Annotated in this window: 55 protein-coding genes, 3 tRNA genes and 1 other annotated feature (2 of these 59 cut by a window edge); of the genes, 22 read left to right on the top strand and 36 right to left on the bottom strand. The window is 46.8% G+C overall.

Annotation, left to right across the window (positions count from 1 at the left end):
• Positions 1-331, top strand: the 3' portion of a protein-coding gene (gene yciH / locus IL_RS08755; RefSeq protein WP_011234948.1) for a stress response translation initiation inhibitor YciH. Its footprint begins 5 nt before the window's first position; 331 of the gene's 336 nt are visible here — the last part of the coding sequence; the start codon falls outside the window, past its left edge; its stop codon occupies positions 329-331.
• Here the strand turns inward: yciH and IL_RS08760 are convergent.
• Both IL_RS08760 and IL_RS08765 read right to left on the bottom strand, forming a co-directional pair.
• Positions 312-1,982, bottom strand: a complete 1,671-nt coding sequence (locus IL_RS08760) for a fused response regulator/phosphatase (protein WP_011234949.1) — start codon at positions 1,980-1,982, stop codon at positions 312-314. The genes yciH and IL_RS08760 overlap by 20 nt on opposite strands.
• Positions 1,982-2,287: an STAS domain-containing protein gene (locus IL_RS08765; protein ID WP_011234950.1), complete on the bottom strand. Its 306-nt coding sequence runs from the start codon at positions 2,285-2,287 to the stop codon at positions 1,982-1,984. The genes IL_RS08760 and IL_RS08765 overlap by 1 nt, the downstream gene beginning before the upstream one ends.
• A 101-nt stretch (positions 2,288-2,388) precedes the next feature.
• Here IL_RS08765 and IL_RS08770 point away from each other — a divergent pair, with 101 nt between their 5' ends.
• Positions 2,389-3,183, top strand: coding sequence for a response regulator (locus IL_RS08770; protein WP_011234951.1), 795 nt, complete (start codon positions 2,389-2,391; stop codon positions 3,181-3,183).
• Positions 3,184-3,280: 97 nt separating this feature from the next.
• Here the strand turns inward: IL_RS08770 and IL_RS08775 are convergent, their stop codons facing one another.
• Complete coding sequence (locus IL_RS08775) at positions 3,281-4,582, bottom strand: amidohydrolase family protein (protein WP_011234952.1); 1,302 nt, start codon at positions 4,580-4,582, stop codon at positions 3,281-3,283.
• Positions 4,582-7,662 carry an amidohydrolase family protein gene (locus tag IL_RS08780; protein ID WP_011234953.1) on the bottom strand — a complete coding sequence of 1,027 codons (3,081 nt, stop codon included), beginning with the start codon at positions 7,660-7,662 and terminating at the stop codon, positions 4,582-4,584. Before IL_RS08780 ends, IL_RS08775 begins: the two co-directional genes overlap by 1 nt.
• Before the next feature lie 141 nt (positions 7,663-7,803).
• Here IL_RS08780 and IL_RS08785 point away from each other — a divergent pair, with 141 nt between their 5' ends.
• Positions 7,804-8,268, top strand: coding sequence for a c-type cytochrome (locus tag IL_RS08785; protein WP_011234954.1), 465 nt, complete (start codon positions 7,804-7,806; stop codon positions 8,266-8,268).
• Here IL_RS08785 and IL_RS08790 read toward each other — a convergent pair.
• Positions 8,265-8,912 (bottom strand): cytochrome b/b6 domain-containing protein, encoded by a 648-nt coding sequence (locus IL_RS08790; protein WP_011234955.1) that lies wholly within the window; start codon positions 8,910-8,912, stop codon positions 8,265-8,267. The genes IL_RS08785 and IL_RS08790 overlap by 4 nt on opposite strands.
• Before the next feature lie 78 nt (positions 8,913-8,990).
• Here IL_RS08790 and IL_RS08795 point away from each other — a divergent pair, with 78 nt between their 5' ends.
• Positions 8,991-9,347, top strand: coding sequence for a response regulator (locus IL_RS08795; protein WP_011234956.1), 357 nt, complete (start codon positions 8,991-8,993; stop codon positions 9,345-9,347).
• 19 nt (positions 9,348-9,366) lie between these two features.
• Here IL_RS08795 and tyrA read toward each other — a convergent pair whose 3' ends face one another.
• The 7 genes from tyrA to ffh all read right to left on the bottom strand — a co-directional run bounded on the left by tyrA (position 9,367) and on the right by ffh (position 14,630).
• Positions 9,367-10,509, bottom strand: coding sequence for a bifunctional chorismate mutase/prephenate dehydrogenase (tyrA, locus tag IL_RS08800; RefSeq protein WP_011234957.1), 1,143 nt, complete (start codon positions 10,507-10,509; stop codon positions 9,367-9,369).
• A gap of 11 nt (positions 10,510-10,520) precedes the next feature.
• The gene (locus IL_RS08805; RefSeq protein WP_011234958.1) at positions 10,521-11,123 is read right to left on the bottom strand and encodes a DNA-J related domain-containing protein; all 603 of its coding nucleotides are present in this window, start codon (positions 11,121-11,123) and stop codon (positions 10,521-10,523) included.
• A gap of 71 nt (positions 11,124-11,194) precedes the next feature.
• Positions 11,195-11,554: a 50S ribosomal protein L19 gene (gene rplS / locus IL_RS08810; protein ID WP_011234959.1), complete on the bottom strand. Its 360-nt coding sequence runs from the start codon at positions 11,552-11,554 to the stop codon at positions 11,195-11,197.
• 32 nt (positions 11,555-11,586) lie between these two features.
• Positions 11,587-12,345 carry a tRNA (guanosine(37)-N1)-methyltransferase TrmD gene (gene trmD, locus IL_RS08815; RefSeq protein WP_011234960.1) on the bottom strand — a complete coding sequence of 253 codons (759 nt, stop codon included), beginning with the start codon at positions 12,343-12,345 and terminating at the stop codon, positions 11,587-11,589.
• Positions 12,345-12,869: a ribosome maturation factor RimM gene (gene rimM, locus IL_RS08820; protein ID WP_011234961.1), complete on the bottom strand. Its 525-nt coding sequence runs from the start codon at positions 12,867-12,869 to the stop codon at positions 12,345-12,347. The genes trmD and rimM overlap by 1 nt, the downstream gene beginning before the upstream one ends.
• 28 nt (positions 12,870-12,897) lie before the next feature.
• Positions 12,898-13,146 (bottom strand): 30S ribosomal protein S16, encoded by a 249-nt coding sequence (gene rpsP / locus IL_RS08825; RefSeq protein WP_011234962.1) that lies wholly within the window; start codon positions 13,144-13,146, stop codon positions 12,898-12,900.
• Positions 13,147-13,265: 119 nt separating this feature from the next.
• Positions 13,266-14,630 (bottom strand): signal recognition particle protein, encoded by a 1,365-nt coding sequence (gene ffh / locus IL_RS08830; RefSeq protein ID WP_011234963.1) that lies wholly within the window; start codon positions 14,628-14,630, stop codon positions 13,266-13,268.
• A gap of 157 nt (positions 14,631-14,787) precedes the next feature.
• On the opposite strand from ffh, the gene IL_RS08835 reads away from it, so the two are divergent.
• Entirely contained in the window at positions 14,788-15,582 is a 795-nt protein-coding gene (locus tag IL_RS08835; protein ID WP_011234964.1) for a cytochrome C assembly family protein, read from the top strand.
• 68 nt (positions 15,583-15,650) lie between these two features.
• Complete coding sequence (locus tag IL_RS08840; protein ID WP_011234965.1) at positions 15,651-16,949, top strand: HlyC/CorC family transporter; 1,299 nt, start codon at positions 15,651-15,653, stop codon at positions 16,947-16,949.
• Here the strand turns inward: IL_RS08840 and IL_RS08845 are convergent.
• Positions 16,946-17,584 carry a hypothetical protein gene (locus IL_RS08845; protein ID WP_011234966.1) on the bottom strand — a complete coding sequence of 213 codons (639 nt, stop codon included), beginning with the start codon at positions 17,582-17,584 and terminating at the stop codon, positions 16,946-16,948. The genes IL_RS08840 and IL_RS08845 overlap by 4 nt on opposite strands.
• Positions 17,585-17,712: 128 nt before the next feature.
• Complete coding sequence (gene gshA / locus IL_RS08850; protein WP_011234967.1) at positions 17,713-19,326, bottom strand: glutamate--cysteine ligase; 1,614 nt, start codon at positions 19,324-19,326, stop codon at positions 17,713-17,715.
• A 168-nt stretch (positions 19,327-19,494) separates the two neighbouring features.
• Between gshA and IL_RS08855 the strand changes: the two genes are divergently transcribed.
• Both IL_RS08855 and IL_RS13745 read left to right on the top strand, forming a co-directional pair.
• Positions 19,495-22,095: a response regulator gene (locus IL_RS08855; protein ID WP_011234968.1), complete on the top strand. Its 2,601-nt coding sequence runs from the start codon at positions 19,495-19,497 to the stop codon at positions 22,093-22,095.
• 9 nt (positions 22,096-22,104) lie between these two features.
• A complete protein-coding gene (locus IL_RS13745; protein ID WP_011234969.1) occupies positions 22,105-22,278 on the top strand; it encodes a hypothetical protein in 174 nt (57 codons plus the stop codon).
• On the opposite strand, the gene IL_RS08865 is transcribed toward IL_RS13745, so the two are convergent.
• The 9 genes from IL_RS08865 to IL_RS08905 all read right to left on the bottom strand — a co-directional run bounded on the left by IL_RS08865 (position 22,275) and on the right by IL_RS08905 (position 29,584).
• Positions 22,275-23,402, bottom strand: coding sequence for a sodium ion-translocating decarboxylase subunit beta (locus IL_RS08865; RefSeq protein WP_011234970.1), 1,128 nt, complete (start codon positions 23,400-23,402; stop codon positions 22,275-22,277). The two genes, IL_RS13745 and IL_RS08865, sit on opposite strands and share 4 nt — an antisense overlap.
• Before the next feature lies 1 nt (position 23,403).
• Positions 23,404-25,215, bottom strand: a complete 1,812-nt coding sequence (oadA, locus tag IL_RS08870) for a sodium-extruding oxaloacetate decarboxylase subunit alpha (protein ID WP_011234971.1) — start codon at positions 25,213-25,215, stop codon at positions 23,404-23,406.
• The gene (locus tag IL_RS08875) at positions 25,212-25,475 is read right to left on the bottom strand and encodes an oxaloacetate decarboxylase subunit gamma (protein ID WP_011234972.1); all 264 of its coding nucleotides are present in this window, start codon (positions 25,473-25,475) and stop codon (positions 25,212-25,214) included. Before IL_RS08875 ends, oadA begins: the two co-directional genes overlap by 4 nt.
• 176 nt (positions 25,476-25,651) lie before the next feature.
• Positions 25,652-25,728: transfer RNA gene (locus IL_RS08880), tRNA-Arg, on the bottom strand.
• Between the two features lie 21 nt (positions 25,729-25,749).
• A tRNA-Arg gene (locus IL_RS08885) sits at positions 25,750-25,826 on the bottom strand.
• Between the two features lie 21 nt (positions 25,827-25,847).
• A tRNA-Ser gene (locus IL_RS08890) sits at positions 25,848-25,940 on the bottom strand.
• Between the two features lie 162 nt (positions 25,941-26,102).
• Positions 26,103-26,291: a carbon storage regulator CsrA gene (gene csrA, locus IL_RS08895; protein WP_011234973.1), complete on the bottom strand. Its 189-nt coding sequence runs from the start codon at positions 26,289-26,291 to the stop codon at positions 26,103-26,105.
• Positions 26,292-26,437: 146 nt separating this feature from the next.
• Entirely contained in the window at positions 26,438-29,035 is a 2,598-nt protein-coding gene (gene alaS, locus IL_RS08900; protein ID WP_011234974.1) for an alanine--tRNA ligase, read from the bottom strand.
• An 81-nt stretch (positions 29,036-29,116) separates the two neighbouring features.
• Entirely contained in the window at positions 29,117-29,584 is a 468-nt protein-coding gene (locus IL_RS08905) for a regulatory protein RecX (protein WP_011234975.1), read from the bottom strand.
• A gap of 50 nt (positions 29,585-29,634) precedes the next feature.
• On the opposite strand from IL_RS08905, the gene IL_RS08910 reads away from it, so the two are divergent.
• On the top strand, positions 29,635-30,354 hold the full coding sequence (locus tag IL_RS08910) for an SIMPL domain-containing protein (protein WP_011234976.1): 720 nt from the start codon (positions 29,635-29,637) through the stop codon (positions 30,352-30,354).
• A 71-nt stretch (positions 30,355-30,425) separates the two neighbouring features.
• A complete protein-coding gene (locus IL_RS08915; protein WP_114981960.1) occupies positions 30,426-32,270 on the top strand; it encodes a tetratricopeptide repeat-containing diguanylate cyclase in 1,845 nt (614 codons plus the stop codon).
• Here IL_RS08915 and IL_RS08920 read toward each other — a convergent pair.
• The 8 genes from IL_RS08920 to IL_RS08955 all read right to left on the bottom strand — a co-directional run bounded on the left by IL_RS08920 (position 32,267) and on the right by IL_RS08955 (position 39,832).
• Positions 32,267-33,316 carry an agmatine deiminase family protein gene (locus IL_RS08920; RefSeq protein WP_011234978.1) on the bottom strand — a complete coding sequence of 350 codons (1,050 nt, stop codon included), beginning with the start codon at positions 33,314-33,316 and terminating at the stop codon, positions 32,267-32,269. The two genes, IL_RS08915 and IL_RS08920, sit on opposite strands and share 4 nt — an antisense overlap.
• Positions 33,317-34,177, bottom strand: a complete 861-nt coding sequence (gene rluB, locus IL_RS08925; RefSeq protein ID WP_011234979.1) for a 23S rRNA pseudouridine(2605) synthase RluB — start codon at positions 34,175-34,177, stop codon at positions 33,317-33,319.
• Entirely contained in the window at positions 34,177-34,749 is a 573-nt protein-coding gene (gene scpB, locus IL_RS08930; protein WP_011234980.1) for an SMC-Scp complex subunit ScpB, read from the bottom strand. The genes rluB and scpB overlap by 1 nt, the downstream gene beginning before the upstream one ends.
• Positions 34,730-35,545, bottom strand: coding sequence for a segregation and condensation protein A (locus IL_RS08935; protein ID WP_011234981.1), 816 nt, complete (start codon positions 35,543-35,545; stop codon positions 34,730-34,732). The genes scpB and IL_RS08935 overlap by 20 nt, the downstream gene beginning before the upstream one ends.
• Before the next feature lie 27 nt (positions 35,546-35,572).
• The gene (locus IL_RS08940; protein WP_011234982.1) at positions 35,573-36,196 is read right to left on the bottom strand and encodes an L-threonylcarbamoyladenylate synthase; all 624 of its coding nucleotides are present in this window, start codon (positions 36,194-36,196) and stop codon (positions 35,573-35,575) included.
• Between the two features lie 18 nt (positions 36,197-36,214).
• Entirely contained in the window at positions 36,215-37,042 is an 828-nt protein-coding gene (locus IL_RS08945; RefSeq protein ID WP_011234983.1) for a PHP domain-containing protein, read from the bottom strand.
• Positions 37,042-39,063: an NADPH-dependent 2,4-dienoyl-CoA reductase gene (locus IL_RS08950; protein ID WP_016341370.1), complete on the bottom strand. Its 2,022-nt coding sequence runs from the start codon at positions 39,061-39,063 to the stop codon at positions 37,042-37,044. Before IL_RS08950 ends, IL_RS08945 begins: the two co-directional genes overlap by 1 nt.
• 70 nt (positions 39,064-39,133) lie before the next feature.
• Entirely contained in the window at positions 39,134-39,832 is a 699-nt protein-coding gene (locus tag IL_RS08955) for a hypothetical protein (RefSeq protein ID WP_016341371.1), read from the bottom strand.
• 122 nt (positions 39,833-39,954) lie between these two features.
• On the opposite strand from IL_RS08955, the gene IL_RS08960 reads away from it, so the two are divergent.
• The 12 genes from IL_RS08960 (at position 39,955) to IL_RS09015 (ending at position 52,668) form a co-directional block, all read left to right on the top strand.
• Positions 39,955-41,490: a S10 family peptidase gene (locus IL_RS08960; RefSeq protein WP_011234986.1), complete on the top strand. Its 1,536-nt coding sequence runs from the start codon at positions 39,955-39,957 to the stop codon at positions 41,488-41,490.
• Positions 41,491-41,605: 115 nt separating this feature from the next.
• Positions 41,606-41,710: a sequence feature (Trp leader region), on the top strand.
• A 52-nt stretch (positions 41,711-41,762) separates the two neighbouring features.
• Positions 41,763-43,361 carry an anthranilate synthase component 1 gene (locus tag IL_RS08965; RefSeq protein ID WP_011234987.1) on the top strand — a complete coding sequence of 533 codons (1,599 nt, stop codon included), beginning with the start codon at positions 41,763-41,765 and terminating at the stop codon, positions 43,359-43,361.
• On the top strand, positions 43,361-43,996 hold the full coding sequence (locus IL_RS08970) for an anthranilate synthase component II (RefSeq protein ID WP_011234988.1): 636 nt from the start codon (positions 43,361-43,363) through the stop codon (positions 43,994-43,996). The genes IL_RS08965 and IL_RS08970 overlap by 1 nt, the downstream gene beginning before the upstream one ends.
• Positions 43,993-45,006 carry an anthranilate phosphoribosyltransferase gene (trpD, locus tag IL_RS08975; RefSeq protein ID WP_011234989.1) on the top strand — a complete coding sequence of 338 codons (1,014 nt, stop codon included), beginning with the start codon at positions 43,993-43,995 and terminating at the stop codon, positions 45,004-45,006. Before IL_RS08970 ends, trpD begins: the two co-directional genes overlap by 4 nt.
• Positions 44,999-46,453, top strand: a complete 1,455-nt coding sequence (gene trpCF / locus IL_RS08980; RefSeq protein ID WP_011234990.1) for a bifunctional indole-3-glycerol-phosphate synthase TrpC/phosphoribosylanthranilate isomerase TrpF — start codon at positions 44,999-45,001, stop codon at positions 46,451-46,453. Before trpD ends, trpCF begins: the two co-directional genes overlap by 8 nt.
• Positions 46,450-47,673 carry a tryptophan synthase subunit beta gene (gene trpB, locus IL_RS08985; RefSeq protein ID WP_011234991.1) on the top strand — a complete coding sequence of 408 codons (1,224 nt, stop codon included), beginning with the start codon at positions 46,450-46,452 and terminating at the stop codon, positions 47,671-47,673. Before trpCF ends, trpB begins: the two co-directional genes overlap by 4 nt.
• The gene (gene trpA, locus IL_RS08990) at positions 47,670-48,479 is read left to right on the top strand and encodes a tryptophan synthase subunit alpha (RefSeq protein WP_011234992.1); all 810 of its coding nucleotides are present in this window, start codon (positions 47,670-47,672) and stop codon (positions 48,477-48,479) included. Before trpB ends, trpA begins: the two co-directional genes overlap by 4 nt.
• A gap of 20 nt (positions 48,480-48,499) precedes the next feature.
• Complete coding sequence (ispZ, locus tag IL_RS08995; RefSeq protein ID WP_011234993.1) at positions 48,500-49,042, top strand: septation protein IspZ; 543 nt, start codon at positions 48,500-48,502, stop codon at positions 49,040-49,042.
• Positions 49,042-49,344 (top strand): YciI family protein, encoded by a 303-nt coding sequence (locus IL_RS09000; protein ID WP_011234994.1) that lies wholly within the window; start codon positions 49,042-49,044, stop codon positions 49,342-49,344. Before ispZ ends, IL_RS09000 begins: the two co-directional genes overlap by 1 nt.
• Positions 49,345-49,362: 18 nt before the next feature.
• Positions 49,363-50,211: an alpha/beta hydrolase family protein gene (locus tag IL_RS09005; protein WP_011234995.1), complete on the top strand. Its 849-nt coding sequence runs from the start codon at positions 49,363-49,365 to the stop codon at positions 50,209-50,211.
• A gap of 41 nt (positions 50,212-50,252) precedes the next feature.
• Positions 50,253-51,515: an MgtC/SapB family protein gene (locus IL_RS09010; protein WP_011234996.1), complete on the top strand. Its 1,263-nt coding sequence runs from the start codon at positions 50,253-50,255 to the stop codon at positions 51,513-51,515.
• 25 nt (positions 51,516-51,540) lie between these two features.
• Positions 51,541-52,668 (top strand): DSD1 family PLP-dependent enzyme, encoded by a 1,128-nt coding sequence (locus IL_RS09015; protein ID WP_011234997.1) that lies wholly within the window; start codon positions 51,541-51,543, stop codon positions 52,666-52,668.
• Between the two features lie 47 nt (positions 52,669-52,715).
• On the opposite strand, the gene IL_RS09020 is transcribed toward IL_RS09015, so the two are convergent.
• The 5 genes from IL_RS09020 to IL_RS09040 all read right to left on the bottom strand — a co-directional run.
• Complete coding sequence (locus IL_RS09020) at positions 52,716-53,795, bottom strand: MBL fold metallo-hydrolase (RefSeq protein WP_011234998.1); 1,080 nt, start codon at positions 53,793-53,795, stop codon at positions 52,716-52,718.
• Positions 53,782-54,264, bottom strand: a complete 483-nt coding sequence (locus tag IL_RS09025) for a hypothetical protein (RefSeq protein ID WP_011234999.1) — start codon at positions 54,262-54,264, stop codon at positions 53,782-53,784. Before IL_RS09025 ends, IL_RS09020 begins: the two co-directional genes overlap by 14 nt.
• A 105-nt stretch (positions 54,265-54,369) precedes the next feature.
• On the bottom strand, positions 54,370-54,777 hold the full coding sequence (locus IL_RS09030; RefSeq protein WP_011235000.1) for a septal ring lytic transglycosylase RlpA family protein: 408 nt from the start codon (positions 54,775-54,777) through the stop codon (positions 54,370-54,372).
• A 63-nt stretch (positions 54,778-54,840) separates the two neighbouring features.
• Positions 54,841-55,731, bottom strand: a complete 891-nt coding sequence (locus IL_RS09035; protein ID WP_011235001.1) for a TIGR01777 family oxidoreductase — start codon at positions 55,729-55,731, stop codon at positions 54,841-54,843.
• A gap of 22 nt (positions 55,732-55,753) precedes the next feature.
• A protein-coding gene (locus IL_RS09040; RefSeq protein ID WP_011235002.1) for an ABC transporter permease crosses the window boundary here: on the bottom strand, positions 55,754-57,671 show its 3' portion. The gene runs 587 nt beyond the window's last position; the window shows 1,918 of its 2,505 coding nt (coding positions 588-2,505); its start codon lies beyond the right edge, outside the window — the gene reads right to left on this strand; its stop codon occupies positions 55,754-55,756.

Below are 57,671 nucleotides of genomic sequence, written 5' to 3' on the forward strand. Positions count from 1 at the left end.
GGACTGGAAAGACCAACTAAGCCAAATGGTATATTCAACAGACTCGGGACGTATTGATCCGGAACCTGAACCGGAGGAAGTTCCTGAAGGCGATGGTATTGTCCGCCTGCGCCGCGAAACCAAAGGTCGAAAGGGCAAAGGAGTAACCATTGTCACTGGGCTGGATAAACCGCAAACAGAGTTAAAGTCGATTGCAAAAAAACTCAAGCAGTTCTGTGGCGTTGGTGGCGCGGTTAAAGAGTACGAAATAGAACTACAAGGCGACCAGCGCGACAGCATTGAAAGCTGGTTAAAAAAGGAAGGCTATAAAGTTAAGCGTGCGGGCGGCTAAGGTCGTATTCAATATATAGACGTCGTCCGTCATCACGCCACTCAACATGGCTTGAAAAGTTTCTTATCAGCTGTAATCCACGACCAAACGCCTGTTGTTCGTCATCGTCGGATGCTTGCTGATATTCCGAAAAACCATTTCCGCTATTGGATGAAATACTAAACGAAAGCAAGTTGTTATCCGGTTTGTATTCAATATCAATTTCTATTTCTACCCCTTCTAAAACAGCCAACCGCGCTTCCCGTGTCCGGTAGTATTCATCGAACCCCTGCCCGGTCTCTTTAATTCCCGAGTCCAGCTGCAAAACGCTGTGTTCCAGGGTATTGTTAAAAGCTTCTGCTAACAATAAATACAAGGTTGTTTTGTGCGCGCGGATACCTTCAAGATGGCTTAAAGAATCCACCAGCTTGATAATTGGATCGCGCCCTTTAATTTCATTTTCTTTTAAATAAACCACTAACCGAAAGGGCAGATGAGTTACATTAGTATCAGGCTGGCTAACGGGTAAATTGGTGGCTTCACAATCCAGACACACCAATGAAATATCGTCAAACTGTTCTTGCCCTTGCTGAAAAGTCTGGAATGATCCGACTAACCCCTCAAAGTCTCGCTCGCGGGCATAGCGTAACAACAGAGCCTCGAATCCCCGTTCAGATAATCGTTCATCAGCCTTGTTGGTCATCTCCACCACACCGTCGGTATAGGTTATCAGGCGGATGTTTTTCTCAACAAAACAATGACTAACCTGACTGCTGAACTCTTCCGGAGACAAAATGCCCAATGCCATATGCTCAGGCACCAGTCGCTTCTCGACTTCTCCGGCTTCATTTATCAGCAGCGCATCGGGAATGCCACCATTCCAATAAGTTAAACGATCACCATTGGCTGACAACTCAGCAACAAAAGCAGCACAAAACATGTCATCGGGTAACAGCTTAACCAGTTTGCGGTTAAACTCTTCAACCATGTTAGCTATTGAGAGCCCTTTTTCAGCTGAATCAAAAAAGGTTTGAGCAACGGGAAGAGCACCGGTAGCAGGAGCTAACCCGTGTCCGGTGAAGTCACCGACAAACAGATAAAAATTTCCCAGAGGTCCGGCTTTAGAGAGAACTAAGTCACCGTTAAACTCGCTGGCCGGTGCAAGATAGGTTTTTAAGAACGGATATTCTGTTTCGTTTTCCTGCAGCGCGTTAGCCAGCATGTGCCTGACCACATTCTGCTCTCGCTCCATTCGGTTAGAATGATAAGCCAGAGTTTCATTTTTACCTTTGAGGGAATAACTCAACTCGCGAACCCGCGCATGAGCATTTAGTTTTGCCTGCAGGACAACCGGCTCAAAAGGCACGCTAATAAAATCATCCCCTCCGGCCTCAAGGCATTTCAATAAGGTTTCCTGATCATCCAGTGCCGTAATAAATAAAATCGGCAAATGGACATCGCCGCTTAGAGCTTTTAACCGGGGAGCGGTCTGAAAGCCGTCCATAACCGGCATCATAACGTCCAGTAACACCACGTCCGGCGCCAGGCTGGCAAAAATATCAATAGCCTCAATGCCGTTATCAGCGCAGGTGACCTGATGACCAAAGCGTTTAATCAGACCACTCAGCATCACCTGGTTAGCAGGCTGATCATCGACAATCAGTACCTTCATCAGGCAATAACAAACATCTTATCAAAGCGGGATATATCAAGAATACGACGCACGTCCGGCTTGGCATTAATCAGTTGAATGCCTTTTACACTGCTGCCTAAAGACTTACGCATGTTGAGCAGCATACCGAGCGCCGAGCTGTCCAGATAATCGGTTTCCCTCAGGTCGATAATTACGGTTGGTTGTGAATCACCAATATGACTGTAGGCCTGACGGAATTCCTGTACCAGGCTAAAATCAAATTTCCCTTTAATAGCAATAACTAACTGCTTACCATCATTTGAAAAGTCGCGACTAACGTTCATACTCACCTCTTTTTTTAATGAGCATAACACAGATTTTCTGATTGAGTTTATCTGCTGAATACCCTACTCTTTCGGTCACAATAAATCCTAATTATGTGATTATGGCAATAGCCTTTGACGAACTCCGTATTTTGCTTATCGAACCTTCCGATGTGCAAAGAAAAGTAATTACTCAGCACCTGAACCAGGCGGGCATTCAGCATACCCGTGGCGCTTCAACCATTGCTGAAGCAAAAGAAGAAATACTTCGCTGGCAACCCGATATTGTCACCAGCGCTATGTATTTTTCTGACGGCACTTCACATGAACTCATTGAATTCATTAATAGTAACGACTTAAAAGATACTTTACATTTTATGTTGGTGTCATCCGAACATCGTGCCGATCAGCTGGAGCAATTCAAACAAGCGGGTATTATTGCCATTTTACCAAAACCTTTTACGCCGGATCAGCTCCAGCGGGCTATTACCGCTACCATGGACATGATGGAACCCGAGCCACTTCATCTTGAGCTTTATGATGTCGAGGATTTGCGGGTATTAATTGTTGATGACAGCATGACCTCGCGCCATGTCTTAAGACGTGTATTTGAAAATCTGGGTGTTGAGAGCTTTGTTGAAGCAGAGAACGGTCAGCAGGCAATTGATATCTTAGTGGAACATCAATTTGACTTGATCGTCACCGACTTTCATATGCCGGAGGTAAACGGCAGTGAACTCACCCAATACATTCGCAATAGCTCAGCACATGCTCACACTCCGGTTCTCATGGTGACTGCACGCGCCAATGAGCCACAACTTGCTAACGTAAAACAAAGCGGTGTCGATGCCTTAACGGACAAACCATTTGAGCCGGCAACGTTGAGAAAACTGATCGCCCGTTTATTAAACAGTTGATCCTGAAGTCAGTAATTAATATTGTCCGTTAAAATGAAAAGCCCCTGCCAGCTGAACTGACAGGGGCTTTTTCCTTTTAGACTTAGCCAAAGAGCGGCTATTCAGATGGCTTCTGACGATACTTCTCGTAAAGCTCCGTATGTCGGCTGCTTAAGCTTACTTTGCGTCCATCAATATAAAGGTGCGTTAATTTTTGTCCTATTGGATCAAGTAAGTCACCTTCAGAGACACTCAGTGAGGCACTTTTACCCACTTCCAGTGAGCCCAGCTTATCGGCAACTCCCATAATCTCTGCTGGCTTCAATGTAATAGCCGCAAGAGCCTGCTGTTGATCCAGACCGAACGCAACCGCGTTTCCGGCAGCAAAAGGTAAGTTACGTACGTCCCAGTAACCCGGATAAGAGATAGCAAAATTTACTCCGGCTTCAGCCAGACGAGCCGGCGTAGCAAAGGCCTGATCATAACCTTCGTCGTTACGGGCAGGTAGACCGTAAGGCGAGCCAAAAACAACGGGAACATTAAGCTCAGCTAGCTTATCGGCAATACGCCAGGCATCTCTGGCCCCCATAAGCACCAGTTCAAAACCATACTCCTGACTGGTATCAATAGCCTGCTCCAGCTGACGTTTGTCGTCGGCGTGTACGTACAGCTTCTTACTACCGTCAAACAAACCCGCCATAGCTTCCCAGCGCTGGTCCAGATCAATTTTACGATCGGCCTGCTTCGCATCGTAGTAAGCCTTTGCATCAGCGAAGACTTTCATTAGTTGCTGACGGGATTCCTCGTTCGCTTTACGCTGTTCTTCAGGTGAACGTCTCTCCCACCAGGTATTCACCACGTATGTGCGCGGCCAGGAAACATGCACACCTATTTCTCCGGCGACCAGAGCGTCCTGATAGTTCCAGCCATCTAAATGCATTAAGGATGACTGGCCTGCTACCAGCGAGCCCTCAGGAGCCACCTGAGCGTGTGTAATGCCGTGGTAACGTACCGTCGGAATAATTTCCGAATCAGCATTAAAGGCAATGTGGCCAGCAACTTCAGGATGCACATCACCCACTTCACGCGCGTCGCGGGTTGCCCTTACTGCTTCAATTTCATTCAGTCCAATAGTGGTATCCATGGCAATAACCCCCGGATACACGTGCTGACCTGAAATATCGATGACTTCAGCTCCGTCCGGGATACTGACATCTCGACCAATAGCGGTGATTTTACCATTTTCAAACACTAAGTCTGAGTTGGTAAGCACCCCATCAGAAACGGTATGCAAGGTTCCTCCCTGAAGTACAATAGGGTTGCTTTGTTCTTCGCCCGGAACTTCGTCATGTGCCGCAGCACTATTAAGCGTCAGCGCACTGACTAATGCGGCACTAACGGTTGTAAGTAATTTATTCATTAGTGTTGTCCTCCGTGCTGATGCCCTTTGCCGGTAAAGTGATCTAACCAAAAGTCGTGTTCAGTATCACAGTGCCAGGTAGGTTGATCCGATTTATAACCGTCTTTAGCCCCTATTTTTGCATCATCACCTGCCGCTAAAACTTTTTGGATAAGTGCGTTCTTTTCTTGCGTAACCGCCTGCTGTCGTTGTTTATCCAGTTCGCGGTCGAAGAACTTACGGCCGTTAATCCAAGTTTGCTCCGCGCGCGCATAAGCACTTAACGGATAATGGCTCCAAAGCACGAAATCGGCGTGTTTACCTTTTTCAACCGACCCTACATAACGGTCCACTTTTAACTGCTTAGCCGGGTTAATGGTCACCATTTTCAGTGCTTCGTGTGGATCCATATCACAGTACAGAACCGATTTAGCCGCTTCAGTATTTAAACGACGTTGTAAGTCATTACTGTCAGAGTTAATGCTGGTTAAGACTCCGCGTTCTTTCATCAAGCACGCGTTATGCGGAATGGCATCATAAACCTCAAACTTATATGCCCACCAGTCCGCAAAGGTTGAGCCACTGGCACCGTGCTCAGCCATTTCATCAGCGACCTTGTAGCCTTCCAGAATGTGAGTAAAGGTATCCAGGGTAAACCCAAAGTCTTCTGCGACTTCCATTAACATCAAAATTTCTGACGCTACGTAAGAGTGAGCATGTACAAAGCGTTCACTGTTTAGAATTTCCAGCAACGTCTCCAGACGATAATCCGGCCGCGGAGCTGCAACTTTATTGCGCTCTGAACGGCTCATACGTTCGTAAGCCTGTTTCCGCTGCTGATACTCAAGAGCAGCCTGGAAAGCGTCGCGCATAATGGTTTCAACACCCAGGCGAGTTTGAGGGTATCGAACCGTCATGTTGTCACCCCAGTTACTCTGCTTAACGTTTTCGCCTAATGCAAACTTGATAGACTCAGGTGCTGCATCAAACTTCATGACATTAGCATCCGCTCCCCAGCGTAACTTAATCACTTGCGCCTGACCGCCAATAGGGTTAGCTGAGCCATGCAGCAACTGTGCCATGGTCGTCCCGCCTGCCAGCGAACGATAAATGTGAATATCATCCGAGTTAACCACATCACCAATTCGGACTTCCGATGTCACCGCTTCAGAGCCTTCGTTAACACCACCTTCAATAGCAATGTGTGAATGCTCGTCGATGATTCCCGGAGTTAAATGCATTCCGGCGCCATCAATTTCAGTCACGCCGGAAGGTGCAGACAAGTTTTTGCCAATAGCTGCAAATTCACCATCTCGAACCAGCACATCAGTTTCTTCAAGAATGCCGTCGTCCGTTGCAGTCCAGACCGTTACGTTGCGGATAAGAACATCCTGACGCTCCGGCAAACCGTCAAGACCGTATGCCACATTCGGGAAAGTCAGCTCGCTGACATAATTCACCGGCTCTGCTTCACCGCTTGTTTCAGTCTCGCTTTCAGCAGAATCCATTTGAGCCTCTAACCTGACTTCCTCTCCTTGAGGAGAAACAGCCGTTACTAAAAACACTCCCTGAGCTTCAGGTTCCAGCTTGAAGCGCCAGCTTCCAGCGGGTTCTGCTTCCAGGTCGGCAACAAAAGATAAAGACTGGCTTCCAGACTGAACGTGACGTAAAGCGCTGGTCTTTTCATTCGCCTTAACTTCACCGCTTAGCGCTGCACCAGGTTTAATTGCAATCTCGATATCCTGGTCATTCAATTTCATGCTGTAATTGCCAACAAAATCGACTTTATCCCGTGATACCAGCTCGTTTTCTTCACCCTGCAACCAAACTGACTGAATGGTGCCATCTGCAAACAAATCGCCTTTGACCATAACAAAGTCAGCCTTGTAGCCCTGAGCCAGCTTACCGGCTTTGTCGTCTACCCCGGCAATTTTCGCCGGAATAGTCGTCAACGCAGCAAGAGCCTTCTCTTCGCTCAAGCCATACTTAACCGCTTTACGCAGGTTAGGCCAAAAGCTCTCCGCATTTTCCAGGTCGTGTAAAGTCAAAGCAAAGTTCACACCTGCCTCAGCTAACATAGCTGGATTAGACGGAGCTCGTTCCCAGTGGCGCAGCTTAGCTAAATCGACGTCGAGGTGCGCATCGACACCGCCAACGTCTGGTGCAGCCGGAAAGTTAAGTGGGAGAATTAAATCACTCCCGGCATTTTTTACCGCGTCTAAGCGCGCATATTCATAACCCGAGGCAACATAAACCGACGGCACTTTGAACTGATCAAAGACATCATCAGCACGTAACAATGACTTTTCATTGCTTACTTTAAAAACAATTCCGGTATTCTCGATATCTGTCAGTGAATCAAGCGCCGCATTAAATTCAACCGATTGATTATGCGACTGCTTTCCATAAGAGTTTTCATACCAGTTAGCATCAGACAAGGTTTGTCTGACCAGCGCAATACTGCCCATCAGCGATGAAGGGTACTGCTGCTGTGATGAGCCTTTATCAAATGAACCAAAGTGCTTTGACTCACTTTGGTAAATAACGTCGTTAGGTATTTTGTCTGCCAGCGAAACCGTTACCGCCTGCCCCTGAAAAATACCGTCTAAGTTAGCTGACTGCACACTGGTGAAACCTTGTGACACCCATTTATTCGCATCTTCAGAGTTGGTTTTAAACTCGCTGAACCAGTGTTTTTGCGAGTGAATCGCGTCATTTGCCGCGTTACCGCCCTCACGCTCATTGTTATAAATTGGCGTATCTGAACGTTCTTGCTCACTGCTAACGTTAATTCCGTAGCTGCTGTAGGGGTCAATAAATCCCGGGTAAATCGTGTACCCGGTTCCGTCAATCACCCGCGCTCCGGCAGGAGCCCGATTATTTCGCTCAATTGACTGAACGGCGCCATTTTCAATAACCAAAGTGGCGTTAGTAATAGATTTTCCCGGCTCAGTAATAATTGTTGCATTCTGAATTGCCGTCAGACTTGGTGTGTTATCCCGCATCCCGTTTGTCCGGGAAGTCTGATCAGCCGCAACCGAAGCGGTCAGTACCGACGTTACCGCTAACGTCAAAGCACTGAACTGATGCACTTTTTTCATGAATTGTCCCCATTTTGACTTATTCTTGTCATTTAGTTATCTCATTAGATAAGTTACTTTGTTATACATAGAGGTGACAAGCATTAACCGACAGATCGTGTATTATTAACGATCAGTGAATTCAATAAACGGAGTGTTTCAATGAAAAAACAATTACTAACAACAGCTCTAGCTGGCCTGATGACTCTGTCATTCAATGTAGCCGCTGATGAAACCGCCTTTAACGATGCCGAGAAAGCCGTAGAGTACCGTCAAAAAGCATTGTCTGTTATGAAAGAAAACTTTTCCGCTATGGCCGCTATGGTAAAAGGCGAAGTTGAATACAACGCAGATTTTTTTCAACGTCGTGCAAATGATTTCGAGAAAATGTCAGGTATTCCGTGGGCCGGTTTTGCCGTTGAAGGCGCAATGCCAGGCAATAACTCTGATGCATTAACTGCCATATGGGATAACTGGGATGACTTTCAGCAGCGCGCTAATGACTTGCAAGAGTACGCTGCGAAACTGGCTGAAGTTAGCCAAGAAGGCTCTATTGACTCAATAAAACCCGTTTTTATGGACGCCGCAAAAACCTGCAAAGGTTGCCACGACGAATATAAAGACTAGTTAAGCAGCAACATTAAGATTAACCAGACAGCAACCGCTAAAATGAGCCCCTGCCAACCGGGTTTTAGATTTGGCGCTTGCTGACTGGTGATTCTGTAACCATGCACCATGGAAGCCACTAAAGGTGTTCCTTTAAAGCGATAAAAAAGCACGGCCAGAATATGTACGGCAATAACAATTAATATTACGTCGAACTGGGTTTTATGCCAGCTGGTTACCGCTTTTTGCCCATCCGAAGATAGCCAATTAGATAATGGCCCCGAAAATAAAATGCCGTCGGTTGAAAATAGCCCCGTAATAACCTGGCTTAAAAGCAACCCAAGCATAATGATGACAGCCCAGCCACCAGCAGTGCTGTGGGTGTTTTCTGCTTCATAGCGCCCTTTAAAAACATTATGCAGATGCTTCAAGATAGCCTTAGGAGACTTTAAAAAGGTTTTAAAACGGGCATTTTCGCTACCAAATATTCCCCAGCAAACTCTGACTAAAAGTAACGCAAGTAAGGCAATTCCAATATCCTTATGCAGCTCCATGCGGCCATTTTCGACGGTCCACCATAGCCCGCCTAAAAGAACAATAAGCAAACCGTGAAACACACGAATAAAGCTATCCCAAACTTTTATAGAATTTCCTTTCTGATTCATGTTGTTAGCTCCAAATTACTGGGAATATAAAAAGCTAAGTGCTAGGGTATAATTAATTCCATTAAATGGGTAGTGACTATGCGCAAAGTTCTTATTGCTGACGACGACTTTATCAGCCTTGAAGTGTTAAAAGCGATGCTGGCCAATTTTGAGGTAAGTATATTAACAGCAATGACAGGGGAAGAAGCCTTGAACCTGGCAGGAGAGGCTCCGGTTCTTATCTTTCTGGATTACGAAATGCCGGACATGTCGGGAGCTGAAGTCTGCCAGGAGTTGCGACAAAGCGATATGCACAAGAACACACCGGTTATCGCTATCACCAGTCATCAAAGCGCTAGCGAAATGAGCGCTTGTCGTGAAGCCGGCATGAATGCAACATTGCATAAGCCAGTTTCACCAGAAGCGCTTAGCGAGTTAATGACTGAATACTTATAAAGCTTGTAGCCAGCAACTATTATTGATGCTTTAATCTTTGGTCGTCTGCCAGCTGCACCAAAGATTCGCTTTCTTTCAGGAACTGACTGGAAAATTCACCGAAATACTGGCTAACTTCATCGAAAAGCGATATAAAGTCAGATTTTTTACCGTTTTCGATATCATCAATGATTGCCGAGAATTGCTGCAGATAACGTCTGATCGATGCAAATTGTCCTTTGTTCGCAGCAATAATATCGGCATAAAGTTCCGCATTTTGCGCAAACAAACGACCTATCATCATTAATTCCATCCGATAAATAGGCGAGCTCAATTCCAACAGCTCTTTAATATCGACGCGTTCATTAGCCAGGTGAACACCGTAAGCAAAAGTGCTTAAATGGCGCATCGCCTGGATCCAGCCCATGGCGTCGTCATGTTTATCGGCATTCACTTCGTGTAAATGGGCGCCCCAGTTAACAAACTGGTCCAGTAACCACTGATAACGCTCAGGCTGTCGGCCGTGAGTAACAACTACCAGCTGCTTCGCCAAATTCTGCACAGAAGGACCGAACATAGGATGCAAACCAACGACCGGCCCGCTATGCTGTGCCAGCATGGCGTTTAAAGGAGCCGCTTTAATACTGGTTACATCAGCCAGAACACAGTCCTCCGCTAAAGGTGGTAACTGCTTTATCAATTCAACGGTCTTATTGACCGGCACACTCATCAATACCAACTGCGCTTGGCTTAAATCGTCCTTATCTGGCCAGTCATCGTCTTTATCAATGGTTATTACCGAATAGCCTGTTTGCCTTAACTGACTGACCAGACGCGCACCCAAAGCCCCTTTACCGCCAAACACAAAAACCGGTCGTTCAAGTTGAGTCGAAGTTGCAGCCGCCTGTGCTGTTTGCGTCCGATACGACTCTCGAATAATACGACGAATAACATCTTCGATTAAGTCTTCCGACAAGCCTGCCTCTTTGGCTTTGCTTCTGCGCGCTTTTATTAAAGAACGTTCTCTCTGTGGAACGTAAAGAGGCTGTTTCAACGCACGTTTGGTTTCTCCCACAGCGGCAGTTAACTTTGCTCGCCGGGCAATTATCTCAATTAATTCGTTATCAGTGGCATCAATTGCATTACGCAGTTCTGATAATTGTTGGTCCGGGTCATGGCTCATGAGCTGTTATCTTATTCCTCTTTTATGGCTTCTATAACACTATGGTAGGCTTTCTGAATTTTTTGCATTTTAGCCACACTCCCGCCTTTATCGGGGTGGTACTTGTGTACTAGTTTACGATATTGCTTTTTGATAAAGGCCTGACTTGCCGGCGGTTCAACTTCCATAATCTGCCAGGCATCGTTCACAGGCATGCTGGTTTCTACCTTAGAAGAAGAATGCCCCATGCGCCGCCAAAAATCATCCAGCATAGATTCAACATCAGCGCCGGATGTCGAGCCCAGTTGATTCAGATCTAAATAATATTCTGCTAACGCGTCCTTTTCTGTCAATGCAGAAACGCCACGTTGCCATGGCTGACACTCAATATTCAGGGTATGAATAAAAAGCTCGTACTTTTTTTCTTTCCGCCAGCGTTCACGCAATTTATAAAGACAGTGAAACAATAAAAAGTGAGTCTGAAACAAGGTCAAGGGATCACGCAGAGCTTCTTTATCAAAGAACTCATAAGGCGGCCCCTGCAAAGACGCAATCAGTTCATGCTCAGTCCAGTGGTGCTGAGTATCCAAATTTTCAGCTAAAATCTGGGTTAATATTTCGATATCTTCGTTCATTCTAAAACACTATCAAAAAACCCAGCACAAGGCTGGGTTTTTCTTTGCTATTTCGTTTGTTTGCTAAAAGCTTAAGACAGCTTCTCGCGGATACGTGCAGACTTACCAGAACGCTCACGCAAGTAGTACAGTTTCGCGCGACGAACCGCACCACGACGTTTGACTTTAATACTGTCAACTAATGGGCTGTGCGTTTGGAAAGTACGCTCTACGCCTTCACCGTTCGATACTTTACGTACTGTGAACGCTGAATGCAGACCGCGGTTACGAACACGGATAACAACACCTTCAAACGCCTGAAGACGTTCGCGGTTACCCTCTTTTACTTTTACATTTACAACAACAGTGTCACCTGGTGCAAACTCAGGTAAATCTTGTTTCATCTGCTCTTCTTCAAGAGCCTTAATGATGCTTTGGCTAACTTTTGCCATTTTCGTATCTCCTATCCTAGGTAAACTGTACTTTATTCGCCGGATGATTGTTGTGCGATAAACTCGTTCAACAATGTTTCCTGCTCGTCAGTCAGAGCTAGGCTATGAATTAACTCTGGTCGTTGCAGCCAGGTTTTACCCAAAGACTGCTGTAAACGCCAGCGACGTATCTTTTCATGATCACCGCTTAATAAAACCGGCGGTACTTGCTGTTCATTATAAGTTTCTGGTCGAGTATAGTGAGGGCAGTCCAGTAACCCGCTGGCAAAAGAATCTTCTGCTGCTGAATCCTGGTGTCCCAACACCCCGGGAATTAACCGTGATACCGCGTCAATAAGCACCATTGCTGGCAACTCACCACCGCTTAATACGTAATCCCCTATCGACCATTCTGCATCAACGTATTGTTTAATAACGCGTTCATCAATGCCTTCATAACGGCCAGCAATCAAAATCATTCGATCATTGCCGGAGAGATGTTGCACTCCGCTGTGATCAAGTTTTTGCCCTTGCGGTGACAAATAAATAACAGGAGTATCCTCACCCAGGCTTTGTTTTGCTGCGTTGATAGCATCCACAAGTGGCTGCACCATCATCAACATACCCGGACCACCGCCATAAGGCCTGTCATCAACAGTCCTGTGGCGATCATGAGTGAAATCACGAGGATTCCAGACACTCACTGTCAGCAAACCTTCCTTTATTGCTCTGCCGGTAACACCGTAATCGGTGACGGCCGAAAACATTTCAGGAAACAAACTGATGACGCCAACCTGCAAAGGCTTGCCCATCAAAAGTCCGATGGCCACTCAACCTGAATCTGTTTGGCTTCCTTATCAACCGCAGTGACATATTCACTTTGGATAAAAGGAATTAAACGTTCAGATTTTCCGAACCCATCGTTGCTGTTTGCTTTTACGACCAACACATCGTTCGATGCGGTGGGCATAATTTGTTCAACCACACCCATATCATAGCCGTTGGTGTTCACTACACGCATACCAATAAGGTCGCGCCAGTAAAACTCATCGTCAGCTAATGCCGGTAACTCATCTGCCGTAATGCAAATATCCGCACCAGTAAGGCGCGCAGCCTCATCGCGATCGGATATGCCTTCTAACCTGGCGATAAGTCCGTTGTTGTGGCGACGCCACTCGACAACTTTCATTTCGCGCTCAGTTTTCTGGCTGAGTAACCAAGGGCTGTATTCAAATATCGATTCTGGATCATCGGTAAATGACTGCACTTTCAACCAGCCTTTTACGCCATACACCGCACCGATGCGACCAACGACGATTTGCTCTGATTGCTGCATTAATTTACCTACCTGAATCTGTTAATGCTTACGCCGCAGCGCTTGCATCTTTAACTAATTTAGCAACACGATCAGATAACTGAGCGCCTTTGCTTACCCAATGCTCGATGCGGTCAACATCAACACGAAGTTTTTCTTCCTGACCACGAGCTACAGGGTTAAAAAATCCTACTTTCTCAATGAAACGACCGTCGCGAGCATTGCGACTGTCAGCAACTACCATTTGGTAGAAGGGGCGTTTTTTCGCGCCACCACGTTGTAAACGAATGGTTACCATTGCGTTCCTCAATATAACTGTTTTGTAAATGTAAAAAATAGCAAAGCCCTCCGACAGAGTCGGAAGGCTCGGCAATTCTACTGATTTTTACTGCAAATGCAAGCTTGACGCGCTTTTTCCTAGCGTCCGGGGAACATTCCTGGTGGCATCTTTCCGCCCATGCCGCGCATCATTTTCTGCATGCCGCCACCTTTCATTTTTTTCATCATTTTTTGCATTTGAGTAAACTGTTTAAGCAACTTGTTCACGTCCTGCACCTGAGTACCTGAACCGGTTGCTATACGGCGCTTACGCGAGCCCTTTATTACGTCGGGTCGTAGCCGTTCTTTAGGAGTCATGGAGTTGATAATGGCTTCCATGCGCAAGGTCATTTTGTCATCCATCTGACCTTTCATTTGTTCTGTCATTTTACCCATGCCCGGCATTTTGGTCATTAATCCCATCATGCCGCCCATTTCACGCATCTGTACGAGCTGATCACGAAAATCCTCCAGTGAGAACTGGCCTTTTTTCATGACTTTTTTCGCCACTCGCTCCGCTTTTTCTTTATCGACTTTTTGTTCGACTTCCTCAATCAGAGAAAGCATATCGCCCATGCCAAGAATTCTGGAGGCTACGCGGTCAGGATGAAACGGCTCCAGCGCATCGTTTTTCTCACCAACACCCAGGAATTTAATAGGCTTACCGGTAATATGGCGAATAGACAGAGCCGCACCACCACGAGCATCACCATCGGTCTTCGTCAGAATAACACCCGTTAAAGGCAAAGCCTCGCTAAATGCTTTGGCGGTATTTGCCGCGTCCTGACCCGTCATCGCGTCAACGACAAACAGGGTTTCAACCGGATTGATGGCTGAGTGCAGTTGCTGAATTTCCTGCATCATGTCTTCGTCAATAGCGAGACGACCGGCGGTATCCACTAATACCACATCAATAAACTGCTTACGTGCCTGGGCAATAGCAGCATTAGCAATATCAACTGGTTTTTGATCAGTTGAAGACGGGAAGAACTCAACGCCTACCTGCTCGGCAAGAGTTTCCAGCTGTTTAATAGCGGCCGGACGATAAACGTCGGCACTGACCACCATGACTTTTTTCTTCTGGCGCTCAGTTAAATATTTAGCCAGTTTGCCCACACTGGTGGTTTTACCCGCACCCTGCAAACCTGCCATCAAAATAACAGCTGGCGGCTGGGTATTTAATTGCAGAGGTGCATTCGCCTCACCCATTGCCGCTTCCAGCTCAGACTGGACAATTTTGACAAAAACCTGACCCGGCGTCAGGCTTTTGTTGACCTCTGTACCTACGGCCCGTTCTTTAACTTTAGCAATAAAGTCTTTTACCACAGGCAAGGCAACATCGGCTTCAAGCAGCGCCATGCGAACTTCGCGCAAGGTTTCTTTAATATTGTCTTCGGTCAGTCGCCCCCGGCCACCAATAGAATGCAGCGTTTGCGACAAGCGTTCCGATAAATTCTCAAACATGTCGATCGTCTCTTATATTGCGATTTCTGACGTTAATAGTAATGGGGGCAGTATATCTGATTTGCAAGAAAGTTTCGCCCCGTAAGTATTGGGTTTAACCGACTGACGTCGTATACTCAGGGCACGAACAACAGGAATCAGGGAAGTCGGGCGCGTGATGCTCTCTTTATTGTTGCTAATCAGCTTATTGGGTTACAGTGCCAGCGCTTTTGTTATTCTACAAAATATCTTAAAAAACAAAGTGCTTCACCCAGCTTATCAGATTGTACCAGCCGCTTTGGCGGTTGCTGCGCATGGCTGGCTCATTTTAATACAACTTTCCAACGATGATTTCGATCACATTAATATCTCATCCAGTCTGGCTATTGTGGCTTTTCTGATAGCCGCTTTAACCGTAGTGAAAAATAACCAGGCCAGTAACTTATTCCTGAAGCCGGTTATTTATCTGTTTTCTGCGCTTACCACACTGTTACTTGTGTTCACTCCGGTTAACTGGGGTGCTGACATCAGCATCGGACATGGGTTAGTTTTTCACATTACCTTGTCACTGGTCGCCTATGGAATATTGGCCTTAGCCACACTTTACGCGTTACAAACCAGTTATTTAAACCGTGTATTAAAAAACCGCAAAGGTCATAGTCTGCTGAGCAAACTGCCACCATTAATGACTGTCGAAAAATACTTCTTTAATCTTCTGGCGCTGGGGACTTTTGTACTGTTTCTCGCTCTGGGCTCGGGCTTTCTTTTCCTCGATGACATGCTTGCTCAACAGCAAGCACACAAAACCATTTTAACCAGCGTCGCAGCTCTGCTTTATCTCTTGGCCGTGGTTTTGCACCGGACGTCAGGCTTACGTGGCCGCATTATTGTGGTCATTACCGTACTTGCCAGCACCCTATTAACCTTAGGATATTTTGGCAGTCGGTTCGTGAAAGATTTTCTCTTATCCTGAATGACACTTGACTTCATAGCTGAGAACTCTACATTGTCACATTCACAGTATAATTAAGGAATAAACCGTTGGACGAGATATCAACGGGCATGTTGCTCGTGATTTTAGCCGTACTGTTATTTTTATCCGCATACTTCTCTGGCTCCGAAACTGGCATGATGTCTATCAACCGGTACCGTCTGCGCCATCTGGTACAAAACAATCATCCCGGAGCTAAGCGTGTCCAGTACCTGCTTGATCGTCCCGATCGGTTAATTGGTCTTATCCTTATTGGCAATAATCTGGTCAACATTGGTGCATCGGCTATCGCAACTATCCTTTGTCTGCGCTGGTTCGGTGACGCTGGAATTGTTATCGCTACTTTTGGTTTAACCTTAATTATTCTGATTTTTTCTGAAGTTACGCCGAAAACCATTGCAGCACTGCATCCGGAGCGTATTTCTTTTCCCAGCTCCTTAATTTTAATGCCTTTGCTAAAGGTCATGTACCCTATCGTTATTGGTATGAACTTCATCACCAATTCTTTTATGCGCCTGCTGGGAGTTAACCCCAAGCAGTCACAAATGGCTGATGCGTTAAGCTCCGACGAGCTGCGTACAGTAGTAAATGAAGCAGGGAATTTAATTCCGACTTCGCACCAGGAAATGCTGGTCAGCATTCTGGACCTCGAGAAAGTTACGGTAGAAGACGTCATGGTGCCCCGTAATGAAATCGTTGGCATCGATATTAGTGACGACTGGAAGTCTATTGTTAAGCAACTCTCAAATGGTCAACACACCCGCGTACTGCTTTATCGTAATGAAATAGATGACGCTATCGGCTTTTTGCATGCACGCGATATCATGCGCCTGATGAGTAAAAATCAGTTTACTGCGGATAAGTCCATTTTAGTGCGTGCTGCGCGGGACAGTTATTTTATTCCCGAAGGCACACCATTAAATGTGCAGCTACTAAAATTCCAGCGTCGTAAAGAACGCATCGGACTGGTTGTCGACGAATACGGCGACATTCAGGGACTCGTTACTCTGGAAGATATTCTGGAAGAAATTGTTGGTGACTTCACGACTTCTATGGCGCCGGCTCCCAGCGAATCTGTCACACTGGAAACTGACGGCAGCTTTTTAGTCGACGGCTCAGCTAACTTGCGTGAATTGAACAAAGAAATGAATTGGGATTTTCCGACTGATGGTCCAAAAACCTTAAGCGGCCTTATTATTGAACAGTTCGGAGATATTCCTGATGCCCGGTTGTCGCTGCGTTTAGGCGGTTATCCGGTAGAGCTTGTTGAAATTGGTGACACCATGATAAAACAAATTAGAGTGTTTCCTGAGCTCTACCAAAAACCCGATAACCAGACCAATGACTAACCGAAAAATAAACGCCATAGCCAGCCGTGCTTTAAATCTTCCTCACACTTATTCAATTGCGCGGCGTATGTCATAGAGCGGCTTTTTACAACCCTGGATACTTTTACCAGCCAGGGTTTCTTTAAATAAGACTTGCGCTGATAGCCACCCCAGCCTTCATGATAGTTAAGATATTGTCCGTAAGCATCCCATTTAGATACCCCATTAATTTTATAGGTTTTTGCTATAAACCAACCCATAAAATCAATTGCATCTTCAAAGTCATCGCGACTGGCCCAACCGTTACCCGTTTCACGCTGGTAATCTTCCCAGGTCATCGTTTTCGCCTGCGAGTAACCGTAAGCCGAACTCACCCGACCCCATGGAATAAAACCTAAAAGGTAGTCTCTGGGCGGCAAAGCATTATGCTTGAAGGAACTCTCCTGATACATCATCGCCATTGGCACATGAATAGGCACGCCCCAGCGTTCACGCACATCGGCGGCCGCATGATACCAGTCTCGGTGTTCTTCAAAAATATGACAGACATTTTCAGGGTTTGCCGGCGGTGGCGTTGCACAACCACTGAGCGTCGCTACGAACAAAGCACTTACCAGTACTTTCGGTTGAATAGGAAAAAAAAGTTTTATCGCCATTGAACTTTATTCACTCGTTAAACTCTCAGTAATTGAACACATGTTGTAGCTGATAAATGCATTCATGTTCATCCCCTGAACGTTTTATTGAACGCAGTCCAAATTTGGGCTGCGTTTTTTTATGTTTATCAGTCAGCTACCTGGCCAGAGCGTTCCGCCTGTTTGAAATAATTTGCCAGAAACGTATCAAAGTCAACGTTATTGTCTTGCTGATAACGTTCTTCAAACGCTTGCTCTGATTCGGCCGCCCATTTAACAAAGTCATCTTGTTTGTAGTAACTGAGCGGCTCATTTTTCAATTGCTCACGGTATTGCTTAGCCAACTGCATACCCAAATTACTGTTATCGCGGTCTTCTTCTTTGAGCAATCGTAAAATTTGGCCCGATAACGTACTTTCCGGATTTAATACCCACTCGTACAAATCCGCTAAATGATTCTGATACACTTTATTGCCTGAACTGTTATCCAGTGCTTTAGCAATTGAAGAGAAATCTGCAAACAGTTCTTCCAGCCAGTCAGCCATTAGGCGGTCAATGCCGTTTTGCTGCAAGCTTAGGCGCGGATCACGCCCCTGCATAACCACTTTAGTAAAGTTCTTATCGGCTTGCTGCTGCTGTTCCCAGCTCATTTCTTCGCTTGGCTGTAATAAACAATGCAGAAGCATTAAGTCCAGAAAGTGCATTTGTTGTGCTGTGATACCAACATCGCTAAACGGGTTCACGTCCAGCGCGCGAATTTCGACATATTCTACTCCGCCCCGCTCTAGAGCCTGGCTTGGCGTTTCACCATCGCGTGCTGTCTGTTTAGGACGAATTGGCGAGTAAAATTCATTCTCTATCTGCAGAATATTATCGTTAAGCTGACGATAATCGTCGCCCACTTTTACACCGATTTTCGAAAACTGTGTAGAAGGAGTTGTAATTGCGCGACGCAGGCCTGTCACATACTCATCCAATGAGTTATACGTGATTTTCAGCGTTGCCTGTTCTTTATTGGTATAACCTAAGTCGCTCATTCGCAACGACGTACCATAAGGCAAAAATACCGTGCCTTTACCTACTGTATCAAAATCCCATTTTTGCAGAATCTCTTCGTTTTTTGTCTGACTGAAAAACGATTTACACAAAGCGGGTGAAGCGCCAAACAAGTAAGGAATAACCCAGGCAACGCGCTTGAAGTTACGGATGAGAGCGAAATAGCGTTCCGTACGGAAGCTCTGATTATTACTAACGCCTTCAATCTCTGCTAACTCTTCCCACATCGCATCGGACACAGAAAAATTGTAATGCACCCCGGCAATAACCTGCATAGTGGCGCCGTAGCGATATGTCAGACCACGCCGGTAAAGGCTTTTCATACGTCCCGAGTGCGAGTCACCATATTTAGCGATACGAATATCGTCATCTGAGCCAATATAGCAAGGCATGCTCATAGGCCACAGCAACTCGTCATTAATGGCGTTATAAGCCACCCGATGAATATCCCGGAGTTGTGACAGCGTTGTGTCAATATCGGAGGCAACCGGAGTAATGAACTCAAGTAGGTTTTCTGAGTAATCGGTTGTAATGGTTGGATGGGTCAGGGTTTTTCCCAGTTCCTGGGGATGGTCACCCGGCGCCAGCGTTCCATTTTCTTTTATTCGCAAAGCTTCACGTTCAATACCACGCTTAATGCCCTGCCAAACTGCTGTTTTACCCGATTGCTTAAGCTTTTCGATAACTGCTTGAAATGTTGCTTGCAAAAGACAACTCCATTCACTGAGACGGAAGGTTTTCTGCCGCTAAGCTTACTGGTAATTCGCTAAAAGGTCTATGGTTGTCACCCTTAATTTGACCACATAACTTGGCGATTACGGCTCAACGTGGCAGACTAGCTACTGTTTATCTAACCTTTCGGTTACGGATCAACCATGAATTCATTCTGGACTTTTTTACAGCTCATTTTTGTCATTCTTCAGGTAACCAGTCTTGCGTTATATGCCCTGTTACCTGCCCCCTGGAGTGACACTGTATTAGTCGCGATGATTCTGTTCAGTTTAATTATTGGCATTGTCATTTGGTGGTGGTCCCGACGTAACGCACTGACTGCGCCTTTTCGGCAACCCTTTTTATCGTCAGACTCGTTACAACTGTTTGAACAAGTTTTTAATGACCTGCCAACCCGGGTTTACTGGCGCGATCCTGAGTTAAAACTTTTAGGGGGAAACCGCGCTTTTGCCAATGACTTTGGTATTGATCCTGAGTCTCTGGCCGGTAAAACGGATGCTGAAATCGATTCCCTTGCCAGTAATGACGTATTACTGGAGCGCGACAGAAAAACCTTTAGTCAGCAGGCACCTTCCGTTAATGCAGAAATCGAACTAAAAGTGAGCGGTAAGAGTCAATGGGTCGAGCATTCCAGTGTTCCACTTTACGATGACGACCACAATATTATCGGCATCCTCGGTAGCTACTACGATATATCCGGTATTAAATCGGTCGCTGAAGAAATGGAAAAAGCCAAAGAAACCGCCGAACGTGCTAATCAGTCAAAAGGTGAATTTCTGGCGAATATGAGCCATGAAATTCGCACACCAATTAACGCTATCGTCGGTATGGCAAACCTTTGCCTGAAAACCGAACTTACGCAAAAACAAAAACGCTACATCAAAGTCATCGACTCCTCTTCGCAAGCTTTACTAGGCGTTATTAATGACATTCTCGATTTTTCGAAAATTGACGCGGGTAAGTTAACTGTCGAGCGCATTCCTTTCGACTTGCAGGACGTATTGACCTCACTGGCGGATATGTTTGCGTACCGGGCTTACGATAAAGACCTCGAGTTTATTATTAACTTACCGGCCAATATACCAACGCGTTTAATTGGTGACCCACTGCGCTTAAATCAGGTGCTGGTTAACCTAATTAGTAATGCCATTAAGTTTACCGAAGACGGTGAAATCAATGTTGCCGTTAACCTGCTGGACAGTTCCCGGGATAATGTTTTATTACGGATATCGGTTACCGATACCGGTATTGGTATGGATGAAGAACAGCGCGCCAACCTCTTTAAAGCCTTTACTCAGGCAGATACTTCTACAACCCGTAAGTATGGGGGTACCGGCCTTGGCTTAGCCATTTCCCGACGTCTTATTTTATTAATGGGCGGCGATATCGGCGTAACCAGCGCCGCCGGTCAGGGCTCTACATTTTATATCGAAGTAGAGCTGCCGTTACAGACAGAGCAGGACAACAGTCATCATCAGTATCTTTTGCAGAAACTTAAAGGTGTTCGAATTCTCGCCATTGATGACAACTTAAGTACCCGCGAAATGCTCTATGAAATGCTGCGCAGTTATCAGGTTGACGTAAAAGTTTGTCGAACAGCGGAACAAGCCTTGCAAGTGTTTCAGCTGTCTGTCGAGGACAACAATCCTTATCAACTGGTTTTGGTTGACTGGCGTTTGCCGGGTATGGATGGTCTGGAATTTTGCCAGAAGATAACCGAACGTTATGCAGAAGACATTCGGCCGAAAATGACTCTGGCAACGGGATATTACGCTGAAGAATTATCAGAAAAGGCGAAACAAGCAGGCGTCAATGACATCATTTCAAAACCCTTTACCGCGTCAACATTAGGTAGAAGCCTGACCTCAACATTATTTCAGCGAGAGCTCTCCGATGCGGACGATGCTGACAGTGGTGACGGCATCCCGGAAAGTATTTTGCGAGCGCCTATTTTGGTGGTAGAGGACAATGAGATTAACCAGCAAGTCGCCAGAGAAATTCTCTCAAGCCACAAGTTTAAAGTGGATATAGTGGAAAATGGGCAGCTAGCAGTAGAAGCCGTTCATAACAAAAATTATTCGCTGGTATTAATGGACATTCAAATGCCGGTCATGGACGGGCTGAAAGCGGCGCAAACAATCCGCGCCGACTTCAATTATCAGCAGCTTCCTATTCTGGCAATGACGGCCAATGCAATGAGTGGCGACGAGGAGCGTTCACTTGCCGCAGGTATGCAAGGACATATTGCTAAACCAATTGATGAACAACAACTGATTAAAGCCATTATTAAATGGGCTGTCCCGGGTGACTACACCAATAACCAACAACCAGAAGTACCACCAGAATCTAAACAGGATGAGGTTAATAAACCGCCGGTTCGTATTCCACAAGTGAAGGGCATTGAGTTTGAAACGGCATTAAAACGTTTACAGTACAATGTTGAGCTTTATCTGAAATTAGTAGAGCAGCTGTATGAAACCTACCAGGGTAGCGCTACTAAAGTCTCTGACTTTATTACCCGGGGGCAGCATGAAAGTGCGCGCCGCTATTTTCATTCGTTAAAGGGAGCTGCCGCGAATCTTGGCTTTACTCAGTTACAAAGCAAAGCCGCCGACTTAGAGCAATTTATGGCAGAGGGTAATATCGATAAAGTCGCTGACCAGATCACTGAACTGGAAAAACGTTTACGCTATGCGCATCAGGCGGCTGTCGACTTAGAAGCCATTCAACAACATCAGTCTTGAGGAATTACTATGATCCGCTATTTTTTTATTATTCCGCTGCTGCTCAGTCTGATTTGGTTGCTGTATTTACGCGCTAATGGCTGGAGTATCAAACAAGGTTACAAAGGCTTTGTGTATATTGCGGTTATAAGCGCTGTCATCGCCGCTTTTTACACGGCGATGATGTTTCTGACCGGGCGTTAAACCAATGCCAGTAAAACCCCCGCTGCAACTGCTGAGCCTAATACTCCGGCTACGTTAGGTCCCATCGCATGCATTAACAGGAAGTTTTGCTGATTAGCCTGTAAACCAACCTTATTAACCACCCGTGCTGCCATAGGTACAGCGGATACTCCAGCAGCACCAATTAACGGGTTAATCGGGTCTTTGCTGAATTTCCCCATTAATTTCGCCATTAAAATACCACTGGCAGTTCCTATCGCAAATGCAACGGCACCTAATACCAAAATACCCAGCGTTTGGAAGCTGAGAAATTGCTCCGCCTGCAATTTAGAACCCACAGCCAAACCGAGAAAGATGGTCACTATATTAATCAGCTCGTTCTGAGTGGTTTTCGTTAAGCGCTCCACTACGCCAGATTCACGCATTAAGTTACCCAGACAGAACATGCCTACCAGGGGCGTTGCTGAAGGCAAAAACAGCAGCGTTAACCCCATAGCTATTAACGGGAAGAAAAGCTTCTCACGACGAGCTACCGGCCGTAACTGCTCCATTTTAATCTCACGCTCGGCCTGAGTTGTCAGCAGTTTCATTATTGGCGGCTGGATAATAGGCACCAGCGCCATATATGAGTACGCTGCAACAGCAATAGCTCCCAATAAATCCGGTGCCAGCTTCGACGCCAGGAAAATAGCAGTGGGGCCATCAGCGCCGCCTATAATTGAAATAGCTGCCGCATCGGACATCGAAAACTCAATGCCCGGTATGCCATTCAAAGCAATAGCTCCAAACAAGGTAGCAAAGATACCGAACTGAGCCGCCCCACCCAAAAACAACATTTTAGGGTTTGCCAGCAAGGGACCAAAATCGGTTAACGCTCCAACTCCCATAAAAATAAGCAAAGGGAACACACCGGTATCGATACCAACGCTATACACGTAATAAAGAACCCCGCCTGGCTCAGTGAAGCCGCCTAAGGGGATATTTGCCAGTATTGCGCCAAAACCAATAGGTAATAGTAATAGAGGTTCAAATTTCTTTGAGATTGCTAAATACAACAACAATCCCCCCACCAGAATCATGCTGAACTGGCCGAATGTCATTGCAGCAATGCCGGTGGTTTCCCATAAAATCTGCAGCTTTTCCATATCAGCCTACCGTCACCAGAGCATCACCCACGGTCACTGCGTCACCTTCTTTTACATGAAGAGACTGAACAGTGCCGTCTTTTGGCGCTTTAATATCGGTTTCCATTTTCATCGCTTCCATTACTAAGACGACGTCGCCGGCTTTGATTGCAGCACCCTCTTTGGCTACAACTTTAAAAATATTACCGGCTAATGGCGCTTTTATGGTTTCACCCTCGCCTGATCCACCTGATGAGTCCTGCGATGGCTCAGGTGATGATTGCGAAGACTCTGCTGAGGATGATGACTTCACAGAGTCGAGCTGACCCGCTGGGCCAACTTTTACATTATAACGCTTACCCTCAACCTCAACTTCGTATTGCTCAACATCTCCGGTTGCTTTTGGAGCTGCCTGCTCTTTAGATTCCGTTTGCTCTTCAGGCTCTTCTCCGGGCGCCGGCTCAAAAGCATCCGGGTTATCACGGTTCTTCAGGAATTTAAGCCCAATTTGCGGAAACAGTGCATAAGTTAAGACATCATCAACAACATCATCCGCTAAACGAATATCTTCATCTGTCGCTTTATCTTTTAGCTCTTTGGTCAGCGCATCCAGTTCGTTATCCAGTAAATCCGCCGGGCGACAGGTAATAGGTTCTTCACCGTCCAGAACGCGCTTCTGCAAGTCTTTATTAACTTCTGCAGCGGTTGCTCCATATTCACCTTTAAGAACCGCAGCAGTTTCTTTAGAGATATTCTCGTAACGTTCACCGCTCAACACGTTCAGAACCGCCTGGGTTCCTACAATTTGTGAGGTTGGCGTAACCAAAGGGATAAATCCAAGATCTTCACGTACCTTCGGAATCTCTTTTAAAACTTCATCAAATTTATCCAGCGCACCCTGCTCTTTTAACTGTCCTTCCATATTGGTCAGCATACCTCCCGGTACCTGAGCCAGAAGAATGCGCGCATCAACCCCTTTGAGAGAACCTTCAAACTTAGCGTATTTCTTACGCACATCGCGGAAATAGCTGGCTACTTCAGCTAAGTCAGGTAATGACAAGCCTGTGTCCCGGTCGGTATTCTCTGTCATTGCAACCAGGGTTTCTGTTGGCGAATGGCCGTAAGTCATACTCATTGACGAAATGGCGGTATCCAGCATATCGATACCAGCATCAATGGCTTTTTGGTAGGTTGCCACACTTAAGCCCGTTGTTGCATGACACTGCATAGCAATTGGCAAGTCCGTCTTTTCCTTCAACGCGCTAACGAGTTCATAGGCGTCGTTAGGCCTTAACAAGCCAGCCATATCTTTAATGAATAACGAGTCACAGCCTAAATCTTCCAATTCCTGTGCCATTGCTACCCATTTATCCAGCGTATGGACCGGGCTGACAGTATAAGCGAGAGTGCCCTGCGCATGGCCATCAACGTCTTTTGCCGCTTTTATTGCTGTTTTTAAATTTCGAACATCGTTCATCGCATCAAAAATACGAAAAACATCAACACCATTTTCTTTTGCACGCTCGACAAAACGCTTCACCACATCATCGGCGTAATGCCTATATCCCAGCAGGTTTTGCCCTCGAAGCAGCATTTGCTGACGAGTATTCGGCATAGCCTTTTTCAGTTCACGAATGCGTTCCCAGGGATCTTCACCAAGGTAGCGAATACAAGAATCAAAAGTCGCACCACCCCAGGACTCCATTGACCAGTAGCCGATGCTGTCGAGCTTTTCAGCAATGGGAAGCATGTCGTCCAGACGCATACGCGTTGCGAGTAGTGACTGATGTGCGTCACGAAGCACCAACTCTGTTAGTAACAGGGGTTTACTCATTGTAATTTCTCCTTGTTATTCGCTGCTTTTTTGCCTTGACGATAACGGTGTACCGCAGCAGAAATTGCAGCCAGTACCGCAGGACTTGCTGCATCAGAGCTATTACTTTCGACTGAAGGCTGAGTACTGGCAACAGGCTCTGGTGTTGGGATCAGGCGTTTCATAACGCTCATGGCAACGACCAGTAAGCAAAGAAAGATGATGACTGCGCCCATGCCTACCAGCATGAGTTGCGCAGCTTGACTGAGCAATTCTGACACGAAGCACTCCTGATTGGTTGCTAAGGTATTGTTATAAAATTATTAAATACCATGGTAGCAAGTCACGCAAGGAGATACAGCAGTAAATAGTGGGTATTCAGGATTTAAATGAGATTAAAAAATATTCAAAGGGATTAATGTGCAAAAAAGATAATTAAGGGGGATATAAAGAAGAATGGCGCGCTCGGGAGGACTCGAACCTCCAACCGCCTGGTTCGTAGCCAGGTACTCTATCCAGTTGAGCTACGAGCGCGTATTCAGGTTAGTAACAATATGGCGCGCTCGGGAGGATTCGAACCTCCGACCGCCTGGTTCGTAGCCAGGTACTCTATCCAGCTGAGCTACGAGCGCGTAATTGTTACTGTAAACGACTGGCGGAGAGGGAGGGATTCGAACCCTCGATAGGGCTACAAACCCTATACTCCCTTAGCAGGGGAGCGCCTTCAGCCACTCGGCCACCTCTCCAAATCGTTGTGGCGTGAATTCTAGCGATGTTGGCAATAATGTCAATCGCTTTTTTAAAAACTAGGGTTTAAGTGTGGGATAATTGACCATCTCGCGTGATTTTTCTTCAGAATGCTCAAAAACATAAAAAAAGACCGGCTTTCGCCGGTCTTGTCTAATCACTTATTCTTTGTCTTGCTCATCGTCTTTCTCAGACTGAATGCGCATGTATATTTCTTCGCGATGAACGGAAACGTCTTTCGGGGCATTAACACCAATACGTACTTGGTTTCCCTTAACGCCGAGAACGGTGACCGAAACATCATCACCTATCATTAATGTTTCACCTACACGGCGAGTTAAAATTAGCATAGATTGCTCCTTCAATACTGTTCCGATTCTTACCGCGAATATCGAACTTTCCCTGATTGGCGTAAGCAGTCTACCAACACTGAGAGTGATTACACTATAACGAAGCGCATATTTCTTCGTTGTGTTTTAATCGCTTACAGAGACAGCTAAAGCTGTTGCTGTAACCAAGTCGTCGCAGTAGCCAACGCTTCATTTAGCTGTTCCGGGAGTGAACCACCTGCCTGCGCCATATCAGGACGACCTCCGCCTTTGCCTCCAACGACATTTGCAGCCTGATTCACGATATCTCCTGCTTTAACTTTAGACGTTAAATCGGTAGTAACGCCAGCAATTAAACTGACTTTATCACCGTTTGCAGTTCCCAATAATACGATACCTGAGCCCATTTGGTTCTTCAGATCATCAACTAATCCGCGCAAAGATTTCGGGTCTGCCTGATCTAACTCTGCAATGATTGCTTTAACCCCATTAATATCAACAGCCTGAGCGATTAATCCACCACCGGCCTGCTGTGCCAGCTTTTGTTGCAGTTGCTCGTTTTTACGCTCTAATTCACGGAACTTATGCTGTAACTGCTGGACTTTTTCGGCCACAGAACTTGGTTCTGTTTTCAACTCTCCGGCAATTTGCTGCAATACACTTTGTTGTTGTTGAGTATATCGTACGGCTGCTTCTCCGGTTACCACTTCAATACGACGCACACCCGAAGCGATACCGCCCTCCGACGTTATTCTGAATAAGCCGATATCGCCTGTAGCTTTGACATGAGTACCGCCACAAAGCTCCATGGAGAAGTCTCCCATGCGTACAACTCGTACTTGCTCGTCATACTTTTCGCCGAACAAGGCCATTGCGCCCGCTTCTTTTGCTTCATCAATGGCCATAAGCTGTGTTTGCAGTGGCAGATTAGCGCGAACTTGAGCATTTACCTCACGCTCTAACTGAGCCAATTGCTCTGTCGTCACTGGTTCAAAGTGCGAGAAATCAAAACGCATTTTGTCCGCTTCGACCAAAGAACCTTTTTGTGTAACGTGCTCGCCCAGCAGATTTCTAAGCGCTGCATGCAGCAAATGCGTTGCCGAGTGGTTGCGTTTAATATTCTCACGACGCTCAGAATCAATTTCGGCTTTTACGCTGTCGCTGAGCTTAACCGCAGCTTTCGCTACGCCGTGGTGCGCTATAGCTTTACCAATATACTGAGTATCGGTCACTTCAAATGCTGGTCCGTTGGCAACCAAAACACCTTTGTCACCGATTTGACCACCACTTTCTGCATAAAATGGAGTTTCTGATAAAACCACAATGCCGTTTTCGCCCGCCTGCAACTGCTCTACTGGCTTACCATCTTTAAATAACTCGACCACTTTTGCCTGCCCGACAACGTCATCGTAACCGGTAAATGCGGTTTTATTGTCAGACTTAAGCTGTTGATTATAATCCATGCCAAACTGAGAAGCCTGCTGAGCCCGCTGACGTTGCTCTGACATCGCCTGTTCGAAGCCTTGCTCATCAATTGTCAATTCCTGCTCACGGGCAATATCCGCGGTTAAGTCAACCGGAAAGCCATAAGTGTCATAGAGTTTGAAGACCACGTCGCCCGGTATAACATTACCTTTTAGCTCGCCAATTTCGTCTGACAAAATCGCCAAACCACGCTCCAGCGTGCGCGCAAACTGCTGCTCTTCGCGTTCCAGGGCGTCTTTAATAATTTGCTTTTTCTGCTCCAGCTCAGGATACGCTTCGCCCATCTGGCGAGCCAGTTCGTCTACCAAACGGAAAAAGAAAGTGTCTTTAGCGCCCAGTAAGTGCCCGTGTCGCACAGCTCTACGTATTATACGGCGCAGAACATAACCACGGCCTTCGTTTGATGGCATAACACCATCGGTAATCAAGAAGGAGCATGAACGAATGTGATCGGCAATAACTCGCAATGATTTATTATCCAGGTCATTGGTGCCAATAATTTCAGCTGCCGCTTTAATCAGCGCCTGGAACAAATCAATTTCATAGTTACTGTGAACGTTCTGCATAATGGCAGAAATACGCTCCAGCCCCATACCCGTATCAATGGAGGGATCAGGCAAGGGTTCCAGGGTACCGTCAGCCTGACGGTTATACTGCATAAAGACCAGGTTCCAAATCTCGATGTACCGATCACCGTCTTCTTCAGGGGTTCCCGGCGGGCCGCCCCATACTTCTTCACCGTGGTCATAAAACACTTCAGAGCATGGCCCACAAGGCCCGGTATCACCCATAGACCAGAAGTTATCTTTTTCACCAATGCGCGAAATACGGTCTTCCGGTACGCCAATATCTTTGACCCAGATGTCGTAGGCTTCATCATCTTCGGTGAACACCGTAACCCAGAGCTTTTCAGCAGGCAGTTTCAACTCTTTGGTTAAAAAGTCCCAGGCGTACTGAATGGCTTGTTTCTTAAAGTAGTCACCAAAACTGAAGTTACCCATCATTTCAAAGAAAGTATGATGACGGGCTGTATACCCAACATTTTCTAAATCGTTATGTTTACCACCGGCACGCAGACAACGCTGCGCCGACGTGGCTTTATCATAACGACGTTTATCAGTACCCAGGAAAACGTCTTTAAATGGAACCATACCCGCATTGGTAAATAACAAGGTGGGATCGTTACCGGGGATCATTGATGCTGACGGAACTTTTTCGTGTCCTCGCTCAGCAAAGTAATTTAAAAATGCATCACGAATTTGGGCACTGTTCATGCTCATATTGAGTCCTACTTTTCTTAACTGAGTGACTTTAGGTCAATGTTTTAATGCTCTAAGACTATCACGAAGTAGCCTTCTAGCCTAGCGTCGTGGTCGATTGACGCAAGCGAAAATTTGCTCCGGGGTAAAGCCTCGCTGCTGCAAAAAGCGAACCTGCCGACTCCACTCTTTTTCATCGGCCGGGTCATCATCGCCAAACTTTTTCTGCTTCAGCTCTGCACACAATTCAAACCAGTCGACTTCCATGGATTCGAGCACATCCTCAACAATTTCCGTAGCAACGCCTTTTTGTTGAGTGGCCTGCGCCATGATTTTTAATCGCCCCTGTTTTTGCCCTACTTTTTCACGAATAAAGCTACCGGCAAAGCGTTCATCACTCTGCCAGCCTTCCTGTTTAAGTTCGTCAACAACGCGGTTAACCATTTCTGCAGGCCATTGCTTCTGGATTAATTTACGCTTTAATTCAGTTCTGCTTTGCTCCCGCATTGCCAGCAACCGAAAAGCACTGTCACGCAGTGCTTTTTCGTCATACTCTGAACTTTCGTCCATGGTCTATACTCCAACACCTAACTATGGAATTTGGTCTAAGGATGCTTAATATGACTCAGAGTAATTCAAAATCAAGGTTTCTCTTCATTTGTCTTGTCTTTCTCACGGCAGGATTTACCACTTTCGCTCAAGCAGACGAGCGTACCTTATCAATATCCGGCAGCGGCAGTGTTTCTGCAATTCCTGATCAGATGTCACTGACTTTCTGGATAGAAGAACGCGGGAATAAACTCAGCTCACAAAAAACATTAGTCGATAACACCACTACCCGCTTAATTAAAGATCTGAATAGTAAAGGTATAGAAGATAAAGATATTCGTTCTTACCAATTACAAATTTACCCTCGCTATGAACAAAACGATGACGGGAAAACAGAGCAAGATGGCTTTGTGGTTCAACGCGAAGTTCAGGTCACTTTGTTAGAGCCTGAGAACTACGACAGTATTATCGATCTGGCGCTTGCGCGCGGCGTCACTCGCGTAGGCCAGGTTAAGTTTGAAATTAGTGATCAGCAGGGTTTGTATCAACAAGCATTGATTAACGCTTATGAACAAGCAAAAAATAAGGCCGAACGCCTGGCCACGGCTGCGGGTCTCGAGCTGACGGGAACATTAAGTATCGCTGAACGCTCTATGTCACGCCCGGTGGTTATGCAAATGGCAGAAATGAGCAGCCGCTCAGATAAAGTGTCATTACCTGGTCAGCAAACTATTGAGGCACAAGTAGAGGTTATATTCTCAACCAAAACTCAGTCGGATTCTGACAATTAAATCGTTGCTATGTTGAGTACTCGGAGTAAAATGGCTTGCTAATTAACGTTTTTATAACAGAAAGAGTCATTTTGTTCCGAAAATTTCAGAGTTTTTTATTGATTACCTTGCTAGCTGTCACTTCATTAGTTTCGGCTCAGGAGTGGCAGCAGCAACGTATAGATGCCAGTAGCAACCCGGATGCCTGGATAAAAAAGACCTCTGAATTAATAAAGCAGTACGATAACCAGCGCCAGTATGAAGAACTGGCAATGGCTTACGCACTGCAAGTTGAAGCCTATAGATATTCCGGCCACGAGAGTAAAGCGCATGCAGCCATAGATGAAGGTCTGCGCTTTGCTGAATTAGCCGATTCAAAAACAGCAAAAACTCTGCTGAGAATTAACCAAACATGGTATTTCTTACAACGAGGTCAACTTCGCCAGGCCAACACCAGCGTTATCTATGCAAGAGAAAACGCCAAGGCCTCAGGTAATAGCGATTTACAAATAGAAGCAGACATACTTCACGCGCAAGTGATGCAGAATACAGGGGATATAGCCCATGCACTGCAAACTCTTGAGCAGCTCAATCGTAATGCCTACACGGCACACCCCAGGTTGCAGGTAGAATTTCACGCTTTAATTGGTTCTATTTATCTTGATGTTGGGGCAAACGATATTGGTTTAGAGCACATTCAGAATGCGCTCGACATCAGCAGAGAACATTTAGGTCAATGGGATGTTTCGGTACTCGAGTACAATTTAGCCACAGCCTATCAAGCCGCCGAAAATGATGAAAAAGCCAGACAGCATTTCGAGACGGCTTTAGAAATCAGTAAAGCCATTAACGATGATCTTGGCGTCGCTTATGCCCTTTTCCAAATGGCCTCAATTGATATCAAAAACGAAAATTATCAACGGGCCTTAGAACGCCTCAACAGAGCTATGCCGCAATTTAAGTCGGCCGGCGCCCACCCTATGGAAGCACAGAGTCGGCTAGCTATGGTGTCGGCTTATTTAGGTACCAACGAACTTGAAACAGCCTTCGCTCAACTAGAAGCTGCCAGTTCGGTTATTAACACATTAGCTGATAATCAATTATATCAGACCCTGAATGAGCGCTGGTCTGAGTATTATCAGAGTAAAGAAAATTACAAGGCTGCTCTGGAGCGTTACAAAACTTCTGTCAATTATATGCAGAAAGTGCAGGAGCAAACTCAGGATAAACAAGTACAAGAAATTATGGTGCGCCTGGAAATTAAAGAGCAGGAGACCACCAATGAATTACTTAAAAAAGAAAATCAGTTGCAGCAGTTAGAACTGCAGGAGCAGCAAACCTCCTATTACCTGCTGGTGTGGATTATTATTTCAGGCCTTTTGGTGGTTATTATTGTTTCGGCTTTTCTGTATCAGCAATGGCGGGCTCGTAAAAACTTCGCCGAACTGGCATTAAAAGACGATTTAACTAACGCGCCGAATCGACGTGCCATTGTCCGTATATGCAAAAAAGGTCTGGAGCAAGCTCGCGAACAACAACGTCAGTTAGCCCTGGCCGTTGTCGACTTCGATTACTTTAAGGCAATAAATGATCAGTTCGGTCACGACGTTGGTGACCGCGTATTACAACGTTTTGCAGAAGTTGCCAAACTCAGCCTGCGTGATCAGGACAACTTCGGTCGCCTGGGAGGCGAAGAATGGCTGTTGGTCTTTTTCGATGTCAGTAAAGAGGACGCGAAAAACATCTTCGAGCGCATTACCAAGGAAATGAACAGCAAGCCCATTAGCGGTTTGCCGGAAGATTACCGCATTACCTTCAGTATGGGCTTTACTAACGCTCACCCGGAAGATAGTTTTGATTCTCTTTATAAACGTGCGGATGATGTTTTATTCGAAGCTAAGGATAAAGGCCGGGAGCGCCTAGTCATCACTGATTAAAGCTCATCTGTCTTAAATTTAGGCAGGTTATGACTGATACAATGCAAACCACCGCCCCCTAAAACAAATTCGCGAGCATCAATGGCAATAACCTTTCGCTCCGGAAGAGCTTCGCGAACAGTCCGCACGGCTTGAGCGTCTGTGGTTAACCCAAATTGAGGTACCACAACCAGTTTACTCGTTTGCAAAACATTCACATAACTGCACAGTAAAGGCAGTTCAACGGTACGTTTTAAGCTTGACGATGTAAGTTCAACCCCCGCTCTTTCTTCACGAGCTGGCAGTTGTGGAGGCGGCAAAGGTAAAGGAATGGTTTGAATGTAAGCAGGCAGTTTATCCAGTTGTTTTTTAAGCGCCTGGCAGGTTTTATAATCCGGATGCGCTGTATTATCAGTGGCAGCATAAAGCACAGTATTTGCGTCAACGAATAACGCCATATTATCAATATGCCCGCCCGTTTCATCAGCAACCAATCCACCATCAAAAAAGTGCAAACGTTGCCCGGGCAACAACTGACCTAATAACGACTTTATCTGCGGCTCTGTCATTGCCGGGTTTCGCTGCTTAATACAGGCCAGACCAATTAGCCAGTCACCCTGGCCGTTGTGCGTAAAAGCACCGCCTTCAGCAATAAGCAGGCTATTTGTTACTGGACACATCAAGCGAGAACACAGGCTTTGACTAAAGGCTTTATCAGCAGCAATAACATTCTGGACACCACCCCAGCCATCAAAATCAAAAGACAATGCCGCCAACTGACCGTCGCTATTTAACTGCCACAGTGGTGTAGTATCGCGTAGCCAGATATCGTCATAATCCAGCTCTATGCGCTGAACGGATTTAAGTGCCTCGGGTACACTGTCGCTTATGCTCGCAGGAACAACGAGCGAAACCGGCGTGTTATCAGGCAATTGTTTTATTAGCTTTATGAGAGCGTCTCGAGCTGGATCCGCATGCTTACGCCAGACATCACTCCGGTATGGCCAGGCCAGCAACAAGCGCTGGTTTTCCATAAAATCAGGTAACCAGCGGGCAGTAGTGGTCACTTACTTACCCCGTCGTTTACTCTGTTTTTTATCCAGTCTGTGGCGGGCGGTGGCTTTACGAATTTTCGCAAAACGACGCTGTTTAGACTCTTCATGACGAGGGTCGAGAAACGACTCTTTTTCCGCCGGTAAGTTAACCTGAGCTCTTAACGCATTGACCTGAGGCAATGACATTTCCGCCCAGCCACCTTGCGGTAAACCGGGTTCCAGAGGAATATCGCCATAGCGAACACGGATAAGACGACTGACCTGCACTTCCTGCGACTCCCACAAGCGGCGAACTTCACGATTACGCCCTTCACTGATGGTCACGTGGAACCAGCGGTTCATGCCATCACCACCGGCAGGCTTTATGCTATTGAAATGCGCAGGGCCATCTTCCAGTTGCACACCTTTTCTCAGGCGTTGCATCATGGCTTCATCCACGTCACCAAACACCCGTACCGCGTATTCACGTTCAACCTGCTGGCTGGGGTGCATCAGGCGATTAGCAAGCTCACCGTCGGTAGTAAATAACAACAGACCCGAGGTATTCACGTCAAGCCGCCCCACAGCGACCCAACGCGCACCGCTCATTCTTGGCAAGCGGTCATAAACGGTCGGCCGTCCCTCCGGATCCTTGCGCGTACACAATTCACCCTCGGGCTTGTGGTAAATCAGAACTCGGCAAATGACCTCTTCTTCAGGTTTAATCTGAACTTCGTGGCCATCAATGCGTACTTTTGCGTCGGCATCAATACGCTCACCCAATTGTGCTACTTTGCCGTTCACACGAATTCGGCCGGCTGAAATTTTTGTTTCAATTTCGCGGCGCGAACCATGTCCAGATCGGGCTAAAACCTTTTGTAATTTCTCGGTCATTACGAATCATCTCTCTCGTTAGTCGCTGTCTCAGCGGTACGTTCATCATCTTCATTAAGTGTGTCGATATCAGGTAATTCTGATAAGTCACTTAAATTAAAATCATCTAAAAAATCGTTAGTGCTGGCATAAAGCTGAGGTCTTCCCGGCACTTCTTTGTGCCCTACAACCTTAACCCAGCCTCGTTCCTGCAGTGTCTTCATTATTTGGCTACTGACACTTACACCGCGTATTTGTTCAATTTCACCACGCGTAATGGGCTGCCGGTAAACAATTAATGCCAAAGTTTCCAGCAAAGCGTTTGAGTAACGAGGCGGTTTTTCCTGCCAAAGCCCGGCTAACCTCTGACCCAGCTCGGCCCGGGTTTGAAAACGGTAGCCGGAAGCCACTTTTACCAACTCAATACCACGTTCCTGATAGTCTGACTGCAACTCTTTAAGTTGCTGCCTTATGGCCGCCAGCGAGGCCTCGCCTTCATTCAGCAACAGCTGATACAGCTGCTCAGCCGATAACGGCTGCGGATGCGCAAACAAGGCCGCTTCAATAAGTTGTTTAAGCTGTAACGGATTCATCTTGATTGTGCTGTCTCAAACTCAGGCGAATATCACTCATAGGCTCTACTTGTGACAATTCTACCATTGATTCTTTCACAAGTTCCAAAATTGCTAAAAAACTGACCACAGCTCCGGCGCGACCTTCTTTTCGGGTAAAGAGCTGGCTAAAAGAAACGTACTTTTTATGGCTCAACAACTCCAGTACCTGACTCATCCTCGCTCGTGTCGATAGTTGCTCGCGCTTTATCTGGTGGTGAGCTTTTAACTCCACTTGCTGTAACACTCGACTAAAAGCAAGAGTTAAGTCTTCAAGAGTCACTTCCGGAGGTGCAGCCGTTAACCACTCGCGTGCATTACTGCCAACCTCACTCAATAAAATGTCCCGCCCCACCTGCGGTTGCTGATCAATATATTCAGCACCCTGGCGTATCGCCTCATATTCCTGTAGGCGTCTTATAAGTTCCGCTCTAGGGTCTTCTTCCTCATCCTCTTCCTGAGGCGGTTTCGGCAACAGCAAACGGCTTTTTATTTCGGCCAGAATGGCCGCCATCACTAAATAATCGGCGGCAAGCTCCAGCTTCAGCTCTTGCATCATGTCCACATACTCAACATATTGCCGGGTAATAGCCAGAATAGGCATGTCCACAATATCGAGCTTTTGTTTGCGAATTAAATACAACAAGAGATCCATCGGACCACTGAAAGTATCGAGTATAACTTCCAGCGCATCCGGTGGTATATAGAGGTCTTCAGGCTTTTCTATAACCGGTTCGCCGCGAACAAAGCCTAAAGGCAGTGACTGTTGTTCCGCCATAATTAAACCGAGTGCCTGTCTAACTGACTAAAAATCAAAAGGCTCTACGTCTCCGGAACCTTCGCGACGAATGGTCGGTGCTCCCTCAGATAAATCCACAACCGTCGTTGGCTCTTCACCTTTATGACCACCATCAATAATTAAATCCACCAGCTTTTCCAGCTTATCCCGAATCTCTTCCGGATCAGATTCAGCCAGCATTCCTTGGCCAAGGATCAAGCTGGTCGACATTAATGGTTCATTTAACTCTTCCAGCAGAGCCATTGCGATACGATTAGTCGGAACCCGTATACCAATAGTTTTACGTTTGGGGTTCAACAGCCGCTTGGGAACCTCTTTCGTTCCTTTCAGAATAAAAGTGTAAGGTCCGGGAGTGTTGTTTTTCAGTAACCGGAAGGCATCGTTGTCAACCCGGGCATAAGTCGCAAGCTCAGATAAATCACGGCACATTAGAGTAAAATTGTGCTCTTTGTCTATTTCACGAATCTGGCAAATACGATCAGCTGCTGCTTTATTGCCAATTTGACAACCAATGGCATAACCCGAGTCAGTAGGGTAAACCACCACCCCACTTTTACGAATAATTTGAACCGATTGCTGAATTAAACGTGCTTGAGGATTTTCCGGATGAATTTCAAAATATTGACTCATAATCTCACCTCAATCCTTCTACTGTGACCAATGCTCCCATATTGGCACACAGTCCGCTGGCAGACAAAGATTTTTACCAAGTTCGCGCCAATTCCCCGGATAGTGAAAATCCGACCCCTGCGAGGCTAGCAGACCATATTCCTGACTCATTTTCGCTAATGCATCACGATGACCGGGAGACTGCTGACACAAACTGACTTCCATGGCATCGAGCCCCCACTCTTTACCCTGTATTAAAAGCTTGCGCAGCCATTTATTCGACATTTTGTAACCGTGGGGATGCGCCAGTACCGCCTTCCCCCCGGCGCCGTGGATGGCTTCTATCGCAGTGGGAATATCGCACCATTCGGGATTGACATAGGCGCTGTTACCTTTGCCAATATAGCGATCGAAAGCTTTTTGAGGGTTACTGACAATACCTTTTCGTACCATAGCGTCAGCAATGTGCTTACGTGTTGGCAACCCCTCCGTTTCGCATTCTTCTGCCGATAAACTGACACCGCGCTGGTATAGCTTTTCAAGCATCGCATCAAAGCGATCATAGCGACGTTGCTGTTGTTCGCTCAATAAAACCTTTAAGGGTTCCGCATCTGGGTCAATATTAAGTCCAACAATATGAATTTCAAAACTGTGCCAACGACAACTAATTTCAACTCCGTTCACCAGCTCTATTGGCAAATTCTCGTGTTCAATAAGACGACTCGCTTCTGCCAGCCCGTCAACGCAGTCATGATCGGTTATCGCCAGTACATCGACGTTCTGTTCGCAGGCGCGCAGCACAAGCTCCGACACTGACAAAGAGCCATCAGAACAGGTGCTGTGACAATGCAAATCGTAAACTGACATTAAATCTCCGCCGCCAGTTCTGTACCCTGACGAATCGCGCGTTTGGCATCGAGTTCGGCAGCAACATCGGCCCCACCAATTAGGTGTACAGTCTGGCCGGCCGACTGCAACGCGTCGTGTAATGACCGCTGTGGTACCTGCCCCGCACAAATAATCACATTATCGACTTCCAGCAATTGTTTTTCACCTTCACGTTCTATTTCAATACCTTCTGGCACAATGCGGTGATAAGTGACCCCATTCCACATATTCACAGACTTACTTTTTAGTTCGTTACGATGAACCCAGCCAGAGGTTTTACCTAAGCCTTTACCGACTTTGCTCTCTTTTCGCTGAAGCAACCACACCTGACGCGGGCTTTGCTCTGGCTGCTGCGGTTTCAGACCGCCGCGATCAGTGTAGCTTTTATCAATACCCCAACGCTCTGACCACTCTGGTTCATCCAGTGTCAGTGACTTTTCGGTGGTCAGGTATTCAGAGACATCAAAACCAATACCACCGGCACCAATCACAGCCACTTTTTTACCCACAGCTTTGTGGTCACGTAAAACATCTAAGTAACCCAGCACATGCGGCAAATCAACACCCGGAATATCGACCTGGCGAGGGCTGACTCCGGTTGCCAGAACCACATCATCGTATTTTTCTGCCAGCAACCCTTCGCAAGTTTGCTCTTTTCCAAGCTTCAAATTAACACCGGTGTCTTCAATGCGGTACTTAAAGTAGCGCAGGGTTTCATAAAACTCTTCTTTACCCGGAATCTGTTTAGCGTAGTTAAACTGACCGCCAATTTCTTCGGACTTATCGTACAAATCGACCTGATGACCGCGCTCTGCAGCATTACAGGCAAAGGCCAACCCTGCAGGGCCAGAACCAATGACCGCAATGCGCTTTTTCTGTTCAGCCGGCTTCATTACCAACTCCTGCTCAAAGCAGGCTCGGGGGTTAACTAAACAGGACGCCCTTTTATTCTCAAACACATGATCCAGACAGGCCTGATTACAGGCAATACAGGTATTAATACGTTCAGACTGGCCTTGTTCCGCTTTTTTCACAAACTCCGGGTCAGCCAGTAGCGGTCGTGCCATAGAAACCATGTCAGCCTGGTTGCTTTCTAAAATATGCTCGGCAATTTCCGGCGTGTTAATACGGTTAACGGCAACCACAGGAACCGACAATTCTCTGCGTACGCGCTCGGTTATCCAGCTAAAGGCGCCACGTGGTACCGAGGTAACAATGGTTGGTACCCGGGCCTCATGCCAACCAATACCCGTATTAATAATGGTAACGCCCGCCTGCTCCAGCAGTTTTCCCAGTTGCAGAACTTCATCCAGCTGATGACCGTCTTCAACTAAGTCCAGCATCGACAACCGGAAAATAATAATCGATTTTTCACCCACAGCCGCGCGCACAGCTTTTACAATTTCCAGTGGAAAACGCATACGGTTTTCGAAGCTGCCGCCCCATTTATCATCGCGTTTATTCGTTCTTGGACACAAAAACTGGTTAATTAAATAACCTTCCGAACCCATGATCTCAACACCATCATAGCCAGCCTTTTGCGCCAGCTTTGCGCCGCGGGCGTAATGCTTTATGGTGTTTTTAATCTGGCGCTCCGACATGGCTTTTGGCTTAAACGGGTTTATCGGGGCTTTTATCGCGCTGGGAGCCAGTGAAAAAGGATGATAACTGTAACGCCCCGCATGCAATAGCTGCAGGCATATTTTACTGCCATATTTGTGAACGGCATCGGTTACCTGACGGTGTTTACCCACGTGCCAGGGCTTAGACATTTCACTGCCAAAAGGCGCAAGACGCCCACGAAAGTTAGGGCTGATACCGCCGGTGACAATAAGGCCAACACCACCTTTGGCGCGCTCTTCATAAAAGCTGGCTAATTTACTAAAGCCATTTTTTTCTTCTTCCAGGCCTGTATGCATTGAGCCCATTAAGACCCGGTTCTTCAATGTCGTAAAACCAAGGTCCAGGGGTTTCAGTAAATTTGGGTATGATTTTTCCACGCCAACCTCTTATTTTAAACGGGTGTTTAATTTTTTCTAACTTTACTGCTTAAACCCGTTTAACTCAAGCTCAGAACGCCATCGCTTCACGCAATAAGAACCTTGAAAGCGCCATGCTATCGACTTGTACGTTAGGGTTTCCGTTACGCACTTGTTTCGAAACCTGCTCAAAAATCGGCCACAACAGCTCCTGCACCTGATCATTCGCATCTTGCATTGACTGCAGGTCTTTCAATTTAAGCTGGTCAACATGCACACTTAAAATTGGCTCACCTTTATCAAATAAGTTAATGGTAACGTCTTCCATCAACCACTCATCAACCCGCCAGTTTAAAGGCACCGAATTCACCTTTTGAACTTTAACACCACTCATTTGCTTTAGAAATTCATGCAAGTTTGAGCGTCCGGTATCGTAATATGCGACGGTTAACTGAGCGCCGGACATCTCAATTTTAGAAATATCCACACGGCTGCTGCCAAGTGCCTGCCAGTCACCGGTTAGCATTAATTGCTTAGCCAGTAGAAGTTGATTTTCAGGCTCCGACAAGGCTTTGACCCGGGTCGCAAAACGAACATTATTTGCGGTCAGGCCATTGGTTAATGAGTTAACCTCAAGTTCGCCTACATCCAGATCCGCATTTAACTGCTCCGAGGCCATTGTCTGTAACCCCTCTTTCATCGCATCAGACAAATTCTGAGCCGCAACGGAGAAGCTCAGCAGGGGTAAGAACAACCAAAAAGCCGCCCGCGTTATAGTTGTAAATTTCATTGATGACCTTATTCAAATAGGTTCCAGTCGCAGGAATAAACCCAATAATCGCATAACCTTTGACTCTTTAAAGTAATTATTTGTTAATCTGAGGCAAGATTATAAAAACGGAGAACAATCTTATGCACAAGAGTCTCGCTTTAGTTGCCTCTTTAACTTTAATGGGCTGCTCAATCGTTTCTGCGCCCGTTACTGCAGAAGAAGCCCCGAATAACCACAAGCGTATGCTGCCGGTCGACACCGAAGTCGTTACCGAACACAGCGTAGAAATTAAGGGCGAAACTGTCGACTACACAGCCACCGCAGGAACTCAACCCGTGTGGGACGACGAAGGCAATCCGACCGCATCACTATTTTACACCTATTATGAACGTCAGGACGTTGATAACCGCGAATCTCGTCCGATTGTATACTCCTTTAACGGTGGCCCGGGTTCGGCATCGGTCTGGATGCACATTGCTTACACCGGTCCAAAAGTGCTAAACCTGAGCGATGAAGGTTACCCGGTTCAGCCTTATGGCGTGCAGGACAACCCGCACTCCATTCTCGATGTTGCCGACATTGTTTTCATTAACCCGGTTAACACCGGCTATTCACGCGTACTGCCGAATGAAGAAGGTGAAATGCCGTCTCGCGAGAAGCAAAAAGACATGTTCTTTGGCGTTAATGCCGACGTGAAATACCTGGCCGAATGGATGAATACTTTTACTTCACGCATGAACCGCTGGCAGTCGCCTAAGTACTTAATTGGTGAAAGCTATGGCACAACCCGTGTATCTGGCCTTGCACTAGAGCTTCAGAATAGCCAGTGGATGTATTTGAACGGTGTTGTTTTAGTTTCACCAACTGATATCGGCATTGACCGTGACGGACCGGTAAAACAAGCGAACCAATTACCTTACTTTGCAGCCGCCGCCTGGTATCACGACGCACTGCCAGAGGCTTTACAGAGTAAAGATTTAGACGAATTATTGCCTGAAGTAGAAAGCTTCACTCTGAACGAGTATTTACCTGCATTAGCCAAAGGCGCCATGCTACCAGATGACGCACGTGAACAAATGGCAGAACAAGTCGCTAAATATTCAGGCCTTTCGAAGCAGGCTGTACTGGATAACAACTTAGCGCCAAGCACCTGGTACTTCTGGAAGGAGTTACTGCGTGACCGTGACCGTACCATTGGCCGTTTAGACTCGCGCTACCTTGGACTTGATGAAAAGCGCGCTGGTGACCGTCCGGACTTTAACGCCGAACTGACTTCTTGGTTACACTCGTTCACGCCAGCCATTAACTACTACCTGCGTGAAGAATTAAACTTTGTGACCGACATTAAATACAACATGTTTGGCCCAGTTCACCCGTGGGATCGCACGAACAACAACACCGGTAAGCAACTGCGCCAGGCCATGGCACAAAACCCTTATCTGAACGTGTTAGTACAGTCAGGTTACTTTGACGGTGCAACCAACTATTTCGACGCGAAGTACACAACCTGGCATTTGGATCCAAGTACTCAGATGACTGATCGCATTGACTTTAAAGGTTACCGTAGTGGTCATATGATGTATCTGCGTCGTGCTGACCTGGAGAAGGCGAATGATGATTTACGCGAGTTTATTCGTAAGTCTGATTCAAAAGGCAAACCGGCAGAATATAAATAGAAAGTATAAACTGAAAGAAAAACAACTATTGACAGACTTTCGCGCAAGCGTTAGTTTGTCAGCATTAAATTGAATTAATAGAGCTATACAACTTATGTTTTTACGCACAACAACACAACATTGGTGGTGGCACTTCCCAAACGAGCGGGTGGTGTAGTTGTGCGTGTAACGTAAATAGCTTCACTTTGAGAAACCCGCTCCTTTGAGCGGGTTTTTTATTGCCGTTTCACTGGAGCAGGTTTGAACAACAACAAAAGAATACGAGGTCTGAGGTGAAAAACCTGACAACTGAACAAAACGGCAATTTAGAAACACTACGAGTGTCGCTGCCCTATCAGGCGGAGCCACTAAAAGTATTTCAGAATACTTGCAGCACACAAGGTGAACATTTACTGCTGGACTCAGCTGATATCGGCACCAAGCAACAAGTAAAGAGCTTGCTACTGATTGATGCGGCGTTACGAATTACCTGTAACGACCAGCAAGTCACTATTATTGCCCTGACCGATAATGGTGCTGTTCTGCTCAGCTGGATTGAAGAGCAGCTCAAAGATAGTGCCGCCATTGAAAGAACGCCTGAACAACTGAGGTTAACTTTCAGTGCAGCAAATACACCGATTGACGAAGACTCCCGCTTACGTCAAATCAGTAACATGGAGCCGCTGCGAGTACTCCAACAAAAGCTCAATAAAGCCAACAACACAGCAAAACAGCATCCGTTTTCGGTCTTCCTCGGTGGTGCTTTTGCCTATGACTTCGTCGCCAGCTACGAGCAACTACCGCAAGTTGATGAAGGCGAGAACAACTGCCCTGACTATGTCTTTTACCTGGCGGAGACCTTGCTAATTATTGATCACCAACAGCAAACCACTGAGCTGCTTGGCAGTGTATTCAGCGGTAAAGGTCACGACCAACGTTATCAAGCTATGAGCCAGCGTATAGGAGAACTGGCCGCACGTTGTCAGCTACCGGCAATAGAACCTCAGCCTCAGCCGGTTGATGTACAAGTAACGGCCACGCCCTCAGCGGAAGAATTTGCACGCATTGTGACCCGGCTAAAAGAAAACATTGTCGCGGGCGATATTTTTCAGGTGGTACCGTCCCGGCGTTTTAAAATGCCCTGCCCTGACCCGTTAGCCGCTTATCAGCAATTGAAAAAGAACAACCCCTCGCCCTATATGTTTTTTATGAGTCATCCGGACTTTTGTCTGTTCGGTGCTTCGCCTGAATCTGCATTGAAATACCAGCAGGACATCAATCAGGTAGAGCTTTACCCTATTGCAGGTACCCGCCCCCGCGGTAAGAGCGCCGACGGCAGCATTAGCCCTGATCTCGACAGCCGCATGGAACTGGAACTGCGGCTTGACCAAAAAGAACTGGCAGAGCATTTAATGCTGGTTGATTTAGCCCGCAACGATTTAGCCCGTATTAGCGAAACTGGCACTCGCTACGTTGCCGATCTACTTCAGGTTGACCGTTATTCTCATGTGATGCATTTGGTATCACGCGTAGTAGCAAAACTACGAAACGATTGCGATGCCCTTCACGCTTACCGTGCCTGCATGAACATGGGGACTCTGGTTGGTGCGCCGAAGGTAAGCGCTGCAACGCTTATTCGTCAGGTTGAAAAGCAACGCCGCGGCAGCTACGGCGGCGCTGTTGGGTATCTGGCCGGGAATGGCGACATGGATACCTGTATTGTTATTCGCTCCGCTTTCGTTAAAAACAACCAAGCCATAGTGCAAGCCGGTGCCGGCGTGGTGCATGACTCAGACCCGACCAGCGAAGTAACCGAAACCGAAAACAAAGCTAAGGCCGTTATTCTGGCAATTCAGCAGGCTCACACTTTACCTGACCAGGAGGCGGTATAATGACTCAGTCAGCTCGTATCGTACTGATAGATAACGTCGACTCGTTCTCGTACAACCTGGTGGATGAGTTGCGCCAGTTAGGCTTTCCACTGGTCGTTTACCGTAACCAGCTGGCCGCAGCCGATGTGATCGAACAGCTGGAAAGTTACAGTGGCCCTCAATTGGTCTGCCTCTCACCCGGCCCCGGGCACCCAGCAAACGCAGGCAACTTAATGGAAGTGATCCGATACTGCGGTGGCCGCATACCCATGCTGGGTATTTGCCTCGGCTTTCAGGCGCTCATTGAACACGCCGGTGGCCGCGTGGATACCTGTGGTGAGATTGTTCATGGTAAAACCGCAAAAATAGACACCGTGCCACACCCGGTGTTTGTCAGCGCGACAGACAACAACCAATGCGTTGTGGCTCGTTACCACTCGCTTAGCGGTTATGACCTGCCCTCCACAGTGAGCATAATTGCCAGTTTGGATGGCCCTGACGGTAGTATTCCTATGGCTGCTGAATTCTTCGGTAAAGAAGAAAACAACACCAATGCCATTGGTTTTCAGTTTCACCCTGAATCGCTTCTAACGCCAAAGGGAAAACAATTACTTAGCAACAGTATTCAGTACTTATTAACAGGAGCAAAGCCATGAAAGCCCTACAAACTCTGATGTCTGGTGAGTCTCTGACACAAGATCAAACCCGTGAGTTTTTCCAGCGCTTAATTAAAGGCGAGCTCAACGACATTCAGGTATCCGCCGCACTTATCGCCATGAAAATGCGGGGCGAGACCCCAGCCGAGTTAGCCGGTGCCGCTGAAGCCATATTATCCGCAGCGAAGCCATTCTTACGCTCCGACACCACGGTTATTGACAGTTGTGGTACCGGCGGCGATGGCAGTAATACCATCAATATTTCTACGACGGCGGCTTTAGTTGCCGCCAGTATGGGTCTGGCTGTGGCCAAACATGGTAATCGCAGTGTGTCTTCACGTTCAGGCTCAGCTGATGTACTCGAAGCACTCAAACTTCGCGTTAATCTGGATCCGTCGGATGCCTCGACTCAGTTAGCCGATAATGGTTTTTGCTTTCTATTTGCTCCGCATTATCACCCGGGTATTAAGCATGCGATGCCGGTAAGGCAAACGCTGAAAACACGCACCTTATTCAACCTGATTGGTCCTTTAGTTAACCCTGCGCGTCCTGATGCTCAACTGCTCGGTGTTTATAGCGAGGAATGGGTAAGGCCAATGGCTGAAACCCTGCAACGACTGGGGGTTAAACGTGCTATGGTCGTACACGGAAGCGGGCTGGATGAACTGGCTCTGCATGGGCCAACGCGAGTTATTGAACTGCGCAACGGCGAGCTCAATGACTACCATGTAACACCTAATGACTTTGGGGTTCCCAGCGCCCCGCTTGATGAACTGAAAGGCGGTGACGCTGACTTTAACGCTCGTATTCTGGAAGACATTCTTGCCGGAGGCGGCAGCCCGGCTCAGCGCCACTCGGTTGCAATGAACGTTGCCGCTTTGCTGTATTTAAGTGGACAATACAACGATATGAAAGCCGCAACCGCAGCAACAATGGAGCATTTAGACACCGGCCAGCCACTCTTGCATTTACGTCGGGTGCAGGATGCTCAGGAGACCTATCATGTCTGACACCATTCGTTTAGAAAAGAACGTGCTGAAAACGATCGTTGAGCGCAAGGTTGAGCAGAACAAAACTCAGGCCGAGCTCATGCCCCTGAGTGAAATAAAGTCTCAGCTCAGACCCAGTGACCGTAGCTTATATGAAGCATTAAGCGGTGAGCAGGCAGGTTTTATTCTGGAGTGTAAAAAAGCCTCTCCTTCAAAAGGTTTAATTCGTGCTGACTTTGACGCACCACAGTTGGCAAAAAGCTACCAGCCTTATGCCGCAGCTATTTCCGTATTAACCGAGCCTGAGTTTTTTCAGGGGCGACTGGACTATCTGACAGCCGTGCGCCGGCAGGTTACCCAGCCGGTTTTATGCAAAGACTTTTTTATTGATGAAGAGCAAGTTTACCGCGCCCGCTACTTTGGTGCGGATGCTATTTTGCTTATGTTATCAGTCCTGGATGATGCGCAATATATCGCCCTGCGCGATATAGCTGAGTCACTTGCGATGGATGTACTCACCGAAGTTGCCAACGAAGAAGAAATGAAACGTGCCGCGAAACTGGACGCAAACATCATTGGCATTAACCACCGCGATTTAACAGACTTGAGCATTGAGCCGAACCGCAGTGCGCAGTTAGCTCCGCTGGCTCCCCAAAATGCCTTACTCATTGCAGAGTCAGGTTTTGCTGAGCACGCCGACATTCGCCGGGTTGCCCCTTTTGTTAACGGCTTTCTTATCGGCAGCGCATTGAGCGCCCAGCCGGACGTTGATTTAGCCTGCCGCAAACTGCTTTATGGACAAAATAAAGTTTGCGGTCTGACTCGCGCTGAAGATGCCATAAACGCACGTTCTCAGGGTGCGGTATTCGGCGGGCTAATATTTGTTGAGCGTTCACCTCGTTGTGTGACACTGAAGCAGGCAAAGCAAATAACAACTGAAGCAAACGGACTTGAGTATGTGGGTGTTTTTGCTGATCAACCGTTAGAGAGCCTTATCGACACGGCAAAATACGTCGGGCTCTCTGCTATTCAACTGCACGGCCATGAAGATATCGACTATGTTGTTCAATTACGTCAGCAATTGCGTCAGGCAGGTCTGGAAGCAGTAAAAATATGGAAAGCTTTAGCTATTGAAAGCCCGGCACAGTTGCCGGATCTTGCGGTTGATGCATTTGTTCTGGATAACCGCGGTGGTGGCAGCGGCAAGGCTTTTAACTGGGAGTTGCTGGAACCATTAAGTACAGAGGAGCGTCAACGTTGTCTGTTAGCCGGAGGCATTGGCCCTGAAAGCATCAGCAGTGCAATAGAGTTAGGCTTTGCCGGAGTGGACATTAACTCTCAAGCCGAATGGAAACCTGGCATTAAAAATAGCCAAAAAGTAGCTCAAACATTCACGAAAATCCGCCATTATGGTCGTTTTTCAGAAAAACATCTTTCAAATAAGAATACCCAACAGGAGGCTGTATGAGTCAGTCATTACCCGCTTATTTTGGCGATTTCGGCGGCCAGTTCGTTCCTGAGATCTTACTACCCGCACTAGAGCAGTTGGAACAGGCCTTTATAGAGGCACAACAGGACGATGACTTTCAGGCTGAATTTCGCGGATTGTTGAAAAACTACTTAGGCAGACCGACACCACTGAGTTTGTGCCGTAACCTGCCGCTGAACAGCCCAAATAAAACCAAAATTTATCTTAAACGTGAAGATTTACTTCATGGCGGCGCCCACAAAACCAACCAGGTGCTGGGACAAGCGTTACTGGCTAAGCGCATGGGTAAAACGCGCATTATTGCAGAAACTGGTGCAGGGCAGCACGGCACCGCAACAGCCCTGGCCTGCGCACTGCTGGACCTGGAATGCATTATTTATATGGGCAAAAAAGATGTTGAGCGCCAGCAGCCCAATGTCTTCCGTATGGAATTAATGGGCGCAAAAGTGGTACCTGTGGATACCGGTAGCGGTACTCTAAAAGATGCGGTCAATGAAGCTCTGCGTGACTGGACAGCAAGTTATCCCAACACCCACTACTTATTAGGAACAGCTGCAGGCGCACACCCCTTCCCGACTATAGTGCGTGAATTTCACCGCATGATTGGTGAAGAAGCTAAAGCCCAAATTATCGAGCAAGCTGGTCGCTTACCGGACGAAGTTATTGCCTGTGTCGGCGGCGGATCCAACGCCATTGGCATGTTCGCCGACTTTATCGACGAGGAAGGTGTTGATTTAGTAGGTGTTGAGCCTGCAGGTAAAGGTGTTGAAACCAAGCAGCACGGCGCTACGCTGGCTGCGGGTAAACCCGGGATTTTGCATGGTTGTCTATCGTTTTTAATGCAAAACGACGAAGGACAAATTGAGGAGTCCTATTCAGTATCAGCCGGTCTGGACTACCCCGGCGTGGGCCCTCAACATGCGCATTTAAAAGCTATTGGTCGGGCGCGATACGAATCAGTAACCGATGAAGAAGCACTGGAAGCCTTTAAGCTGCTCTCCCGCCATGAAGGCATTATTCCTGCGCTGGAACCTGCCCATGCGCTGGCTTACGCGCTAAAACGAGCCGCAGAACCAGATGCTCCGGAAATATTACTACTTAACTTATCCGGCCGCGGTGATAAAGACATTGACCACGTACGTCGTATTTTTAGTGCTCAGGAAAATGCTGAAGTTAGCGCGAAAGGAGAACAAAAATGAGCCGGTATGAAAGCTGTTTCGCACAATTAAAAGCTAATAACCAGGGTGCTTTCGTTCCTTTTGTGACACTTGGAGACCCAACTCCGGGGCAAAGTGTGGACGTTATCAAGGCTCTTATTGATGGTGGTGCCGATGCGCTGGAATTGGGTCTGCCATTTTCAGACCCGGTTGCTGATGGTCCCATGATCCAGCGGGCAAATTTACGAGCCTTAGAGTCGGGAACAACCTTTAAGCATATTTTAGAGATTTTAAAAGAAATTAGAGACTATTCACCGCAGATACCCATAGGCTTATTGGTTTACGCAAACTTAATCTACGCGAAAGGTGTTCGCAACTTTTACCAGCAAATGAAAGATGCAGGCGTAGATTCAGTGCTTATTGCTGATGTTCCGACCAAAGAAGCCAAACGCTTCGCCGACATAGCCAAAGAAATTGGAATTGAAGCGGTGTTTATTGCGCCACCAGATGCCAGTGATGCGCTATTAATTGATATCGCGAAGCAATGTGCGGGTTATGTCTACCTACTGAGTCGTTCAGGGGTTACCGGTGCTGACACACAAATGCAGGCCCCCGCTTCGGAACTGATTAATAAACTGAAAGAAGCAGGTGCCCCGCCAACGTTGCTTGGGTTTGGTATATCCCAGCCGGAACATGTTCAGCGAGCGCTAGCAGCAGGCGCAGACGGTGCCATTAGTGGTTCGGCTGTGGTTGCGCTTATCGAGAAAAACCTCGACAATAACGCGCAGCAAGTAGCGGACTTAAAGGCTTTTGTAAAAAGCATGAAGGCCGCAACCCAATTGTCGTAGAGTTGCCTCCGGAGTAGTTAATGGCCCTGTTGTTAGAATATTTACCCATAATCGCCTTTTTCGTGTTTTACAAACTAGCGGATATTTACGTCGCTACTGGCGTGCTTATGGTTGGTACTGTGTTGCAAATTCTGGCGTTAAAACTACTTAAGCAGCCGATAACCACTCGCCATTGGGTAATATTGGCTGTAGTAATGCTGTTTGGCGCAGTAACACTTTTATTGCGCGACGACTGGTTCATTAAAATGAAAGTGTCCGTCGTTTACGTGGCCATAGCGCTAATGCTTTTAGGCGGCTTGATATGGAAAAAACGCAGTCCAATTCAGGCTATGATGGGTAAAGATATTAAGCTGCCAGATACAGCATGGTCGCGCTTAACCTATGCCTGGATCATATTCTGCCTGGCACTGGCAGCAGTAAACCTTTACATTGCGGAATTCTGGAGCCAGGAGGCATGGGTTAATTTTAAAGTCTTTGGCATACTGGGTATTTCACTCGTATTCACAATTGGTACCGGATTCTATATGTACCATCACGCCATTGATGAGGAGACCCAGGACTAATGTGGTTTGTTATTTTCGCAGAAGATCATGAGAACTCTCTGGAAGGTCGTAAGCAGGCGCGTCCTGCTCATCTTGAACGCTTAAAAGCGTTGCAAAATGACGGCCGTCTGCTCGTCGCGGGCCCCTGTCCGGCCATCGCGGAACTAGACCCGGGCGTGCTTGGTTTTACCGGCTCTGTGGTCATCGCTGAATTTGAGACTCTGGAAGAAGCAGAGCAATGGGCTAACGACGACCCATACTGGCAAGCCGGTGTCTATAAAAAAGCAACGGTTAAGCCATTTAACGCCGTTTTACCGAACTAATCAGGTTAATTAGTGACTATGCAGAGCGTCGAACTTACCGCCAATAATCGCTACCTGCATTGTGTCCGCTTTGAGCCTGAATCGAGCGCGAAGGCCACTGTTGTTATAGCTGCTGCGTTAGGTGTGAAACAACGTTTTTATCAACCCATAGCCCTCTGGTTAAGCAAACAGGGTTACCGCGTCATTACCTTTGACTATTACGGTATTGGCCAGTCCGTTGATAAGCCTTTGAAACAAATCAAGTCTGATATTATCGAATGGGCCGAGCTCGATATGACCGCCGTGATTGACTATGCTCAGTCCTGCCAAAGGGGTGAGCCCTTAATTTGGCTAGCACATAGCCTGGGCGGCCAAATTGTCGCCATGGCGCAGAATGCCAACAAGATAGATAAGATGGTGACCATAGCCAGCGGCACCGGTTATTGGTTAAAAGCCAGCAAGCAGGTCCGTTGGACATCATGGTTACTCTGGTATTTTGCAGCTCCTATTAGCACACCTATTGCCGGTTACTTTCCCGGTAAACGCTTAAACATGGTTGGCGATATGCCCGCAGCAGCGATGAAACAATGGAGCCGCTGGTGCCGCAGTAAAGACTATTTGTTTGATAACATCAGTACTGATCAAAAAGTCCGTTACGATGAATTTTCTGCACCCATCAGCGCCTTTCATATTACTGACGACGAATTGTTGCAACGCTCCAACATCGAAAACCTGCTGGCGCACTACCCTAACGCAGAGAAGGTATTAAAAGACTTGCAACCGGAAATAACCGAAAGCAAAGGTATCGGGCATTTCAACTTCTTTCGCAGTCAATTCAAAGAGTCTCTCTGGCGTAAAAGCTTGCTAGACGCACTGCAGGTCAATTAAAGTCGTTATAGAATCAGTCTAATTAATAAGGGCGCTTCGCAATGCACTACCAAATCGAACTGGCGTTATCTTTACTGGCAGCTCTGGCGTTAGGCTTGATGATAGGCATTGAACGCGGCTGGAGCGGCAGGGACAGTGATGAGGGCACTCGTGTTGCCGGCGTACGAACCTTCAGCCTAATAGGTCTTAGCGGCGGTGTTTTTGCTATTTTAGCTCAACAATGGGGCGTATGGCTTATCGTTACCGGTTTCATTGTTGTTGCCATACTCATTGCATCGTCTTATATAAGTTATAGCAAGCTCTCCGATGACGCAGGTATTACCACCGAATTCTCAATGCTGCTGACTTTTGCACTGGCAATTTGGGCTGCCTCTGGTGATCCTCTACCTGCGCTCAGTTGCGGTGCGGTAGTTGTTGCTCTTCTCGGCCATAAAAAAAGTCTGCACAAATTGCTTAAATGCATTTCACCTAAGGCCTTTTACTCAGGTATCACACTACTATTGATATCTGTGGTGGTTCTGCCTTTGCTGCCAAATGAAGGCTACGGCCCCTGGCAGGCGTTGAACCCCTACTGGCTTTGGTGGATGGTCGTTTTAATTTCGGGTCTGTCTTTTATTGGCTATCTGTTTACCCAACTGCTGGGAGAGAGGCGCGGCACTTTGATTACCGCAATCGCCGGAGGCTTCGCATCATCCACAGCCGTTACCCTAACTATGGCTCGTTTTGCGAAAAAAAACTCTCAGAGCGTAATTTACGCCAGCGGCATGCTGCTCGCCTGTAGCATTATGTTCCCGCGAGTTCTTATTGAGGTCTTTGTGGTTAACCGTGAACTTTTACCATTATTGTGGCCGCCTATTCTTCTCATGTTCGCCGGGTTATTAACTGTCATAACACTCATGTACAGACAACATAAACGTAATCCTCCCTCCGAAACCGGAGAGATTACCATCAATAACCCACTGCAACTGACCACTGCTATCCAGTTTGGTATTTTATTAGCAGTTATTTTGTTATTGGCAGAGGCAATGAAAAACTGGTTTGGTGATGCCGGGATATACGGCCTTTCCATAATATCCGGTCTGATGGATGTTGACGCTATTACCTTGTCACTATCACGCTCAGCTCAGAGCGAACTCTCGCGCCAGGTAGCCGCTACGGGAATTATCTTAGCCTGTGTCAGTAATACTCTGCTTAAAGGCATTATGTTCGCTTCTGTCGCCGGTATTAAATTGCACTATCGTTACGCTGTTTACATGATTTTAAGCGTTATTCCCGGCTTGCTTTACGCCTTTTGGCAGTTTTAATTATCACAAACGCAGGACAACAATTATGAAATCAGCTCCTGACTGGATTGCACATCCGGATACACCTTATTTGCTCATCGATGAAGCTAAATTGAAGAGTAACATTAACTATCTTAAGCAACGGGTTGAGTCCCTTGGCAGTCATTTACGCCCGCACTTAAAAACCCTGCGTACTCTGGAGGCGGCTGGGTATCTACTCGATAGTAAGAGTGCTCCGGCCACAGTATCAACGTTAGCTGAGGCCGAGGCCTACGCGAAGGCAGGTTATACCGATTTACTTTATGCTGTTGGCATAGCGCCGGCAAAGCTAAAGCGTGTAGCCGCACTAAGACAGCAAGGCATTAATCTGCATATTCTTTTAGATAATATAACGCAGGCACAAGCGGTTGTTGATTATGCTGCTGAGTTTGGGCAAGACTTTTCCGTTTTTATTGAAATAGACAGTGACGATCACCGTGGTGGTATTAAGCCAAGCGATTCAAAATTGTTAACCATTGCAAAAACACTTGGCGAGCATTTCACCGGTTTAATGACCCATGCCGGTGGCTCATACGCCTGCAATACGGAACAAGGCTTAAAAAACTTCGCCAAACAAGAATGCGATGCCGTTCGAATAGCACGAAACAACCTGGAAACCGCCGGTATTCACTGCGCTATAACCAGCGTTGGTTCAACGCCGACAGCTCATTTTGGCGAAGACTTTAGTGACATTAGTGAAGTCAGAGCCGGCGTTTACACCACCTTTGACTTAGTCATGAAAAACATCGGTGTATGCGACTTCTCGCACATAGCCATGTCCGTCGTCACCACAGTAATCGGCCACAACAAAGAGAAGAATTGGCTGCTGACTGACAGCGGCTGGATGGCATTGTCGCGTGATAGTGGAACAGCGGGTCAGAACCGTGATTTTGGCTATGGACAAGTATGTAAAATAGACGGTTCTGTGCTTGATGGCCTTTGTGTTAATAGTACCTCGCAAGAGCACGGCGTTATAGAGTTAAGCGACGCTTACCAATTAGAAGACTTTCCCGTTGGTCATCAACTACGCATTATGCCCAACCATGCCTGTGCCACTGCCGCCATGCATCCCGTTTACCATGTGCTAATGAGTGACGGTTCGCATAACACCTGGCAACGCATTACTGGCTGGTAATCAACTGCACCGCTTCTTAGTTGCCAGGTTACAAGCAAAAGGGAAAGCTACAAGCTTTCCCCTTCGTTTAAAATCACGATTTCAGCTGATGTCCCAACTTTCTCTGCCATATTTAAAAAGCGAGTTAGTGCCGAGTGAGAGGATAGATCTCCCAGACCCCAGCTTGCATTGCCGTATCCCCAGGGGATAAATACTTTGCAATTAAGATCAGCGGCTGCCGCCAGGGCGTCTTCCGGCGTCATGTGAACATAGCGATACCATTCAGGCGACTCTTCACTGTAATAAGACGCTATCGGCAACAGACACACATCAATATCACCGTAACGCTTGTTTATTACTTTAAAGTGTTCTGAATAACCGGTATCTCCGGCGAAAAGCAACGTCTTCCCCTTGTTTTCGATTAACCAGGCATTCCAGGAGTCTTTATTGTTATCTTCGTAAATAAAGGGCACCAAGGTGCGGCTACTAAAGTGGTGAGCAGGCACCGCAGTCACCAGAGAGTCACCTATTTTCTTCGAAGAAAACCAACCGAGTTCAGTTATATTTGCTCCAATGGATGGAAAGTGATCGGCCAGATTCAATGGCACTAAGTATCCGGGCTTGCGCCCTATGGTTTCAATATCGCTCTTATTAAAATGATCGTAATGAATATGGGAGTATAATACCGCATCGGTGGCATCAATCAGCTCTGGATCTGGCTCCACATTCACCTTTCGCTGTTCACCTCCAACAAGTGAAAACAGCCAGTTAACTGGCCAGTCAAAGTCATTGAAGACTGGATCCGTTAAAAACGTCTCTCCGCTTGAGGTTTTAATGACAAAAGCTGCGTGACCCAGCCATTTAACAGAGAAATCCGTTCCCCCGAGGAAAGCCTTCTTATTTCCAGTGTACTGACACAACCCATCGCTACCACACTGAATATCGCTACGAGGCTTATAGCAATCTTGTTTACAGGTTAACGGATAGCTCTTCTCACCGGCGTCCAGGTTTTGAAAGCGCCCGGTTTCCTCATTAATCAGTTGAGTCTTTTTGTTCGTTGTCGTTACTAAGTTTGCGCTGCACCCAGTTAAAACTAAGGAGAGCAATGCATAAGCAGTAACCAGCATTAGCTCGTTAATTTTCACCACTGAGCTGTACTCCGGAAACGCTAGCCTGACTCAAATCAGCCATGTGATGGCTTAAGCGCCAGTAGTAAATAAAATCTATCAGGATAACAGCGGCAAAGTCATAAACCGTAAACGAATAGTCTGCATCACCGATAAAAATATCCCGAGAAATTGAAACAATAATGCCAAAGAGTATTATGAGTGGAAGTAACCGTATAAATACCACCCAGCTGAGTGAAACATATCTCTCAAGAAACTCCCTACCGTCACGCCCTCCATTAGACTTATAAATAAATGTCGTTCCGAGTACAACAAAGGCTAACTCAACCCAGAACAGAGCTTTATCCCACACCGACGTATTTTCACCCACAATGGCTATTGGTAGGGTAAATAAAACCAACATCACTACCAAATAGTAAAAGGCTTGAGTTTGACTGAAGCGTCCCTGAAGAAAGTCCCTTTTCAGCGCATCAATATTCCAAAAGTACATATTAGCTCCCTAAATTAAACGTATCTAAGGAGACTAATCTTAATGAGGCAGTAGGTCACGCCTCAAATTGTTAAACTTTGTAACATATCAACCAAAATATTAAATCTAATCAACCACTTCAGTCGCCACTTCAATAACCCCTGAGTCAAGATCAGCTATTTTATCAAAAGCGGAGCGTGACAAATCAATCACTCTGCCATCAATAAACGGCCCACGATCATTAATTTTCACCACAACACTTTTGTTGTTAGCAATATTGGTGACTCGAACTTTGGTTCCAAACGGCAAGGTTCGGTGAGCCGCGGTGCTGGAAAAGTGATTATAAGTCTCACCGCTTGCGGTAGTTCTGAATTGATACTTCATGGCGTAGTAAGAGGCTTTACCAGATTCTCTAGTACCAACTACGTTTTGAGGGCTTTCAGCGGGAATAGAAGTACACCCGGTAAGCGCCAGCATAAAAATGCCAACGCCAAGGGTTAATTGTTTAAGTGGATACTGGTTTTTTGTTTTCATCCCTCAATTTTACTGAGTTCCGAAAACACTGTCCGTTAAGAAAACAAAAAGACGTGTAAAGAATTAAACACTTGCCTTAAAAGCTTCTCGTACTGTCGGATACTCAAACTGAAAGCCATGATTACGCAGTTTATCCGGCACCACAGCTTGCCCTTCAAGTAGCATCGACGACATTTCACCCAAGCCTAACTTAAGGACAAACGCCGGTACTCTCATAAAGTGCGGTTTATTCATAACCGATGCCAGGGTACGACTAAAGGCTTCGTTAGTCACTGGTCCGGGAGCCGTCATATTAACGGGCCCGGACAAATTATCGTGCTCCAACAGATACTCAATGGCTCGAATCATATCGTCCAGCTGGATCCAGGACATCATCTGATTGCCCTCACCCAACGGACCACCTAAACCAAACTTATAAGGCGGCAGCATTTTTGCTAATGCTCCCTCTCCTTTTGCCAAAACGACACCGGTACGCAGCAAAACTACACGAGTTGCATCTTTTGCTGCCAAAGCCCGTCGCTCCCACTCCTGACACAAAGTAACAGCAAAGTCCTTATGTTCAGCGACATGGTCTTCATTAACCGGCTCTGCATCACGCGGACCATAATAGCCAATGGCCGAGCCACTCAAAAAGGCTTTAGGTGGCTTTTCTGCTTTATTAATCATGGCGGCGAGCTTTTCTGTCACCTGCCAACGACTGTCTTTCAGGGCTTGCTTACGGGAATCAGACCAACGTTTATCCGCAATACCCTCGCCCTGTAAGTTTATAATCGCATCAAACTGACCAATATCCACAATTTCATCGACCGAAGACAGCAAAGTTACATTGTCGCCCAGCTTTTTTCTCGCCCTTTCCTTGCTGCGAGTGGTGACCGTAAACTGATGCGTGTCCTGGTACTTATGAATAAACGCTGAGCCAATAAGCCCAGTACCACCTGTCATTAAAATGTTCATCGGTCACCTCTTTTATGTTCCATCAGGCCAGCTTACGTATAAGCTGCGCCGTATTTCTCTGAATGAGCCGGTGGCAGGATAAACGACCTAAAACAGCCACCACAACAGCACCAAATACCGGTCCTAACAACCAAAGTTTCCAATGAATCACTGGCGTCATATTGAATACCTGGTTTTGCAATATAAATAGCGAGACTTCCATGGCTAAGGTTGCTATTAGCCCGCTAATTGCCCCAAGCACCAGAAACTCATAAGTAATACTGCGACTCAATAATTTACCCGGCGCTCCCAGGGTTCGTAAAATCACCAGTTCCTTCTGCCGTTCTTCCATACTGGCCTGCACCTGCGCAACCAACACTAAAGCTCCGGCAATAATGACCAGCACTAATACAAAAACAATGGCTAAACTGACCTGTCCAATCACTTCCCGAATCTGATTGATCATAGCGTCCAGATCAATCAACGACGTCTGCGGAAAAGGTTTAAACAATTGGTACAATTCATCTTTTCGGTCTTCACCCAGTCTAAAACTGGTGATGTAAGTTGCCGGAAAATCTTCCAGTGTCGAGGTATTAAAGATCATGTAAAAGTTTGGCTGCAGGGTATTCCAGTCGGCTTTACGCAAACTGGTTACTGGCACAGTGAACTCTTCGCCACCTAAGTTAAAGCGTAGTTCATCACCCACTTTTATATCCAGTCGTTCGGAGACATTTAATTCGACAGAGACCTGAGGTTCAGCGTTGTCGCCCCACCACTCTCCAGCAGTAAGTTCGTTGTTAGGTGGCAAGGTGTCTCGCCAGGTCAGTGAAAGCTCTCTTCCTATACCTTCGCGGCCTTCAGCATCATCGTCATCACGATCTTCCTTGGTGACTTCGTCTAGCAGCTTCTCGCCATTAATATGGGTTAAGCGCCCAGGTACAATGGGGTACAGATCCGTCGACGGAATGTTCTCTCGCTCAAACATGGTCTGCATGTCATCAACTTTGTCTTCGGCTATATTGATGGCGAAATAGTTTGGCGCATCCGCTGGTAACTGACTTTTCCAGTCTTCCAGTAAGTCGTTACGCAAAACAATAACGAGCAACAACAGCATAATGGCGGTTGAAAAACTCAGCATTTGAACACTGTTGGCGGCTGCTCTTCTTTGTAAGCCCGCCATAGCCAGGCGCCAGCTACTGCCTGCTTGCATACCCGCCTTACGGCTGGCAGAAATAAACAGCCGGCCTAATCCAAGCAGCAGCACAGCGGCGACTGCACCGCCTGCAAATAAGGCTGTCGATAACCACCACTGCTGGCTGTAAATAACCAGCAATGCGTAAATGGTTCCGCCACTTAGTACCCATTGTAGCCAGCGTACCGCGTTACCCGCCGTTAACTGACGGTGCAGCACGCGCAGCGGCGGAATAGAGACCAGTCGGAATAACGGATACAGTGTAAACATAACGGCACTGATAACACCGGTGGCTCCGGCTAAAACATAAGGCTGCCAGCCCGCCTGAGGTAAAGTCGCATCCAGTTTCTGTGCGACCCACTCAATAACCAGATACTGAAGAGCCCAGCCAAGCGCCATACCGATGGCCACACTCGCAGCGGTTAATAGCAACAGGTGCAGCATAAAAATACGACGGATTTGCTGACGACTGGCACCTAAGGTCTTGAATATGGCGACCACATCGTAATTTCGTTGGCAATAACGCTGTGCTGCAACCGCAACAGCTGTTGCAGCCAGAACCACACCAAGTAAGCTTGCGAGCATCATAAAGCGCTCGGCACGATTCAGCGACCGTGACAACGGACTGTCGCCATCTTCAATACTACGCCAGCTGTGCGTATCGTCATTCAGGCGTGGTAACAGCCATTCTTCGTAAGCATCAATATCACTGTTATTACCAGCCATCAGCACATTAAAACGAACCCGGCTGCCGGGTTGAATCAGACCG

Source organism: Idiomarina loihiensis L2TR (assembly GCF_000008465.1).
Taxonomy (GTDB): domain Bacteria; phylum Pseudomonadota; class Gammaproteobacteria; order Enterobacterales; family Alteromonadaceae; genus Idiomarina; species Idiomarina loihiensis.

Coding starts and splice junctions, on each gene's coding strand:
- IL_RS08760 (WP_011234949.1), bottom strand. CDS start 1,982: ATGAAGGTACTGATTGTCGATGATCAGCCTGCTAACCAGGTGATGCTG.
- IL_RS08765 (WP_011234950.1), bottom strand. CDS start 2,287: ATGAACGTTAGTCGCGACTTTTCAAATGATGGTAAGCAGTTAGTTATT.
- IL_RS08770 (WP_011234951.1), top strand. CDS start 2,389: ATGGCAATAGCCTTTGACGAACTCCGTATTTTGCTTATCGAACCTTCC.
- IL_RS08775 (WP_011234952.1), bottom strand. CDS start 4,582: ATGAATAAATTACTTACAACCGTTAGTGCCGCATTAGTCAGTGCGCTG.
- IL_RS08780 (WP_011234953.1), bottom strand. CDS start 7,662: ATGAAAAAAGTGCATCAGTTCAGTGCTTTGACGTTAGCGGTAACGTCG.
- IL_RS08785 (WP_011234954.1), top strand. CDS start 7,804: ATGAAAAAACAATTACTAACAACAGCTCTAGCTGGCCTGATGACTCTG.
- IL_RS08790 (WP_011234955.1), bottom strand. CDS start 8,912: ATGAATCAGAAAGGAAATTCTATAAAAGTTTGGGATAGCTTTATTCGT.
- IL_RS08795 (WP_011234956.1), top strand. CDS start 8,991: ATGCGCAAAGTTCTTATTGCTGACGACGACTTTATCAGCCTTGAAGTG.
- tyrA (WP_011234957.1), bottom strand. CDS start 10,509: ATGAGCCATGACCCGGACCAACAATTATCAGAACTGCGTAATGCAATT.
- IL_RS08805 (WP_011234958.1), bottom strand. CDS start 11,123: ATGAACGAAGATATCGAAATATTAACCCAGATTTTAGCTGAAAATTTG.
- rplS (WP_011234959.1), bottom strand. CDS start 11,554: ATGGCAAAAGTTAGCCAAAGCATCATTAAGGCTCTTGAAGAAGAGCAG.
- trmD (WP_011234960.1), bottom strand. CDS start 12,345: ATGGGCAAGCCTTTGCAGGTTGGCGTCATCAGTTTGTTTCCTGAAATG.
- rimM (WP_011234961.1), bottom strand. CDS start 12,869: ATGCAGCAATCAGAGCAAATCGTCGTTGGTCGCATCGGTGCGGTGTAT.
- rpsP (WP_011234962.1), bottom strand. CDS start 13,146: ATGGTAACCATTCGTTTACAACGTGGTGGCGCGAAAAAACGCCCCTTC.
- ffh (WP_011234963.1), bottom strand. CDS start 14,630: ATGTTTGAGAATTTATCGGAACGCTTGTCGCAAACGCTGCATTCTATT.
- IL_RS08835 (WP_011234964.1), top strand. CDS start 14,788: ATGCTCTCTTTATTGTTGCTAATCAGCTTATTGGGTTACAGTGCCAGC.
- IL_RS08845 (WP_011234966.1), bottom strand. CDS start 17,584: ATGGCGATAAAACTTTTTTTTCCTATTCAACCGAAAGTACTGGTAAGT.
- IL_RS08855 (WP_011234968.1), top strand. CDS start 19,495: ATGAATTCATTCTGGACTTTTTTACAGCTCATTTTTGTCATTCTTCAG.
- IL_RS13745 (WP_011234969.1), top strand. CDS start 22,105: ATGATCCGCTATTTTTTTATTATTCCGCTGCTGCTCAGTCTGATTTGG.
- IL_RS08865 (WP_011234970.1), bottom strand. CDS start 23,402: ATGGAAAAGCTGCAGATTTTATGGGAAACCACCGGCATTGCTGCAATG.
- oadA (WP_011234971.1), bottom strand. CDS start 25,215: ATGAGTAAACCCCTGTTACTAACAGAGTTGGTGCTTCGTGACGCACAT.
- csrA (WP_011234973.1), bottom strand. CDS start 26,291: ATGCTAATTTTAACTCGCCGTGTAGGTGAAACATTAATGATAGGTGAT.
- alaS (WP_011234974.1), bottom strand. CDS start 29,035: ATGAGCATGAACAGTGCCCAAATTCGTGATGCATTTTTAAATTACTTT.
- IL_RS08905 (WP_011234975.1), bottom strand. CDS start 29,584: ATGGACGAAAGTTCAGAGTATGACGAAAAAGCACTGCGTGACAGTGCT.
- IL_RS08910 (WP_011234976.1), top strand. CDS start 29,635: ATGACTCAGAGTAATTCAAAATCAAGGTTTCTCTTCATTTGTCTTGTC.
- rluB (WP_011234979.1), bottom strand. CDS start 34,177: ATGACCGAGAAATTACAAAAGGTTTTAGCCCGATCTGGACATGGTTCG.
- scpB (WP_011234980.1), bottom strand. CDS start 34,749: ATGAATCCGTTACAGCTTAAACAACTTATTGAAGCGGCCTTGTTTGCG.
- IL_RS08935 (WP_011234981.1), bottom strand. CDS start 35,545: ATGGCGGAACAACAGTCACTGCCTTTAGGCTTTGTTCGCGGCGAACCG.
- IL_RS08940 (WP_011234982.1), bottom strand. CDS start 36,196: ATGAGTCAATATTTTGAAATTCATCCGGAAAATCCTCAAGCACGTTTA.
- IL_RS08945 (WP_011234983.1), bottom strand. CDS start 37,042: ATGTCAGTTTACGATTTGCATTGTCACAGCACCTGTTCTGATGGCTCT.
- IL_RS08955 (WP_016341371.1), bottom strand. CDS start 39,832: ATGAAATTTACAACTATAACGCGGGCGGCTTTTTGGTTGTTCTTACCC.
- IL_RS08960 (WP_011234986.1), top strand. CDS start 39,955: ATGCACAAGAGTCTCGCTTTAGTTGCCTCTTTAACTTTAATGGGCTGC.
- IL_RS08970 (WP_011234988.1), top strand. CDS start 43,361: ATGACTCAGTCAGCTCGTATCGTACTGATAGATAACGTCGACTCGTTC.
- trpD (WP_011234989.1), top strand. CDS start 43,993: ATGAAAGCCCTACAAACTCTGATGTCTGGTGAGTCTCTGACACAAGAT.
- trpCF (WP_011234990.1), top strand. CDS start 44,999: ATGTCTGACACCATTCGTTTAGAAAAGAACGTGCTGAAAACGATCGTT.
- trpB (WP_011234991.1), top strand. CDS start 46,450: ATGAGTCAGTCATTACCCGCTTATTTTGGCGATTTCGGCGGCCAGTTC.
- trpA (WP_011234992.1), top strand. CDS start 47,670: ATGAGCCGGTATGAAAGCTGTTTCGCACAATTAAAAGCTAATAACCAG.
- ispZ (WP_011234993.1), top strand. CDS start 48,500: ATGGCCCTGTTGTTAGAATATTTACCCATAATCGCCTTTTTCGTGTTT.
- IL_RS09000 (WP_011234994.1), top strand. CDS start 49,042: ATGTGGTTTGTTATTTTCGCAGAAGATCATGAGAACTCTCTGGAAGGT.
- IL_RS09005 (WP_011234995.1), top strand. CDS start 49,363: ATGCAGAGCGTCGAACTTACCGCCAATAATCGCTACCTGCATTGTGTC.
- IL_RS09010 (WP_011234996.1), top strand. CDS start 50,253: ATGCACTACCAAATCGAACTGGCGTTATCTTTACTGGCAGCTCTGGCG.
- IL_RS09015 (WP_011234997.1), top strand. CDS start 51,541: ATGAAATCAGCTCCTGACTGGATTGCACATCCGGATACACCTTATTTG.
- IL_RS09025 (WP_011234999.1), bottom strand. CDS start 54,264: ATGTACTTTTGGAATATTGATGCGCTGAAAAGGGACTTTCTTCAGGGA.
- IL_RS09030 (WP_011235000.1), bottom strand. CDS start 54,777: ATGAAAACAAAAAACCAGTATCCACTTAAACAATTAACCCTTGGCGTT.
- IL_RS09035 (WP_011235001.1), bottom strand. CDS start 55,731: ATGAACATTTTAATGACAGGTGGTACTGGGCTTATTGGCTCAGCGTTT.